The following is a 55,077-nucleotide window of genomic DNA, read 5'->3' on the forward strand; positions in this document are numbered from 1 at the left end:
GCGGCCCGAGCAGCGGGAAGAACGGCGTGACCGGGATGTACGGGACGCCCAGCAACCGCGCCAGCGAGGCGATGTTGCCGACCAGCGGATAGATCTCCTCGGCGCCCACGATCGAGCAAGGAACAATCGGTACGCCGGTCCGCATCGCCGCGCTGACGAACCCGCCGCGCCCGAAGCGCTGCAGCTTGTACCGCTCGGCGAACGGCTTCCCGAGCCCCTTGAAACCTTCCGGCCAGACACCGACCAGGTTCCCCTGCCGGAGCAGCCGCTCGGCGTCGTCGTTGTTCGCCAGCGTCGCACCGCCCTTGCGGGACAGCTCACCCACGAACGGCGTCTGGAACACCAGGTCCGCGGCCAGCGTGCGCAGCGGCCGGCCGGTGTGATCCGCCACGACCACCTGCGTGACCAGCCCGTCGAGTGGCATCGTGCCGGAGTGGTTCGCGACGATCAAAGCGCTGCCGTCGGACGGGATGTTCTCGATCCCGCGGACCTCGACGCGGAACCACTTCTCCACCATCGGGCGCAGCATCGGCAGCAGCACCTGGTCGGTCAGGTCGGAGTCGTACCCGAACTCGTCGAGCTCGTACTCCCCGGTCAACCGCCGACGCAGGAACGCCAGCCACTCGGCGACCCGCCGCTCCCCGTCCTCCCCGAACAGTCCCCGCACCGCCTGCTCGAGCCCGGCGAAGTCAGAACCAGCAGGCGCCTCGGGCCCATCGACATCCGGTACGGCGTCAGCTGGCGTCTCGCCAGCGCCGGCCGCCTCGACCGAACGACGGCCCGCCGAGGGGCCGTTCTTCGCGGCACGGGTCGCGGCGGTGACATCGGCGTCGGCCCGCTCGTCGACGCGACCCTTCTTCTTCGCGCGGCCGCCCGCGAGCGCACGAGCCGCAGCCGAAGGCGTCGTACGACGTCCGCTCCCCCGGCCCGGTCGGCCGCCGGAACCGATCGGGATCACGTCCGCATCAGCCACGCAGCGCCCCCAGACCTGCGGTGAGCAAACCGGCCACCCGGGTCATCGCGCCGGTCCCGAGCGATCGGCGGAAGTCGTCGAACGCCTCCGCGGTCGAGTACTTCGGCTCGAACCCGAACTCGGTCCGCATCCGCGTCGTGTCCACTCCCCGCCCGTAGGTCAGGAAGGTGATCTGGTCCGGCGAGAAGTCCGCCAGCCGAGCTCGCCGTACGGCGGCCGCAGTGCTGGACGCGGTGAACGAAGGGAGCCGCAGCGTCGGCCGGCCGAGGCGGCGGATCGCCTGGGACAGCGAGAGAACGCCGTCACCGGCCAGATTGAACGTCCCCGGAAGATCGTTGACGGTCGCGTGGTGGATCGCCTCGACACCGTCGTCCTCGTGCAGGAACTGCAGGCGGGCGTCGTACCCGAACACGGTCGGTACGACGGGCATCGCGAAGTAGCGCGTGATCGGGGAATCGGTCTTCGGGCCGATCCAGTTCGCCATCCGGAGCGTGCTGACGCAGACGTCGGGGCGGCGCCGGGCGAAGCCCCGCACGTAGCCCTCGACCTCGACCGCGTCCTTGCTCAATCCGTGGTGATGGATCGCCCGCGGCGCCATCTCCTCGGTGAACATCGCCGGATCCCGCGGACCCGCGCCGTACACCGTCGTCGACGACTTCACCACCAGCTTGGCCACACCCGGCGCCTTCTGGCAGGCAGCGAGCAGCTGCATGGTGCCGATGACGTTGATCTCCTTCATCGACGACCGGCCACCGGCGCTGCCGGGCGTGGCCACAACGCCGGTGTGGACGACCGTGTCCACGTCCTCGGCGGCGATCACCTTGGCGATCACCGGATTACGAATATCCGCCCGGACGAACCGGACCCGCCCCAGCTCCGCGCGCGGCGGAACCACGTCGACACCGAGAACGGTGCCGATCGACGGGTCGTCAGCCAGTCTGCGGGCACAGCGAGCACCGGCGTCCCTCGAGACGCCGGTCACCATCACTACCTGTGCCACGAGCAACCCCCAGCCGGACCGGGCGCGGCAGACCAGTACTTGCCCCGGCTACTTGCCGAGCTTGCGGCGCTGCACCCGCGTCTTCTTCAGCAGCTTGCGGTGCTTCTTCTTCGCCATACGCTTGCGGCGCTTCTTGATTACGGAACCCACGTCTGACCATCCAAACTCAAAGAGAACGTCGGCAAAGCTTACCCGTAGGTCACTGTCCCGACCTAAAGCAGGCTGCACCAGTAGACTGGGACCTTACCTGGGGAGGCTGGATGCGGGCTCGGTACGACGGTCTTGCGGAGTGGTACGACGAACGCTTCGGGAAGGACGCCGAGCCTCATCAGCCTGGTCTGCTGGACCTCCTCGGGCCTGGATCCGGGCCGTGCCTGGACATCGGCTGCGGCACCGGGCGGAACTTCGAGAGCATCCGCGCCAGCGGGCGCACTGTCGTGGGGCTGGACTACTCCATCGACCAGCTCCGCCGCGCCAGGATGCGTACCGACGGCCCGCTGATGCACGGCGACGCTGCGGCCCTGCCCTTCGCGGACGAGTCGTTCGACACCGCGATCACGCTGTGGACCTCCACCGATGTGGACGACTTCGGTGCGGTCCTCCTGGAGGCGGCGCGAGTACTGCGACCGGGCGGGGTGCTGGTCGTGTACGGCGTGCACCCGTGCTTCAACGGTCCGCACGTCGTGTACGCCGAGGACGGTCGCCGGATCGTCCACCCGACGTACCGGCAATCCGGCTGGCACACCGAGTCGCCCTGGTGGAGCGAGGACGGTATCCGCCGCCGCATCGGCATGAACCATGTCCCCCTGGCGGACTACCTGAACGCCGTGATCAGCAGCGGCTTGGCCGTGGACCGCTTCGAGGAACCCGGCGGCTACGACGTCCCGCACGCGTTCGCCTTCCGGGCCCACCGCCCGGCCTGAGATTGTCGCCGGCGGCTGATGTACTGCCGGCATGGTGACACTGGCTTCTTGGACTGAGCAGGACTTCCGGCTGCTCGAGCGGTGCAATACGCCGGAGATGACGGCGTACCTCGGTGGTCCGGAGACGCCCGGGAAGCTGCGGGACCGGCATCGGAAGTACGTCGAGAACGCTTTCACCGGACAGATGTTCGTGATCGTCACCGAGGACGGCGAGCGCGCCGGGTTGATCGGCTACTGGGAGCACAGCGAGAGCGACGAGACTGTCTGGGAGACGGGGTGGGCGATTCTGCCGGAGTTCCAGGGGCGTGGACTGGCCACGGCCGCCGTGCGTCAGGTGGCGAAGGTTTCACGCTTCTCGGTGAACGCGACTTCGAATACCCGAAAGGGCACTGGATGCGCTGCAACGACTGGTCTCTCGACCTGATCGGCACTACCGCGCGAGATGTTCCCAGGTGAACAGGGTCAGCTCGCGACCTTTGTCCACGACCTGTTCTGGCGGTAGGTCGGTCTGCCGGTAGCCGGCTGCCCGCGCCACCGCGGCGCTTGCTGCATTGTCCGGCTCGATCTCGAGAATCACCCGCGGCAGGCCGGCCGTTTCGTGTGCGTAGGCGGTCAGCACCTTCAGCGCCCGCACCCCGAGACGCTGCCCGCGATGCGCCGGTCCGATCGCGTACCCGAGCGAACCCGTGGCGAGGTTGAGCATGACCTCGCCGAGTGGCTGCACACCGTCCGTAGTGATCGCCAACTGGAGCTTGTCCGTCGCCCTGCGCGCGTTCTCGACGTACTCCGTCGCGACGGCGAGGTCGAAGGGGGACTTCAGCGGTGTCCAGTACGCCACCTCTGGGTCGTCGAACAGCTCGACCATCGCCGGCGCGTCCGCCGGCTCCCAGGCGCGGAGCACCAGTCCGTCGGCGACCACTCGTGCTGTCATGCAGTCAGCATCTCAGGCAGCTTTGCGGACCGCGACCGGCACGACCGGCTTGGGGAGGACGGCGAGGTGGGGAGTGGCGGTCTTCGTGGTGGTGCTCGCATAGGCGGCGGGGGTGAAGGCGACGGCGGCCAGCCCCAGGGTCGCGATGGTGCCTACGGCAACGGTCTTGACGATTCGGATCGGCATCGGAAGCCTCCTTCAGGTTGGTGATTCCATCCTGATCGCACGGTCTGCGACGGCCCTGGAAGATTCCTGGGAGGAGGCTGTGAGTCAGAGCGACGCGACCTCAGGCGCCGCATCGGCAATGATCCCGACGGTTTCCGATGTCCACGGCCCGGAGCGGATCACGATCGCGTGGTCGATCCCCCAAGCTGCTTGCTCTCGGCAACGGTCGATCAGAGCGCCGACGGTGTCGCCGGGATTCAGCCGGGTCGACAACGTCTTTGCGATGTCGTCGTACGGGCGGCCTGCGTCGTCACAGTGCTTGCGCAGTACGTCGAGCTTGTGGCGGACCGTCGTACCGCCGTCCGGCAGGTCGAACAGATTGCACGCGTCCGCCCGCCGCGCGACCATCCGCAGTGTCTTCTGCTCGCCCGTGCCGCCGATCAGCACCGGTACGTGCCCGGCCGGCCGCGGGCTGCAGATCGGGCCGTCCAGCTGGAAGTGTTTCCCGGCGTACGGCGAACTGTCGCCGGCGAACATGCGATCCGCGATGTCCAGCAGCTCCTCCAACTGCTCGAACCGCTCCTTGGCCGGTCCGAGCGGAATCCCCATCGCCCGCGCTTCGTCCCCCTCCCAACCGATCCCGACACCGAACCACGCCCGCCCACGCGTGAACGCGTCCAGCGTCGCGATCGCCTTCACCTGGACCGCGGGCGGCCGGAACGGTACCGGGGAAACGAGCATCCCGAGCCGCACGCGACTGGTGATCGCAGCCAGGTACCCCAGCAGGCTGAACCCCTCGAACAGCTCGGCCTGCGGATGACTGGTCGGATCAGCCTGGAACAGATGGTCCGGCACCCAGATCGTGTCGATCCCACCCTGGTCGGCGAGCTCCACGACCCGTCGCAGCCCGTCCACGCCGTCGCTCCAAGCGTGGTCCGTCACCGTGATACTGAGTTTCATTCGGCCGCTCCCGCAGAGTCTTGCGTCTTGTTCCCGACCGGCCGGTGACCAAACGCCAGGTACCTTGGCCGGATGGAGTACCTGGTGTTTCTCGCTGGCCTGGCCGTGGTGCTCGCGGGGCTGACCTGGTTCGCCTCGTGGGCGAAGCGCCACGGGCGGGGGTCCGGGGTGGCGGGCGCGCTCGCGGCGCACGACGAGGCGTACCGGACCACGGCGCACCAGTCGCACCACGAGCTGCGGATGCAGGCCGATCGGAAGTCCGAGAGCGGTTCTCCGGACGACCTCTAAGGCAGGTAGTCGGCAATCGGGCCGAGGGTGAGCAGGCCGCTTCCGGCTGCGTGTTCGTCGGCCGCCGGTGCCAGCGCGGCTTGTGCCTTCGCCAACAGCTCGGGGTCTTGGGTGCTGTGGGCGGTCAGGGCCCAGTAGGCCTCCAACAGCAAGCCGGGCGGCGGATCCGGCGCTCCGTACACCCACGGAGCGTGCGGGCCGTAGTCGGCAGTCGGGATCGGTTCGCCATGGCGTACGGCGTGTGCGGCCAACGCCAGCGGGAGGAGACCGGCGCTCAGGCCGGGCATGCCCGCGTCGTCGAGCAGGGCGGCTGCGGCGCGGTACGACTCGGGGGTGTCGTCGCGGAGGGCGGCGTACCAGCGGGTGAAAACGGCGACGAGCGGGAGTTCGTGCCGGGCGGCCAACGCGTCGGCGGCCGCGGCGTGTTCGTCGGCTGTGGTGTGGTCGGCTCTTGCGCAGGCGGATTGCAGCCTGATCAGGTGGCCGAGAACCTCGTACGTAAAGAGGTTGTGGCGCTGCGAGAGGGTGATGAGTTCGGCGCCGATCGCGTCTCGTTGTGGGGCGAGGCCGGCGCGGTGGCAGGTCTGCATGAAGACGCCGTTCAACGTGAACGCCAGCAGCGCGGGGTCGTCGAGGCCACGGGCGAGTTGCTCGGCCTCGAGCGCCGCCTCCCGTGCTCGCGGCGAACGAGAGCCTCGGGACTCGAGCGCGATCGTGGCCAGCAGTCGTGCGCGGATGCTGGCGTGATCCTGGGTCGGCAGTGCGCGTTCGGCCGCGGCCACGATGGCCGCTGCCTGCGCTTCGTCGTCGGAGCGGGTCCAGATCGCTGGTACGTCGTACGCGCCGATCACGCGGGCGGTGAGGTCGGGGTCGCCGAGCTCCTCGGCCGCGGCGATCGCTGCGAGCCGGTGTCCACGGGCTGCCTCCAGTCCGCCGCCACCGGTGACCGCGAGGTTGCGGAGCAGCCCGACGGTCGATTCGATCCGAGCACGCGTCCCGCCGACGGCGCGGTCATACGCAGCGGCCGCCTCCGCCCACACGCTCCCGACCTGCGTCAGGTACGCGCCCGAGCTAACCTCCCCAGACAGACTGACCCGCCCAGCCTGGGTGCGCTGCCCAGGCTGGGTGAGATGGGCGGCCTCGGTGTGCTCGGCGGCCTCGGTGAGATGGGCGGCCTGGGTGAGATGGGCTGGCGGAGTGCGCTGGGCTGGCGGAGTTAGGTGTGCGGCGTGGTTGAGGATGTCGGTCTCTAGGCGGGTGAGCGTGGGGCCGGGGTCGATGCCGAGTTGGCCGACCAGGGTTTCCCGGGCACGACGCAGTACGGCGAGGGCGTCGCCTTGCCGTTCGCTCCGGTACAGGGCGAGGGCCAGCAAGCGCCAGGCGTCCTCGCGCCACGGGTGCTCGATGACGTGTGCGTCGAGGTCCGGCACGGCCTCCGCTGCGAGGCCCAACTCCAGGCGCGCTTCCGCGATCTGCTCCACCGCGTGCAGCCGCAACTCGGTCAGTCGCGCCCGCTCGGCCAGCGCCCACGGTTCGTCCACGAACTCGGCGTACGCCGGCCCGCGCCACAACCCCAACCCGGCCAGAAGCTCGTGCAACCGCTCCTCCGGCGACACGAACCCCGCTGGCCCGTCGCTCGGGGTGGAGGGGCGTAGGGCGTTCTCGAACTGCCAGGCGTCGACGTTTGTTGTTTTCAGGGCGTAGCCGGGGCCTGAGGTGACCAGGAGCCGGGGTGGTTCGCGCGGGGCGCGCTCCGGCTCGATCGCTCGGCGCAGCGCGGCCACGAACGTCCGCACCGCACTCAACGCGCCCGCCGGCGGATCGACCCACAAGTCGTCCACCAGCACCTGCGCAGGCACGACCCGCCCCCTCGCCACGATCAGCCGCGCCAGCACAGCCCGATGCCGCGGCCCCCGCAAATCAACCGGCGCCCCCTTCAGGTCGATCGGCTCCACCACCTGATGCTGCGCCCGATTCAGGTCGGCTGGCTCGCCTTCTCGATGCCGCGCCGACCTCAGGTCGGCTGACTCGCTCTCCCAGGCGACCACCGGTCCCAGTACGCCGAACTCCACTCGGTCACGGTAGCGCTCATCCGTTGCTCATCCGGATCGGTGAGGCTGGGCGACATGGAGATTGAAGGCTTTGACTACCGGCGGGTGCCGGGTACGGATGGTGTGGTGCTGAATGTTGCTGTCGGCGGCTCGGGCACTCCGGTGGTGTTGTTGCACGGGTTTCCGCAGACGCATCTGATGTGGCGGCGGGTTGCGGCTGAGTTGGCGGTGGATCACACCGTGATCTGTCCGGATCTTCGGGGCTACGGCGCGAGCGACAAGCCGGCCGAGGGGTATTCGAAACGGAGCATGGCTGCGGACGTTGTCGCGGTGGCGGCTGCGTTGGGGCATTCGCAGTTCGCTTTGGTCGGGCACGATCGGGGTGCGTTGGTCGCGTTCCGTGCTGGTCTCGATCACCCGGACGTGGTCACGCACCTGATGTGCCTGGACGTCTTGCCGACGCTCGACATGTGGGACGTGATGCACGGGACCACCGCAGCCGTCGGATTCCACTTGTACCTCATGGCGCAGCCCGCCGGCTTGCCTGAGCGGATGATCGCCGCCAGCTCGGACGAGTTCTTCGGGTACTTCCTCGACCTGTGGACGAACGATCCCGCGGCGATCCCCTCCGACGTCCGCGCGGCGTACCTGGAGGCCTGCCGGCTCGCGGTGCCGTCGATCGTCGCGGACTACCGCGCCTCGGCGACCGTCGACGTCACCCACGACGAGGAGGATCTTGCCCAGGGCAACAAGCTGCGGATGCCGGTGACGGTGATCCAGCAGGACTGGGGCGCCGCGCTCGGCTTCGACGCCGCGGCCCGCTGGAAGACCTGGGCCCCCGATCTCCATCATCAAACCACCACCTCCGGACACTTCATGGCAGAGCAGAACCCACCCGAAATCACCACAGCCATCCGCAAGCTCCTCAGCCGTTAGACAGCTGCGGGCAGGCGGTCAGCTCTCAGCCGCTAGAAAGATGCCGGCAACTCTTCGGCCGCTAGGCGGCTCCGGTGAGGTAGGCGGTCGACTCGGCGAGGTCGGCGAGGGCCGCCGGGAGCAACGGGCTCACGAGTCGACCGTCGCGTTTGACCACCGCGCCTCCGACCAGGACCGTGTCCACGTTCCCCGGATGTGCGGCGGTCACCACGGTGGCGACGGGGTCGTGCAGACCGCCGACCAGGTTGACGTCCGTACTGCGGAGCAGCACGACGTCGGCCTTGTTGCCGACGGCGAGCGACCCCACGTCGGGCAACCCGAGCGCTCGAGCTCCGCCGTACGTCGCCAGCTGCAGCACCTCCGCGGCCGTGAATGCCTGGTAGCCAAGGGAAAGCACCTCGTGCATCGCCCGGAACATGTCGCCGCCGGCCGTGGTCACGACATCGATCCCGAGGCTGAAGGGAATCCCGGCCTCGCGGAGCCGACCGGACAACGGAGAGCCCATCTCCATCCGCGACTCGACCGTCGGCGTGACCGAAACGGCCGCGCCGGTTTCGGCGATCACCTTCAGCTCGGAGTCGGGCAGGTTGTTGCCGTGCACGTACAACGTGTTCGGCCGCGCGAGCCCGGCATCCCGCAACCGCGTGATCGGGTCGGGGGCCTGCGCCGTGCTGCTGACGTGGACGACCACCGGCACCCCGAGCGAGTCGGCCAGCTCCCAGTCCTCGCGGACCGTCTCGAACGGCGCGTACGCCGGCCCGATCGCCGCGACCGCCAACTCGAGCCGCTCGGACCGGCGCGCCATGATCCGGCGCATCTCCCCGGCATCGACCGCGCCACCACCGAGCGGTGAGGGACCGTACCCGAAGACGGCCCGGATCCCGCTGTGTTCCAACGCGTCCAGCGCCGCGTCGGCCTGCTCCGGGGAACGTTGGACGTGGGAGTAGTCCTGGACCGTGGTGATGCCCGCGTCCAAGCACTCCAGCGCGCCGACAAGGTTGCCGGCCGCGACATCTGCCGCGCGAAACCTCGACCCGTAGCCGCCCAGCACCCGCTCGAAGTACACCCCGAGACCCGCGTCGAGGGTGATCCCGCGTAACGCGGTCTGCCACAGGTGCCGATGCGTGTCGACGAACCCGGGCAGCACGATCCGCTCCCCCGCGTCGATCACCTCGGCGTCCGCGGTCAGCCCGGCCCCGACGGCCGCGATCCGCCCGTCCTCGATCAGTACGTCGGTGTCGCGCCGTACGACGACCTCCGGGAAGGTGTCGATCACCGTCCCGCCCTTGAGCAACAGCCTCACGTCGATCTCCCTCAGTAGAAAGCTTTGAAGAAAGCTATCATCAAAGGCAGATAGGCTGTCAACCGTGACCGACGACCCTGTGGACCGGCTGATCTCGTCCTGGGAGCAGGAGCTGCCCGAGGTGCTGTATCCGACCAGCGAGCTGACGAAGCGGATCATGCTGCTGGCCGGCGAGCTGAACGCTGCGACGCGGCGGGTGCTGCGCGACCTGGAGCTGACCATGGCCGAGTTCGACGTACTCGTCTCGCTGCGCCGGTCCGGTGCGCCGTACCGCCAGAAGCCGTCGGACCTGGTCCGGAGCCTGCTGCTGTCGTCGGGCGGGACCAGCAACGTGACGAATCAGCTGGTCCGCCGCGGCCTGGCCGTCCGCGAATCGGATCCGGACGACGGGCGTGGGACGCAGATCCGCCTGACTCCGGAGGGCATCAGCCTGGCGGAGCAGGCCGTGAAGGCGAGCTCGGCCGCCCACCACGAGCTGTGGGCCGGCGTGCCGGACGAGACCGTCGCACAAGCAGCGAAGGCGCTCCGGGCGCTGAACAGGCCTGGGACATGACGAAGGGGCCGGTCCTGATCGGATCCGGCCCCTCCGGCTTCTCGTGGTTATCCGGCCTGGAAGAAGGCGCCCTTGAGGTAGTCGTGCACGGCGTCCTCCGACACCCGGAACGAACGACCCACCCGCACCGCGGGCAGCTCACCGGAGTGCACCAAGCGGTACACCGTCATCTTGGACACGCGCATGGCCGTGGCGACTTCCGCCACGGTCAGGAACTTCACCTCGGCGAGCGGCTGCTCACCACCGGACTTCTTTGATGCCATTGCGCACCGCACTTCCAGCACGGATCGTGCGCCGGCTTCCCCTCCGGCACCTCCGTCCGTGCATGGCACGAGCGTAGTGGCTGTTGGTACGAATGGGAAAGAGGGGGACTCGTGGGACTCAGTAGGTCGGGTCAAGGCCTAACAAAGGAAAGCTGGCGTCGCGGGTGGCCTTGATGGCGCGGTCGAGCCAGGTGTCGGGGTTGTAGCCGCTCGACCAGTCGACGTACGACGCGTCGCGGCCGTCCGTCATGCGCACCGGCGCGACCCGGCCGAACCGCAGTTGGACCTCCTCACGCCAGGCCTCCGGCACCAGCGCGGCGGGGTCGATCGGGTGGCCGGCCACGATCGCCAGTAGATGCGTCCAGGCCCGCGGTACGACGTCGATGATCGCGTACCCGCCGCCGCCGGTGGCGACCCATTTCCCGTCGGCCACCTCGTGCGCGAGTTGATGCAAGGCCAGGTACGCCGCTCGCTGCCCGTCGATCGTCTTCGTCAAGTGCGCCAGCGGATCCTCGACGTGCGAGTCGCACCCGTGCTGCGTGACCAGGACGCTCGGACGGAACGCCTTCACGACATCGGGGACGACCGCATGGAAAGCCCGCAGCCAGCCCGCATCCCCGGTCCCGGGCGGGAGAGCGACGTTGACCGACGTACCCTCGGCGCCCGGTCCGCCCGTCTCGCCGGCGCTCCCGGTGCCCGGGAACAGCGTGGTCGGCGACTCGTGGAGGCTGACGGTGAGGACGCGCGGGTCGTTGTAGAAGACGGTCTGTACGCCGTCCCCGTGGTGAACGTCGACGTCGACGTACGCGACCCGCTCGGCGCCGTGGTCGAGAAGCCACTGGATCGCGATCGCCGGGTCGTTGTAGACACAGAAGCCGCTGGCTTGGTTGGGCATTGCGTGGTGCAGGCCACCGGCGACGTTCGCGGCGTGCAGTACGTCGCCCTCCCAGACCGATCGGGCCGCCTCGACCGAGGCGCCGGCGATCCGCGCGGAGACCTCGTGCATGTTCGGGAAGCAGTACGTGTCCGACGTACCGAGTCCGTGCGCGGGATCGGCGTCGTCGGGGTTCTCGCCCGCGTGCTTGACCGCTGCGACGTACTCCGCGGTGTGCACGGTCTCGAGCAGCGCATCGTCGGCGGTCGGGGCAGGCACGACCTTGAGCTGGTCGAGGACGCCGAACTCCCGGGCGAGCTTGATGGTCAGCTCCACCCGGATCGGACTCATCGGGTGCCCACGGCCGAAGTCGTACGCCGTCAACCCGTCGTCGAAGACCAGCAACGCCTCACCACTCATGCCCTTGACCTTAACCTTCAGGACTCCGGTAGGGGTTTCCCGAAGCGGGTGCTCATCCGGTAAGCGCCTCGCCGGGCATGGAAGACGGTCATCCCGACGACTCCCAGGGAGCCCGCGATCAGGGCCGCGCGGGGGTGATCGCCGACCTGCGCCAGGGCAAGGAGGGCACCGGCGATCGCGAACGCCGCCAGGCCGCCGACCGCGTTGTTGATGGCCGAGTTGCCGGTCAGGTTCGGGTACTCGCGGGCGGTGATGCCGCTGACGAAGTGCGGGATGCCGTTGGTGCCCATCAGGCCGGCCAGGAAGGCCAGCACGATCGTCCGGATCATCGGTACTCCTCATTCGGTCTACATGTGTTGACTGAAAGGTAGACCGGCATCCGGCGTTGGGTCAACATGCGTAGACTGAGGGCCGTGGTGACCAGGGTGGAACAGCGGCGGCGGACGGAGACCCGGATCCTGACCGCGGCCCGGCAACTGTTCGGTGAGCAGGGCTTCGACCGGACCACGATCCGCGCGATCGCGACCCGCGCCGGCAGCGATCCCGGGCTGGTGATGCGGTACTTCGGCTCGAAGGAGAAGCTGTTCGCGCAGGCGGCCGCGATCCCCGCGGACGGTCCGATCGAAGGCTCACCGGAGCAGATCGCGGAACAACTCATCGCCGCTCTGACCGAGAAACTCGCCGACGAGCCGACGGCGGCACTCGCCGCACTGCGCGCGATGTTCACCCATCCGGAAGCGGCTGAAGAGGTTCGGGCCGCGATGGCGGCGCAGCAGCAGCAGGTTGCGGCGCAGTTGTCCGGGGACGACGCGTTGGTGCGATCCGGCGTGATCGGCGCGTTGACGCTCGGGCTGGTGATCTCGCGGCACCTGGTGCGGCTGGACGGCCTGGACGCGTCGCCGGCGGAGCTGATGGCAGTCGCCGGGCCGCTGATCGAGGAGCTGACGACCGGCTCGACGGAACCTGGGCACAACTAAACGGGCGGCGCGACACCCCTCCCCGGTCGCGCCGGCCCGTCAGTGGACCAACAGTCGATTCATCGGCGGCGGACTGCAAAGCGTTACAGAATTTGCAGCGACTGACGGAAAATCCGCAATTTCTGGCCCGATTGTGCCGCCGGCCGACTGCGGACAGTGAGATTCGGACTTGCGAGTACGGGCGCCGGCGGCCACAGTTCTCCGGTGAGGCAAATGAAACCCAACCGGCGGCAGATCTTCACGGCAGGAGCCGCCGCTGCGGCTGCCGCCACGGTCGCCGCCTCAACCGAAACCGCATCCGCCACCCCGGCGTCCACCGCCTCGGCCGATTCCACGGAGTTCGCGGTGACGACGTCGTCGTCCACCGGACCGTACGGCTCCGGCGTGCTCGGCTCCTGGGCCGGCGCCCAACGCGCGATCTCCACGCCGGCGCAGATCCAGCACACCAAGGACGTCAACGGCGTCTTCATGTTCGGCGACAGCATCTCCGTGCAGGACGGCAAAGCGCTGGCAATCAGGCTCCAGGGCCGGGACGGCAGTCCGCTGGCCGTGCACAACTGGTCCAGCCGGCCCACGTCCGGCGCGGTCGACGCGCTGCAGCAGTGGGCGTCGACGTACGGCCTGCCGCGGCGGATCCTGATGGCGAGCGGGTCCAACGACATCTTCGACCCGCCGAAATTCGCGGCCCAGGTCGCACGGGCGATCAGCATCGTCGGCCCGAACCGGACGCTGTACTGGGTCAACATCCAGGTCGTCCGCAAGAGCGTGACCTCGACCGTGCAGCTCGCCGACCAGCGCAACAGCTCGTGGCTCAACATGCAGCTGTACGACCAGCAGGAGAAGTACCCGAACCTGCGGATCATCCGCTGGGCCGAATGGCTCTGGGTCAAGCCGTACCGGCTGCTCAACTACCTGCGCGACGGCGTACACCCGACGGTGCCGCTGGGCCAGGACGCCCGCAACGAGCTGATCGTCCAGTCGCTGACGCAGCGATGAGCTATCCTCGGAGCGTGAACACGAACTTGCAGCTGTGGTGGGCCGCCTAGGGCGGTCCACCCGGCGTGTTCGCACGCATCCACGAGGCCGTCTCGCCGAGGCGGCCTCGTTTTTGGTTAAACGCCGCTTATGTCCTCGGTGGGGCTCCACACACCGAAAGGGCACGATCATGACCTCGCTTTCCGGCATCACCCCGTCCGGCCGTCTGACGCTGGGAAACCACCTCGGCGCGCTGCGCCGGTTCACCGACCCGGACGGGTTCTACTTCGTCGCGAACCTGCACGCGATGACGACCCGGCACGATCCCCGAAGACTCGCCACGCTGACCCGCGAGTTCGCGACGCTGATGCTCGCGGCCGGTGTCCCCGAGGGCACGGTCTTCATCCAGTCCGACGTACCCACGCACGCCCAGCTCGCGTACCTGCTGGAGTGCACGTCGTACGTCGGTGAGCTGTCACGGATGATCCAGTACAAGGAGAAGGGCAACGGCCGCCCGATGACGCGGGCCTCGCTGTTCACGTACCCGTGCCTGATGGCCGCGGACATCCTGCTGTACGGCGCGGAACGGGTCCCGGTCGGCGGCGACCAGGACCAGCACGTCGAGCTGGCCCGGGACATCGCGATCCGGTTCAACCGCGAGTACGGCGACACGTTCGTCGTACCGCAGCTCAACAAGGCGGCGCTGGCGACGCGGGTGAAGGACCTGCAGAACCCGACCGCGAAGATGAGCAAGTCGGACGCCGACGACGCGATCGGGACGATCCGGCTGCTCGACCCGCCGGACGTGATCCGCCGCCAGATCATGCGCGCCGTGACGGATTCGGACAACGAGGTCCGGCACGACGAGGCGAACAAGCCGGGCATCACCAACCTGCTGGAGATCCTCGCGGCGTGCACCGAGGGCGACCCGGTCGAGCTCGCGAAGGCCTATGCGTCGTACGGCGCGCTGAAGCAGGACGTCGCGGACGCGGTCCTGGCCGTCATCGAGCCGCTGCAGAAGGAGTACGCGCGACTCACGACCGACCCGGGAGCGATCGAGAACCTGCTCGCCCAAGGGCGCGACCGGGCGCTCGAGGCGAGCACTCCCCGGCTCCAGGCGGCGACCCGGGCGATGGGTTTGGCAGGATCTACTCCATGAAGATCCGCGCCGCCACGTTCAACATCCGCAACTCCTCCGCACCCGACGGCGAGAACGCCTGGCCGGTACGGCGGAAGGCGGCGGTGGCGGCGATCGAACAGCTGGACGCGGACGTGGTCGGGCTGCAGGAAGCGCTGCCCGACCAGCTCGAGTACCTGCGCTGGCGGTTCCCGAAGTACGAGATCGTCGGCGCCGGCCGGGACGACGGCATGAACGCGGGTGAGCACGCGACCGTCCTGGTCCGGCCCGGCGACTGGCGGGTCGAGCGGCAGGAAACGCGCTGGCTGTCCGACGACCCGGGGACGCCGGGATCGATCGGGTGGGACGCCGACCTGACCCGGGTCGCGACCCTGGTCTGGCTGCGGCATCGCAACGGTACGACGGTCGGCGTTGTCAACGCGCACTACGACCACGCGGGCGAGGTCGCGCAACTGCAGTCGTCGCGGCTGATCGCGCGCTGGATCAGCGGATCGATCCCGTGGATCGTGATGGGCGACCTGAACTCGACCCCGGACTCTCCCCCGGTGAAGACGCTGGTGGATTCCGGTCTGCGGATCGCCGTACCGATCGAGGCCGGCGGCAGTTGGCACGACTTCACCGGCGCCGTCGACGACGACCGCATCGACCACATCCTCGTCACCTCGACGTGGACCGTGACCGACGCGGCCGTCTCGCACTACCGCCCGGACGGGCGGCTGCCCAGCGACCACTGGCCGGTGGTCGCGACCCTAGATCTTGGCTAGAACCTCTTCGCGCAACCGTTCCAAGGCCTCGAAGCGCCGGTTGCCGTCGCCGAGGAACGCGTCCGGCACCAGCAGCTCGTCGATCCCGGCTGCCGGGTACTGCGCGACCACGTCGAGCACCTCCTGCGCCGACCCCATGATCACGTGCGCACCCCGGCTCTCCAGGCGCTCCTTGCGTTCGATCGCCTCGGTGTCGCCCGTTACGACGACCTCCAGGAACGTCTGCGCGGAACGCCGTACCGTCAACGGATCGCGCCCCACGCGCTCGCAGTGCTTCGCGAAGACCTCGCCCTTCTGCGCGGCCAGCTCCGGACGTCCCCAGTGGTTCCACTCGTCGGCGTACTTCGCGACGATGCCGAGGGCAACCTTTTCGCCCGCGGCGCCGATCAGGATCGGCAGATTGGCCGGCTTCGGTTCACAGGGCGCGTCGGTGAGCTGGTAGTACTTGCCGTCGAACGTCGTCCGCTCCCGGGTGAGCAGGCCCTTGATCACCTGGCAGGCCTCCTCGAAACGCTTCAGGCGCGGGCCGATCGGCGGCAGTTCGATGCCGTACGCCTCGTGCTCGTTGACCTGCCAGCCGGCGCCGATTCCCAGCACGAACCGGCCGTTCGCCATCTGGTCGATCGTCGCGGCAGCGTTCGCGACCACGGCCGGATGCCGGTACGTGTTCCCGAGCACCATCGAGCCGACCCGAACCCGCTGAGTGCGCGCGACGACTCCCGCGATCAGCGCCAGTACCTCGTTGACCGGGACGCTCAGATCGTCCCCGTTCTGCATGAAATGGTCAGCGATCCACACGCCGTGCCATCCGGTCCGCTCGGCGTACTCAGCACCTTCGAGCACACCCTGCCAGGTCCGTGACGCCGCCGGCCACAAAGAAAAGTCCATGACCCGACCCTACGTTCGTCGTCCGGAGGACGAGGTGGGGGTTACGGGGATTCTTGGGCGGCGAGGACTGCCTCGCCGTTCTGCTCTGCCCACTCTGTGAGCATGCGGATGGGGCCCATCAGGGTGCGGCCGAGGTCGGTCAGGGCGTATTCGACGCGGGGTGGGACACCGCCGTGGTCGGTCCGTGTGACCAGGCCGTTCGCCTGCAACCGGCGGAGTGTCTGGGTGAGGACCTTCTTCGAGATCCCGCCGATCAGCTCGATCAGCTCCGAGTGCCGGCGGGCGTGGTCGTTGAGACCCCACAGGACGACGACGGCCCATTTGTCCGCGATCACCTCGACCGCGAGACGGGCCGGGCAGTCGGCCAGAAAGACGTCGCCAGGTTCAACACCATGCACAGCGCTCAGGGTACTCAGAGGTTCCCACGGCGCTGTCTAGCGTCTGCTCCATGAACCTTCCCGAGAGCACTCATCGGCTCTTCGACGAGCCCAAGGACATCACGATTATCACGATCGACCCGGACGGGTCGCCGCAGGCATCGCTCGTGTGGGCCGAGCGCGACGGCGACGACCTCCTGATCGGCCTCCAGGCGCCGCACCGCAAGACCCGCAACCTGTTCCGTGATCCGCGAGTGACGCTGCTGGTCCAGGACGACCAGGTGAGCTCGCGCGGCGTCACGCAGTACCTGACGATCCGCGGTACGGCGAAACTCGAAGGGCCGGGGATTCCGCGCGAGTACAAGGCGTTGATGGACCGCGAGACGCAGCGTTACCTCGGGCTGCCGGAATTCCCCTTCGGCGAAGGGATCTGGGACACCGGCGTGATCGCCCGGGTGACCGTCGACCGGATCGCGGGCGAAGGGCCGTGGGTCAGATGACTCAGATGACTATGTGCCAGCGGAGCAGGAAGGCGCCGATGGACAGGACGACGTAGAGCAGGACGAGGAGGGTGCCGATGCCGGGGCGTGGGCGGTGGCGCTGGACCTTGACCTCGAAGGACTGCTCGCGCAGCACCTCCATCACGGCGGCGACCTCGGCGGTGCGGTCCGTGGGGATGCCGTTGATCTCGTGTTCGTCCGGGCCGCGGGTGAGTACGACGTTGTCGTCGCCGACCTCGATCTTGCCGACGTCCTGCCAGGCGAGGCTGCGGATCAGCATGCTGGTGCGGGCCTTCAGGCCGCTGGGGAACAGCTCGACGCGGTACAGCACGACGCCGCCGGCGACGCGGACGACCGACGCTCCGATGATCGTCAGCAGACCGACCGCGAGCATGTCGCGGGCACCCATCCACAGCCACGAGTTCAGGGCCGGTACGACGACGAACGGCAGCACGAACAAGGCCCAGGCCCACCACGGCGCCGGGTCCAGCGGCACGCGCCACGGCAGCGGCGGCACCGCGCGTTCCTGAAGCTGCGCAGGCCGATCCTCATGCTGCGCATGCGTCGTCGCCGGCTCGACCGAACCATTACCCATGGGCGGACTCATATCCCTCGAACATGGCAGGAAACCTCGGCGCCCAACCATAACGCCACCCACGCGACAGGTGTTATTCGGCCGCCAGGTCGCCGCGATCGGTTGCGGCGAGTGTTATTCGGCAGCCAGGTCCCGTGAACGGTTGCGGGCGGCCTCGATCGCGGACAGGAACGCGGCGCGGACCTTGTGGTCCTCGAGTTCGCGGACCGCGGCGGCCGTCGTACCGCCCGGGGACGTCACACGCTCCCGCAGTACCGTCGGGTGTTCGCCGGTCTCGCGCAGCAGCTTCGCGGATCCGACCACGGTCTGTACGACGAGTTCGGTCGCCGTACCGCGCGGCAGGCCCATGTGGACGCCGGCCTCGATCATCGCCTCGACGACGAAGAACAGGTACGCCGGACCGGAGCCGGAGATCGCGGTCACCGCGTCCTGCTGCTTCTCCGGGACCCGGATCACGCGACCGGTCGCGGCGAGGAGGCTCTCGGCCAGCTCGAGGTGGCTCTCGTCGCAGTGCGCACCGCGAGAGATCGCCGCCATGCCCTCGTCGACCAGGGCGGGCGTGTTCGGCATGACGCGTACGACGGCAACCCCTTCAGGCAGCCGCGACTCGACGAAGCTCGTGGTGATACCGGCCGCGAGCGAGACAACGGTCTGCGACGGCTGCACCGCCGGGGCGATCTCGGCGAGCAGATCGCCCATGTCCTGCGGCTTCACGACCAGGACGAGCGTGTCCGCCTGCTTCGCCGCCTCCACATTGGACACGACGTCGACGCCATACCGCTCACGGAGCTCGGCGGCACGTTCCTCCCGGCGCTCGGTGATCAGGAGGTCCTCCGGTCGCCGTCCGGCCCTGATCAGCCCGGACAGCAACGTCTCCCCCATCACTCCGGCCCCGAGAACGGCCACCTTGTTACTCATGACCACAGGTTAGCCGGGTCGGCCCTTTCTACTTCTTGCTGATCAAGGAGCGGGCGAAGAACTGCAGGTTGGCGGGGCGCTCGGCGAGGCGTCGTACCAGGTAGCCGTACCAGTCCTCGCCGTACGGGATGTAGATGCGGACCGTGTGGCCCAGGCCGGCCAGGCGGAGCTGCTCCTCGGGGCGGATGCCGAACAGCATCTGGTACTCGTAGCTGCCCGGTTTGCGGTTCGCGCGGTCGGCCAGCGCACCCGCGATCGAGATCAGCCGCGGGTCGTGCGACGCGATCATCGGGTAGCCGTCGCCGTTCATCAGGACCTTCATGGCGCGGACGTAGCCCTTGTCGACCTGGCGCTTCTCCTGGAACGCGACCGACTCGGGCTCCTTGTAGGCGCCCTTGCACAGGCGGACGCGGGAGCCGGCGTACGCGAGGTCGCGGCAGTCGGACTCGGTACGACGGAGGTAGGCCTGCAGGACCGCACCCGTCTCCGGGAAGTCCTGGCGCAGCTCGCGCAGGATCCCCAGGGTGGAGTCGGTCGTGGTGTGGTCCTCCATGTCGAGTGTCACCGTCGTACCCGCGTTGCGGGCGGCGAGGCAGATGGTCCGCGCGTTCTCCAGTGCGATCTTCTCGCCGTCGCCCGGGAGCGCCTGGCCGACGGCGGACAGCTTCACCGAGACCTCGGCGTGCTTCGTCAGGCCGGCGGCGGAGAGCTTCCGCAGCAGGTCGAGGTACGCGTTGGCGGTCGCGGACGCCGCGGCGCGGTCGGTGACGTTCTCACCAAGGTGGTCGAGGGTGACGTTCAGCCCGTTGCTGACCAGCTTCTCGGTGGCCAGGACCGCCTCCGGAGCGGTCTCACCGGCGACGAACCGCGCGACGATGCCACTGGACACCGGCAGTGACGACACAGCCTTCTTGATCTGGGAGCTGCGGGACACGCCCAGCAGGATTCGCCGAAGCACTCCGTGTTCCTCCTCAAGCCACCCATTGCCGACGGTGTCCATCGTCGCACCCCTGGTTGGGAGAGGATGCGGCCATGCCCATCTTCAAGCGTCGCCGCCGGAACGCCGTGGAGGCCGATCCGATCGGCGCGTTCTGGTCCTGGTGGTCGAGCGCCGGCGCGACGAGCGTCGCGGACGCGATCGCCCGCCGGGAGCCGACCGACGCGAACGCGGAACTGAACGAGCGGGTCGCCCGCATCCACCCGGACCTGGAGTGGGAGCTCGGCCCCGGCCTGCACGCCCAGCACGCGCTCATCGTCACCGCCGCCGGCAACCCGGCGCAGCGCGCGGTCGCTCGCCGCTGGCTGCGGGCCGCGCCGCCGTCGGATCACGTCTGGGAGTACGCCGACCTGCGCCGCCCCGGGCCCGCGGTGACGATCCAGTTCGAGGGGCTCCCGCCGGTCGCGGTCGACGAGTCGGTGGTGTCGATCGAGCCGGATTCGGCTTCGGTGCATGTCGGCGTACACCATCCTGTCTTCTCGTCGTTGTCGGTGGACGTGCAGCGACGGGTGACGTTCCTGATCCTCGATCTGGTGCTCGGCGAGGAGATGGTGGAGACGTGGGTCGGTGCGATCGACACGCTGCCCGCCGCGCCTGCCGACGCCGTACCGGTGATGGAGCTGCTGCCTGCGGTGGCCGGGTTTGCTGCCGAGCACACGCTCGAGGACGGCAGTCCGGCGTGGAAGATGCTGGAGGGTACGCGCGACGGTCAGCGGGTGATCGCGACGGCTGAGTACCCGTTGCGGTCGATCCGGCGGCCGCATCTCGATACGCATGTCGCTGTCGCGATCCACTATCCCGTGGTGCGTGAGGACGGGCTTCCCGAGTCCGAGATGCTCGACGAGCTCCGGGCGTTCGAGGACCACCTCACCGACCGCCTGGGCGGCTCCGGCAACCTGCTGGCCCACGAGACCTCCGCCGGCACCCGCATCCTGCACTACTACGTCGACGGCACCACCCCTGCCGACGCCCAACTACAAGCCGCCACCACCGGCTGGCCCCACGGCAAGGTAACCCTCACCACCACCCCCGACCCCGCGTGGCAAAACGTCGCCCACCTCTCCGGCTGACGGGTGCAACCTGAGGTGGCGGGCTTTTCGTCTTGAGGGGGAGATGGAGAGTGGAGGCTCGGATGGTGGAGCGGGACCGGGAGTTCGTCGAGTTCGTCGAAGGGGCGGGGGCGGCCCTGCGGCGGACGGCGTTCCTGGTGTCGGGGGATCGGCACCGGGCGGACGACGTCGTCCAGGACGCGCTGTACAAGCTGTACCTGGCCTGGCCGAAAGTACGGCGGGTGAGCAACCCGTTCGCCTACGCGCGCCGGATGGTGGTGAACGCGGCGTACGACGGGAAACGCCGGCCGTGGCGGCGGGAGGTGACGATCGCCGACGTACCGGACCAGGTCGGGTACGACGACTTCGCGGCGGGGCATGCCGAGCGGGACGAGGTGCTGGCGGCACTTCGGTCGCTCGGGCCGCGGCAGCGGGCGTGCGTCGTACTGCGCTACTACGAGGACCTGTCCGTCGAGCAGACCGCGGAGATCCTCGGCTGTTCCACAGGCACCGTGAAGAGCCAGGCGGCACGTGGTCTCGACACTCTCCGACGAGCCATTGACCAGCGGCGGGTGAGCCGGGCGCTGTGAAGGAGAACGAGATGGAAGACGTACAAGAGGTCAGCGCCGAACTCCACCGGCTCGCCGAGTCGGAGGCGATGGACCCGCTGGACACGACCCGGATGCTGGAGCGCGGCCGCCGCGGAAGGCGGCGTCGCAAACTGATCGGCGCGGGCGGGGCGGTCGCCGGTGTCGCGGTGATCGCGGTCGGCGCGAGCCTGCTGCCCAGCCTGAGCTCGGCCGACAACCAGCCGGGGGTCGCGAAGAACCCACCTGAGCAGTTCAGTTCGGTACCAGGTGTGCCGCGCGGCGAGGCCGGCGCCGACCAGCGGATCACCATGGACGAGGCACAGCGCCGCTGCGATCTGCGGAACCCGACCGAGAAACGGAAGCTCCGGGGCACCAAGGGCGCCCGGTCCGGCCACGTGGCGATGTACGACATCAAGATCGGCGAGAAGCGCAACCTGTGCATCGTTCCCGGCGGGGACAGGCCGTCGGCCGACCTGATCGCGGCGGCGGACAAGGATCCGATGCCGAAGAGCACCGCCGGCAAGCTCCGCAACTGTTCCGTACTGGCGTGGGTGGACGTGACCGGCTGGCAGGTCGTGGCGTCCGACGAGTCGAAGACGCTCGGTCAGGCCGAGGTGGTCGCGATCTCCCCCACCGGGCACAAGGTCATGGAGTGCGCGTTGCGCACGGACGTCCCGTTCAGGACCGGCCTCGAGGGCAATACGACGTTCGCGACGCTGACCAACCTCACCAGTAGCGACCCGGTGCTGAACCCGGCCGACAAGTCCGCTCGCACCGACATGTACGCCGCCGGGGGTGGCGGCGGCCCCTGCAAGGCCGGGGCCTGCAGCGGCTGGGGGATGACCGGCTGGGGCCGGGTCGCCTCGAAGGACGCCGCCGCGGTCCGCCTGCGGATCGGGAACGGTCCGATCTACCAGGTCCCGGTCGGCGAGGGCGGCTGGTTCGCGTTCACCTGGAAGACCGCGGCCAAGTACAAGCAGGGCACGTTCCCGAAGGTTGCGGCGTACACCAAGGCCGGGAAGGTCGTCAAAGTCTTCGAGTAGGCACGAATCGTTATCAACCAAAGGGCGACGTCGTTGGTCTCACCCCCGAAGAACCGAGAAGGGGGAGACATGGGGAAACTGCGTACGACCTTGACCTTGCTCGCGGCGGCCGGACTGGCCGCCGCGGGCGCGACCACCGCGGGCGCCGCGCCCGCCAGTTCCACCGCTTCCTGCGGGCTGAGCCTCGGCTCGGTGACGGCCGGCGGTGACCAGACACTGCAACGACTGACAGCATCGACTCCGCCGGCCGCCGGCGCGCGGAGCGTCGTACCGAACGTGTACGCCGACGGCGCCGTCCGGATGATCGGGTCGCTCGTCAACGAGGCGACACCGACCGGCAGTTCCCGGCACGGGCGGGTCGTGCTCGGGGACACGATGTACCAGCACTGGCTCGAGCTCGACAAGGCCGGCAAGGTGACGTCGTCGGAGCTGGCCCGGATCGGCGGCGGGTGGAGCAAGTTCGTCGACCACGAGACGTCGGTGTTCAACGACAGCCCGACACATCCGCGGACCTACGAGTACGCGCTGCGTTCGGACGGTGTGCTGTTCCGATGGGTCGTCGGGGACGTCGGCAGCTGGAAGGCGTACGGCTCGGCGCCCGGGTTCGCGTCGGTCAAGTCGATGACGCTGATCAGCAAGACCGCGGCGTACGACACGTTCCTCGCGAACACCCGCGGCGGCGCGCTCTACACGATCCGGATCCCGGTCAACAGCCAGATGCGGCCGATCGTCACCAAGGTGCGGTCCGCGACCTGGCAGGGGTTCGAGTCGCTGGTCGCCGGCCAGTGCGGTAACTACGGAACCGTTGTCGTCGGCATCGACAAGGACACCAAGTCGGCGTACCTGTACACCTTCGGGCACGCGGACGGCACGAAGACGTCGATCACCGGTCACGGCAAGGTGCCCGGAACCTTCGCCGATCCCAGCTACTTCCGCTGGGCCCCACCGGTGAAGTCCGACTGGCTCTTCGGCGAGTAAAAGACCCGGCGCGCGCCCGTCGTGGCGCGCGCCGGATTCCTCAGGCGGTACGGCGTCTGAGGGTGGCTGCGCCCAGGCCGAGGGCGGCGAGGATGAAGCCCAGGACGACCAGGGTGTCGCCGCCTGTGCCGGTGGTGAAGCCGTTGCCCTTGGCAACTCCTAGTACGGCGTCCACCGCGTAGGACAAGGGCAGTACGTCGCTCACCGCGTGCAGGACCGTGGGTAGTTGATCGCGTGGGACCAGGAGCCCGCACAGCAGGATCTGCGGGATCATCACGGCCGGCATCATCTGTACGGCCTGGAACTCGGTCGCCGCGAACGCGCTCGCGAACAGTCCCAGCGCCGTACCGAGAACCCCGTCGAGGACGGCGACCACGCCGAGTTGCCAGGCGGCGCCCTGGATGTCCAGATCCAAGAGGTACAAGGCGATCGAGACCACGGCGAGCGCCTGGACGACGGCGATCAGTGCGAACGCGAGCGCGTACCCGAGCAGGAAGTCCAGCTTGCCCATCGGCATCGTGAACAGCCGCGACAACGTTCCGCTCGACCGCTCGCGCAGCGTCGCGACCGACGTGACGACGAACATGATGATCGACGGGAACACCGCCAGCAGCGGGCCGCCGACCCGGTCGAAGACCATCGGGGAATCGGTGAACATCCACCACATCAGGCTGACCAGCAACGCCGGCAGCACGATCAGCATCGCCACCGTCCGGTGGTCCCGCCGCAGCTGGGCCAGGACTCGAGCGGCTACGGCAAACGTCACACGCGGTGTCATCGCGCACCAGCCTTTCGCTCGATCAGGGTGAGGAACGCCTGCTCGATGTCGTTGGTCCCCGCCGACAGGAGCAGGTCCTGAGGCGTGTCGTCGGCCAGCAGTTCACCGTCGCGCATCAGCAGAAGACGATCGCAGCGCGAGGCCTCGTCCATGACGTGACTCGACACGAGCAGTGTCGAGCCGGCGTCGGCGAGTTCGTGGAAGAGGTTCCAGAGATCGCGGCGCAGAACGGGATCCAGCCCGACCGTTGGCTCGTCCAACACCAGGAGCTCCGGACTGCCGAGCAGCGCGGCCGCCAGGGAAGCGCGTGATCGCTGGCCGCCCGACAGCTGGTCGACCCGGGCGTCCGCGTGCGACGTGAGATCGACCGCCTCGACGACCCGTTCCACATCGGACGACGGGACCCCGAGGACCGCCGCGAAGAAGCGCAGGTTCTCGGTGACGGTCAGATCGCCGTACACACTGGGCTCCTGCGTCACGTAGCCGATCCGTCCACGCAGCTTCGGCGCACCGGCCGGCAGCCCGAGGACCGAGATGTCGCCGGTCACCCGCGCCTGCAGGCCGACGATCGCGCGGATCAGCGTCGTCTTGCCGCAGCCGGACGGTCCGAGCAGCCCGGTCACCGATCCGCCCCGGATGTCGAACCCGACCCCGCGCAGGACCTCCCGGTCACCCCGGACCACGACGAGGTCACGGCAGCTCACCGCGTTTTTCATCATATGATGAATTTAGCGCGTACGTCGTTCCCTGGCAACAGGTCGTTAGACGACGGCGTAGCCCGTGGCCTCACTCAGCGCGGTCAGCGACGGGTCGCCGTACCTTTCGCGCAGGGCGGCGAAGCGCTCCACCTTGTCCGTGCCGAACCGGCTGATCTCGGCGGCGAACGTGGCGCCGGTGAGGAACACCGGCGGGCGCCGCTTGCTGTGGAACTTGTCGGCGTACAGGACCAGTTCCTCCTCCGGCGTCCGCGGGAGGTAGTCGTCGACCGGGATCGGCAACGCCTGACGCACCACGTCGTCGCGCGTGATCCCGACGCCGGTGTGACACGACGCGAACCGGCAGAGCTCGACCGGGAGGCCGAGAGACGCGAGCAGTTCGTGCCCCAGTACGCCGTGCCGCACGTACGCCGTCGACTCCAGGCGATAAACCCCGATGTCGTGCAGGAGCGCGCCCGCACGTACCAGGTCGGTGTCGATGTCGACGCCGGCGAAGAACTGTTCGGCAATCGAGCACACCAGACGACAGTGCTCATGGACGAGCTCGAACGCTTCGCGACTCGGCGCGTACTCACGGTGGAGCGCGCGGATCTCGTCGTCGGTCGGGATGTCCATCAACCGGTCAGGTGCAGTTGGAGGACCGGCGCCAATCGGTCGATCAATGTCTCGACGTCGATGGACGCGATCGGCTCGAGCCCGACCAGGTACCGGACGATCGCGGTGCCGACCAGTTGGGTGGCGACCAGGCCGACCCGCAGTTGCGCATCCGGTACGTCGAGCACCTGGGAGACGGGCTGGATGATCATCTGGGTGATGCCTTCGCGCATCATCCGCGCCACCTCGTCGCTGGTGACCACGCTGCGGAACAGGGCCTTCATCCGCTGCTGCCCGTCCGGCGACTCCCAGACACCGAGGAACTCGGTCGCGATCCGGCGCCCGATCTCGTCCAGCGGTCCGTCGATGATCTGCGCGGCGATCCGGCGCGGGTCGACCGGGATCGCCATCGCCTCGATGAACAGCTCGTCCTTGCTGTCGAAGTAGTGGTGCACGAGGGCCGCGTCGACACCGGCCCGGCGTGCGACGGCGCGGATCGAGGTGGCCGCGAATCCCTTGTCCGCAAAGGATTCCCGGGCGGCCTTGACGATCTCTCCCCGGGTATCCGGTCCCCCTGGGCGGCGTCCCGGCGTACGACCGGTAGCTGTCACGGAGTCAGCTCCGAGATCTCACCTTCCGGGGTGACCGCGAACGACGTACGCCGGGACCGGGAGGCTCCAGGCCGGACGAAGTGCTTGCGAGTGAACTCCAGCGACTCGACCAGGTCGACCTCGCGCTCGGAGCGGCTGGTCGCGCGGCGGGTGTTGATCTCGATGATGATGTGGCCGCGGAAGTCCTGCTGCGCGAGGACGCCCAGCAGGTCCGCGGCGCGTTGCGTGCCGCGGCCCGGGACCAGGTGCTCGTCCTTGGCGGAGCCGGTGCCGTCGGTCAGATGCACGTGGGTCAGGCTCTTGCCCATCGTCGCCGCCAGCTCGACGCAGTCCTGCTCGGCGGTGGACGCGTGCGACAGGTCGAGGGTGGTGTGCGCGTACTCCTGCTCGGTCGGGTCCCAGCTCGGCGCGTACGCCTGCAGGTCGCGGCCGGGCGCGCGCCACGGGTACATGTTCTCCACCGCGAGCGTCACGCCCGTCTCGGCCTCCAGCCGGGCGATCCCCTCGACGAACCCGCGCGCGTAGTCCCGCTGCCAGCGGAACGGCGGGTGTACGACGACCACGTCGGCACCGAGCTCCTTCGCGGCCTCGGCGCTGCGCTCGAGCTTGCTCCACGGATCGGTCCCCCAGACGCGCTGCATGATCAGCAGGGTCGGGGCGTGGATCGCAAGCACCGGCAGCTGGTGGTAGTCGATCAGCCGCTGGATCGCGTCGATCTGGGTGCTCAGCGGATCGATCCCGATCATCACCTCGACACCGTCGTACCCGAGCCGGGCGGCCAGCTCGAAGCCGCTCGCGGTGGACTCCGGATACACCGAGGCGGTGGACAGGCCGATCTTGGCGGTCGTACGGGGGTTCATTCGTTCACCGAGGTTGCAGCTGGTCGAGCCGGGACAGGATGACGCCTTCACGCAGGGCCCACGGGCAGACCTCGAGCGCGGGCAGGTCGAAGAGGTCCATCACGGCGTCGGCGACCAGCGCGCCGGCGGTCAGCTGGGACGCGCGGCCGGCCGACACCCCGGGCAGGGCGGCCCGCTCGGCGGCCGACATCTTGGTCAGCTTGGGGATCCACTCGTTCAGGTCGTCCCGGTTCAGCGTGCGCGGCACGTACGGTCCGTCGGCGGACGGGGCCGCGCCGGTGATCCGGGCCAGCGAACGGAAAGTCTTGCTGGTGGCAACCGAACGCTGCGGCTTACCGGCCCGCAGTACCGGACCGGCGACCGCGGCCAGCTCCATCCGGATCCGGCGACGCAGCGCCCGGACCTCGTCCTTGGCCGGCGGGTCCGTGGTCAGCCCCTCGCGGGTCAGCCGCCCGGCGCCGAGCTGGACCGACTCCGCCACGGTCGGCTGCTCGTCCGACCCGGCCGCGATCTCCAGCGAGCCGCCGCCGATGTCGAACACCGCCAGGCGCCCGGAGGACCAGCCGAACCACCGCCGTACCGCCAGGAAGGTCAGCCGGGCCTCGTCGTCGCCGCTCAGCACCTCGAGGTCCACGCCGGTCTCGTTGCGGACCCGGGCCAGCACCTTCTCGCCGTTCGGAGCCTCGCGGAGCGCCGAGGTGGCGAACGCGAGCACCGACTCGCAGCCCTTGTCCTCGGCCAGCTCGACCGCCTGCTTGGTGAACGAGACCAGCCCGTCGGCACCGGACTGGTCGATCTTGCCGTCCTTGTCCAGGTGCTCGGCCAGCCGGAGCTCGATCTTGTGCGAGTACGCCGGCAGCGGCGCGGCACCGCGATGCGCGTCCACCACGAGCAGATGGACGGTGTTGGATCCCACGTCGAGTACGCCGAGCCGCATACCCTCACGCTACTGGACAACCCGAGTATTCAGCGTTCCGGAGTCGGCGTTCACGGATGTGGAGGTAGTGAGCGTAGGCTTTCCAGGTGCCTGAGGTTTCTCTCGATTTCCCCCGTGCCTGGGTCGAGTTCACCGACCCCGCCGACCCCGACCAGGTCTTCCGCTGCGACCTGACCTGGCTGACCTCCAACTGGTCCTGCATCTTCGGCGGTGGCTGCCAGGGGATCTACAAGGGCCGTCCGAACGACGGCTGCTGCACCCTCGGCGCGCACTTCTCCGACGCCGACGACGAGAAGCGGGTCAAGAAGTACGTCAAGGAGCTCGGCAAGGACGACTGGCAGTTCCGCAAGGAAGGCCGGAGCAACGGCTGGGTCGAGACCGACGACGAGGGCGAGCGCAAGACCCGGGTCTGGGAAGGTGCCTGCATCTTCCTGAACCGGCCGGGCTTCGAGGGCGGCGCCGGCTGCGCGCTGCACGGGCTGGCACTGAAGCGCGGCGTACATTTCGTCGAGACCAAGCCGGACGTGTGCTGGCAGCTGCCGATCCGGCGGACCTTCCGCGAGGTGGAGCGGCCGGACGGGACGACGTACACCGAGGTCGGCATCGGCGAGTACGACCGGCGCGGCTGGGGACCGGGCGGGCACGACCTCGACTGGTACTGCACGGGCAACACCGAGGCGCACATCGCGGTCGAGCCGGTGTTCGAGTCCAGCAAGGTCGAACTGCAGACACTGATGGGTCCCAAGGCGTACGACGTACTCGCCGATCTGTGCCGTCAGCGCCTGGAGGCCGCGCGGCCGCTGCTGCCGCATCCCGCCTCTAAGTAGCGATCTTGCCGTTGTCGACGAGCCAGCTGATGCCGGAAAGGGCTGCCTCGAACGCGGAGTAGCGCGGACGGAAGTCGAGCAGTCTGGCGGCCTTGTCCATCGAGCAGTGGGGGCTGTGCTCGACGTGGTCCCAGGTAGCGGCCGCGTCCTGCTTGGACATCCGTTGCCGCAGTTGGCCGATCGGAAGGAAGCCGAGCTGGGCCGGCCGGCCGAACCAGTCGGCGACCGCGTGGGCGTAGCCGCGCAGGGTGATCGCGTCACTCGCCACCGCGTGGAAGCTCTCGCCGATCGCGGTCGAGCGACTCGCGATCGCGGCCAGGAACACGCCCGCGACATCGTCGGCGTGGACCGGGTTGAGCGTCTCCAGGCCGAGGTTCGGCAGCAGGACGTCGTGCCCCTGGGCGAGCTTCTCGTAGACGGCGAGGTCGAAGTTGCCGGCCGGGTTGACCGGCGTCCAGCCGGGGCCGCAGATGTGACCGGGGTGGACGATCGTGACCGGGAAGCCGTCGCGGCGGGCCTTCGTGAGCAGGTAGGCCTCGATCGCGGCCTTCTGCGTGCCGTAGTCGCCGAACGGCTTGCGCGGTGCGTCCTCGCGGGTCGGGACGCTCACGCTCGGTCCGTGGACCCAGATCGTGCCGCAGTGCAGCAGGTGCTGGATCTTCCCTTCGACCGCCTCGGCGAGCTGCCGGGCGCTGTCCTCGGTGAAACAGATCAGGTCGATGACGACGTCCGGGCTCAGGTCCGCGACCCGTCGGCCGAACGTCCCCGCGGCATCTTCCGCAGCCCGGTCGATCTGGACGAACTCCACGTCCTTCCAGGTGCCGTCCGAGTGGTACGGCGTACGCTCGCCGCGACTCAGCACCGTGACGTCGTGTCCGAGCCGGATCAGCCGCGGGACGAGATAGGTTCCGATGTGACCGGTACCGCCGATGACTACTGTGCGCATGGCACCTCACAGTAGTCCGACACACCCCGGGGGCCGCGAGTGTCGGTGAAGGGCGCAAGAATGACAGGCATGCGTCTGGATCATCTGTCGTACGCGTGCGGGCCTGATGGGTGCCGGGCGACCGTCGAGCGGCTGTCGGCGGCGCTCGGGGCGGAGTTCGTCGACGGCGGGGTGCATCCACGGTTCGGCACGGTGAACCAGATCCTCCCGCTGGAGAACGATCGGTACATCGAGGTCGTCGACGTGCTCGACCACCCGGCATCGGACAAGGCGCCGTTCGGTCAGGCGGTCCGGGCCCGCAAGGAGCTCGGCGGCGGCTGGCTGGGCTGGGTGGTGGCGGTCCGCGACATGGAGCGGATGGAGAAGCGCCTCGGACGGGAAGCGGTCCCGGGCAACCGGCATCGGCCTGACGGGGTCAACGTGACCTGGCGGCAGATCGGCGTGAAGGGCCTGATCGCCGACCCGCAACTGCCGTTCTTCGTGCACTGGGACGACCTCGGTCAGCACCCGTCGATCGGCGGCAAGGGCATCAAACTCACCGCCCTCGAGATCGCCGGCGACCCCGCCCGCGTCACCGACTGGATCGGCCACCCCGCCGACCACCTCCTCGACGACCTCGACGTCGACTGGCGCCCCAACGGCCAGCCCGGCCTGGTCTCCGCCGTCTTCGAAACCCCGAACGGCACCGTCCGGCTCTAGGCGATGGATCACCAGACAGGGCCTTGGTGGATCTTCTCGAGTTCCGTCAGGGACGTCTCGAGGTGGGCGAGCATGCGTTGCAGGTGCGGGACGGTGCGGCGGCAGCCGATCAGGCCGAAGTGGAGTTCGTGGGCGTAGCTGGTGACGCTGATGTTCAGCGCCTGGCCGTTGAGGACGATGCTCGCGGGGTACATGCCGAGTAGGCGCGAGCGGTTCCAGTAGAGCGGGCTGTCGGTGGGGCCGGGCACGTTCGAGATGACGACGTTGTACGGCGGTGTCGTATGACCGGCGACGCCCGGTAGGACCGCGGCGGGGCCCGCGACGCCGAAGCCGAGTGCGCCGACGATCAGGTTCTGCAGCGGGCTGAGGTCGGACAGAACACGTTTTCCGTGCGCGGTCGACGCCATGATCCGGCGGATCCGGCGCTCGGGATCGGCCTGGTCGGTGGCCAGGTCGGCGATGAGCGTGGCGAGCGAGTTCCCGCCACCGGGCGCGTCGTCCGACGTACGCAGAGAGACCGGCACCATCGCGGTCAGCGCCTTGTCCGGCAACGCGTCCAGCTCGAGCAGATAGTTGCGCAGGGCCCCTGAACACATCGCCAGCAGTACGTCGTTCAGTGTCGCGCCGGTGATCGTCCGGACCTTCTCCAGCCGTTCGATCGGCCACGACTGCGCCGCGAACCGCCGCGCGCCGGTGACCGGCTGGTTGAAGATCGTCCGCGGCGCCTGGAACGGCATCGTCGAGTGCAGCAGGCTCTTCACACCGGCCAGCGGGAGACCGGCCAGCCCGGCGGCTGTCTTCACCGCGTCACCCTGCACCTTGGCGATTGCCTGCAGCAACCCGGTCTCCGGCCGCGGCGCGGTTACCTTCGGCGGCAGCGCGTACGTGGCCGGCATGCCGGTGCGGGTCGGGTCGGTGGTGAGGGTGTCCTGCATCCAGCGCAGCGCGGTGACGCCGTCGATCATCGAGTGGTGGATCTTGCTGTAGATCGCGAACCGGCGGCCCTCGACGCCCTCGATCAGGTGCATCTCCCACAGCGGGCGGTGCCGGTCGAGCAGCGTCCCGTGCAGGCGGCTGGTGAGCTCGAACAGCTCGCGGTACCGCCCGGGACGGGGCAGCGCGGACAACCGGACGTGGTACTCCAGGTCGATCTGGTCGTCGTGTTCCCAGGACCAGTAGCCGAGGTCCACCGGCCGGTTCCGCACCCGGCGCGCGAACACCGGGTTCACCTCCGGCGCGGCCACCATCTCGTGGTACAGCCGCGACACGAAGTCCCGCGACGACTCCGGGAACACATGATCCCGCCCGGCCCCTTCCGGGAGCTCGAACAGCATCAGCCCACCGACATGCATCGGCTGCTCCCGCGACTCCCCACCCAGGAACATCGCATCCAGCGGCCCCACCACGCTCATGACCTCATCCTTGGCCAGGCGCGGGCGAGCCGTCCACCCCCGTCAGTCGAGGGGGCGGTAGTTGAGGCCTAGGGCCTCGATGCGGGCCAGGTGGGGGCGGAGGCGGGCGAGGAACTCGTCGTACGAGACCTTCGGGGAGCCCCAGGCGCGTTCGGCGAAGGCGGACAGGCGCGGCAGGAGCATGTAGCCGACCTGCTCCGGGCCTTCCATGTACTCGGTCCAGATCTGGCACTGGGTCCCGACGATCAGCGCCTTCTCCTGGTCGGACAGCGCCGCCGGGATCACCTCGAAGTCGTACACCTTCTCCAGCGGGATGTTCCCGCCGATGGCGAGCGGCTCGGTCGCGGGGTCGCCCTGGTAGTAGTCGAAGTACACCGACTCACACGGCGCCATCACGACTTCGTGCCCCGCCTTCGCCGCGACCTCGCCGCGCTGGGCGCTCCGCCACGCCATGATGACCGCGTCCTTCGGGCAGTCGGTCTCGACCATCTCGTCCCAGCCGACCAGCCGGCGCCCTTCCTCGGCCAACACCTCCGCGACCTGCGCGGTGAACCAGCCCTGCAACTGCCCCGGCTCGTCCAGCCCGAGCTCGGCCTGCCGCTTCTGCGCCGCCTCCGACTCGGCCCACTGCACCGACGGGCACTCGTCGCCACCCAGGTGGATGTACGGCGACGGGAAGATCTCCAGCACCTCACGCAGCACGGTCTTCACGAACTCGACGGTCGCGTCGTTCACGTTCAGCACGTCGTCGCTGATGCCCCAGTACTGGCGGACCGTCAACTGCCGGTCCGGGTGGTTCCCGAGCTCCGGGTACGCCGCGATCGCGGCCTGCATGTGACCCGGCAGGTCGATCTCCGGTACGACGGTGATCCCGCGGTCCGCTGCGTACGCGACGATCTCGCGCAGGTCGTCCTTGGTGTAGAACCCGCCGTGCGGCGTGCCGTCGTACTCGAACTCCTGCTGGCCGTGCGACATCTTGCCGACCATGGTCTCGGCCCGCCACGCGCCGACCTCGGTGAGCCGCGGGTACGCCTCGATCTCGACCCGCCAGCCCTGGTCGTCGGTGAGGTGGAAGTGCAGCACGTTCAGCCGGTGCAGTGCGAGCACGTCGATGATCCTGAGGACGAACTCCTTCGGCATGAAGTGCCGCGCGACGTCGAGCATCATCCCGCGCCAGCCGAACCGCGGCGCGTCCTCGACGTGCGCCAGCGGTACGGCGACCTTCCCGTCCGCGGCCGGCTCCGCCGACTCCACCAGCTGGGCGTACGTCGTCTCCGCGTACCGCAGCGCGTCCTCGGAGCCGGCCGTGAGCCGAGCGCCGTCCGCGCTGATGTCGATGCGGTACTCGTTCGGGTCGAGGTTCTCGACCACGTCCCGGACGGCGTCGGCGACCGGGTCGGCAGTGATCCACCGGCCTTCGTCGACGGTGAGTTGTCGCGGGGCAGGGACGATCGCGATGTCGGACATCCGGAGTCTCCAGAGGCGCGGTGAGATATGTCGGAACGATCCTATAAGTGCGTGGAAGTCGGTGGCGGAGAGCAGTCGTGAGCATCCGTAACGGAGCTGCCTTCTGCGTCAGGTTCATGAGAAGGTTTGCCCGTGACAAGCGAGCGGCAGCGGACGACCCTGCGGGTCCTGGTGGCGAGCAACGCGCTCGGTGGGGTCGCAACGGCGAGCGGATTCGCCGTCGCGGCTCTGCTCGCGGAGAACGTCTCCGGCTCCACGTCCATGGCCGGTCTGGTCGCCACGTCGACCACACTGGGCGCAGCCGTTCTCGCCGTACCGCTGGCCGGTCTGGCTCGCTCACACGGTCGACGGGTCTCGTTGAGCGTCGGCTATCTGATCGCCTTCGTGGGCGCTGCGCTGACGATTCTCGCCGCGCAGATCGGCTCGCTGGCGCTGCTGCTGGCTGCGGGCTGTTTCTTCGGCAGCGGCTCGGCCTCGAACCTCCAGTCGCGGTACGCCGCCACGGACGCCGCAGAGCCCAGCCGCATCGCCCGTTCGCTCGGGCTGGTCGTCTGGGCCACCACGATCGGTGTGATCGTCGGACCGAACTTGACCGGTGTCGGCGGCTCGGTGGGCGCGTCACTCGGCATCCTGGCCCTGGCGGGTCCGTACGTGTTCTCCGTCGTCGCCTTCGGCCTCAGCGCGGCCACGGTGTGGGTCGGCATGCGCAGTCAAGTACGGCCGGGCAAGGTGGAGCGGCAGCCGCTCGCCGAGACGTTCCGCCAGGTCATCCGCATCCCGCACGCGCGTCTCGGCCTGCTGGCGATCGCGACGGCACACGCGGTGATGGTCGGGGTGATGTCGATGACTTCGGTCCACCTGCGCCACCACGGCGCCTCGCTGACGATCGTCGGCTTCGTCATCAGCGGGCATGTGGCCGGCATGTACGCCCTGTCCCCGCTGACCGGGTGGCTGGCCGATCGGCTCGGCCGGATCCCCACGATCGGCATCGGGCTCGGCATTCTCGCGGTCGCGATGACACTGGCCGCTGTTGCGCCGGACGACGCGCACGCGCTGACCGGGCTGGCGCTGTTCACCCTGGGCCTCGGTTGGTCCGCCTGTCTGGTGGCCGGCTCCACGCTGCTGTCGCGGTCCGTGCCGGACGGCATCCGTACGTCGGCGCAGGGCCTGTCGGACCTGACGATGGGCGTCCTGGCTTCCCTTTCGGGCACAGCGGCCGGCCCGGTCCTCGCGTACCTCGGTTTCCACTGGCTGGCCGTCTTCTGCGGCATCCTCCTCATTCCGGCCGCCCTGCTCGCTGCAACGACCAAACAGGCAGTAGCTAGGGTCTAGCGGTGTGAGCATCGCGGAGGGCGGTATCCCGAGTCCGAACATCTGGCACCACCCGAAGGTGTACGAGATCGAGAACCGGGCGGTCGACCCGAACGGCGTGATCGAGCCGGCGATGCGGGCGATCCGCGACTGGGCCGGCGCGACGGTCCTCGACATCGGCTGCGGCACCGGGTTCCATCTGCCGACGTTCGCCGCGACGGCCGCACAGGTGATCGGCGTCGAGCCGCACGGAGCCCTGGCGGACGCGGCCCGTCGACGTACGCAGGCCTTGCCGAACGTCGACGTACGACAGGGCACGGCGCAACGCCTGCCGGTACCGGACGCCTCGATCGACGTGATGCACGCGCGCTGGGCGTACTTCTTCGGGCCGGGGTGCGAGCCCGGGCTGGCCGAGCTCGACCGGGTGATGCGCCGCGGCGGGACCGCGTTCGTGATCGACAACGACGGGAGCCGGTCGACGTTCGGTGAGTGGTTCAGTACGTCGTACCCGAAGATCAAGGCGCCTGTGGTGGAACGGTTCTGGACCGATCGCGGCTGGCACCGGACGCCGCTGGCCATGGGCTGGCGGTTCGAGAGCCGCGCCGATCTCGAGGCGGTCGTGAAGATCGAGTTCACGCCTCAGGACGCCAAGCGGATCCTGGCCTCGCATCAAGGAGTAGAGGTCGACTACGCGATCAACCTGTGGAGTCGAACCTTCTAGACGACACTCTGTGGTCTGCGGACGGACCTCCGGTCCTCATAGGGTTGACGCACCACTTGACGGGGCATTCCTGGGGAGGCGCCAGCCACGGATGGACGGACTGCTGCTCGATCACGTGCCGGGGCTGCCGGGGCGGCTCCGGATTGACGTAGGTGAGCAGCGTGCGGTGGTGGTGCCTCAGGCTGCCGACCGCCGCAGGCTGGCCGACATCGTGACCGGACTGGACGATCCACCGCCTGGTGCGCTGGTGCTGGCCGGCGGAACGGTCCGGCTGGTGCCTGCGGAAGGCGGCCTGCTCCCCCACCTCACTGTGCTCGGCAACGTGATGCACGGGCACCGCACGTCGCAGGCGATCACCAGACAGGCCGCGCGGGAAGCGAGTGTGGTCAAGGCGATCGGCTGTGGGCTGGAAGACGTGCTGGACCGCTACCCGTACGAGATCACCGCAGGCCGTCGCCGCCTGGCCGGAGTGGCTCGGGCACTCGGCGCGTACCCGCGAGCGATCGTGCTGGAGGACGCCAACGGCCTGCCTACGTGGGGATCGCTCCTGTCGCTCCGCCCCAATCCCGACCTGGCCTCAGCCGCGCTGCTGCTCATCACGACCAGCGCGTCACGGACTACGGGGTTTGCCGATGCTGAGTAGCCGCAGAGCGTTCCTGGGAACCGCAGCAACGCTTCTGCTCGCCGGGTGCTCGAGTGACGTACTGGGACTGCGACGTGCGGTCCGCGTGGCCGTCAGCTGGAGCGGCGAGGAACTGCGCGCGTTCCACAAGGTCCTGGACGGCCTGAGCCTGAGCTACCCGGTCGAGGTCGTGCCGCTCGGCGACGACATCTCCACCGCCTTCGGCGCGCGCTCCACCCGCAGACCGGACATCGTCATGCTGCCGCAACCGGGTCTGGTCCCCCGCCATCTCTCTGACCTGGAGCCGATCCCCGACGACATCGCACCACTCGGTCGGGCCCGCCTCTGGAAAGAGCTCCTGGTCCATGAAGGAACGACGTACGGCGTGCCGTTCAAGACAGCGCACAAGTCGGCGGTCTGGTACCGCCCCTCGGTGTTCCGGCAGGTCGGCGTACAGCCGCCACGGCTGTGGAGCGAGTGGCTGACGCTGAACCGGACGCTGACAGAGGCGGGCGTCACGCCGTTCGCACTGGCCGCAGGTGACGGCTGGGTCCTGACGGACTTCCTGGAGAACGTCCTGCTGGGCATCGCGCCGTCCGTGTACTTGGGGCTGGCTACGGCGACAGACCCGCGGCCGTCGCAGCAGCCGCAGTTCGGGGCCGCACTGCGGTTGCTGGGCACCATGTGGTCGGCACCTGGCCTGCTGGCCGGCGGAGTGGAGGAGTCGCTCGTCCAGCAGTTCCCGGACGCGGTGGTGGAGGTGTTCGGCCACCGCAAGGCCGCTATGGTGCTCGCGTCCGACTTCGCCGAACCAGTGGTGCGCTCGTTTGCCGCAGACCCCAGCGACATAGGGCTCTTCACGTTCCCTCCCATGACTGCCGGCGCTGCTGCACCCGTAGTCGTCGGAGGCGACGTGATGGTGCTGCCGAAGCCGACGACCGAAGACGCACGCGACCTTGTACGCCGGTTGTCCGCGCCGGCCGCTGCGAACCCGTGGATCGCCGAAGGCGGGTTCCTGGTCGACGGACGGACCAGCGGGTACTCCCCCGAGCTCACCCGGCTCGCCGAGCAGCTGACCAGGCCGGGAGAGCAACTGCAGTTCGACCTCTCGGACCGGCTCGGTCGCATCGGAGACATCAATGGGCTGTGGCGAGTGCTGACCGACTTCCTGGTCGCGGTCGGCCGTCGTGACACCGCCGTACAGGATGCGGTCGACGACGCGATGGCCGAACTGCGGAAGGTGGAGGAGGGCTGATGGGCCTGCAGACCAACGGCCTGTCGCTCGAGATCGTCGGCCGGGAGATCACCGGCCGTCCGGTGCAGGGCAAGCCGCGCCGACCCGCCGGACCGTACCTGCTGGGGCTGCCGGCGTTGCTGTTGAGCTGTGTGCTGCTGGTACCGATCGGTGTGACCGTGGTGGCGGCGTTCCGGACGCGTGGCGGGTTCGGGTTCGGCAACTTCGCGGTGATGAGCGACCCGTCCGCGCTGCATGCCGTGGGCAACAGTCTGTTATGGGTCATGGTCGCATTCGGGACCGTGGTGGTCGGGTTCTTCCTTGCTCTGTTGAGTTATCGGCTCCCGGCTGTCACGACGTTCCTGCAGCCCGCACTGGTCATTCCGTTCGCTGTGTCGGTGCTGGCGTCCGGTGCGACGTTCCGGCTGATCTTCGACCCGACACCGGAGCGCGGGACGATCACTGCCGTCTGGACGCGGCTGTTCGGCACCAGCCCGGTGTGGCTGGGTCCTGGCCTGTTCTGGCTGGTGCTGGTGTCCGCGTTCGGCTGGACCTGGCTCGGGTACGTCGTGTCGCTCTTCCGCGCCGGTCTGGACGCGATACCGGACGACGTGTCGCGGACGATCACAGCTGAAGGCGTGACGGGCTGGAGACGGCTGCGGGCGTTGGAGATCCCGCTGCTGCGTCCGGTGACCGGTGTGGTCACGCTGACGCTGGTGATTGCAGCAGTGCGGGTGTTCGACCTGGTGCTGATCGTCGTACCAGGGTCGATGCAGCGGTCCGCCGACGTACTGGGGCTGAACTGGTGGCGGGCCACGACGACAGGTGACGACTCCGGACGTACGGCGGCGCTCGGTGTCGTGCTGTTCGCGATCGTCGCGGCAGTCGGACTGATCGGCGTCCGCGGACTGCGCCGGCGGCGGTGGGCGATGCCGGTGACCGTCGTACGGCCGGATCCGTCACTAGGGCGACCGAAGCCGGGCAGGGTGGTACGGCGGTTCGGTTGGCTCATCGGGCTTGCTGTGGCACTGGTGTGGATCTTCCCGGCCGTCGTACTCGTCGCTACGGCGTTGCACGCACCGCGGGAAGCCGGTCTCCGCGGGTGGTGGTCGCTGTCCGGCCTGGGGTTCTCGTCGTTCGCTGCCGCGGCCAACGTCGGGTTGTTCCGGGCTCTGCTGTCCACGCTGGTGATCGCGGCCGCTGCAACTGCTGTCTTGCTCGTGATCGCCGTACCAACGGCCTACCTGGTCGCCTGGGGCGGTCTGCCGACGCGACTCGGGCGAATCGCGATGGGCGTGTTCGTCGTACTGGCCGTGACACCAGTGCAGATGTACGCCGCTCCGCTGCGGGATGCGATCGACACAGCCGGCTTGGCCGGGTCGCGGGTCGCACTGGCATTGGTACACGCGGCGGCCGGTCTACCGTTCGCCGTACTGCTGCTGCGATCCGCCTTCGCCTCTGCCCCACCAGCGCTCGTGTCCGAGGCTCTGCAGGGTCCAGCGCGACAGAGCGCCGTATTGGCGACTGTGCAGCGGACATACCGCCCTGCACTGGTTGCTGTTGCCGTGCTGGAGTTCGCGCTGGTGTGGAACGACTTCATCGTCGGGTTTCTGATCAGTGGTCCTGGTACGACGCCGTTGTCGCTGGTGCTGTGGGGTGAGGCGCGGCAGTTCTCCACGTCGAGCGGACCGGTCGCTGCTGCGGCTGTTGTCGCGTCGGTAGTACCTGTGGTTCTCATGCTGTCGTTCTGGCGGACCGTGGTGCGCGGACTGACGACAGGGAGCCGGCCATGAGTGAGGAGCAGCCGAAGCCGACGCAAGAGCCACCAGAGGAGCAGTCGCGGATCCAGGAGTTCTCCCTGGTCGTCGGCGGTGTCGCATCCGCGTTGCTCACCGACCTCACCTCCCAGCTGCTGAACCAGAGCCTCGGCCAACGCGGCATTGTGCAGTGGGTCGGGTACTCCGTGGCCGCTCTGCTCGTGGTCATCTCTTACCTTCGGCTGCGTGCACGGCGCCGGCGTGCACGCAGCCGCCGCCTGCAAGGCGCGAGTGAACTGCACGCTGCGGCCGAGGAAGCCGAGCAGTGGATGATCGCGCTCGGCTCGGACGCCGGCGGGATGGCCGCCGCCGAGTGGTTCACGGTCAACGAGGACTGGCTCCGCGACCTGGTTGCGACCGAGAAGCCGCAGAACGCGGCCGTCGACGACTACGCCCGGATCTGCGACGCCCTCGAGGCGTGGTACGTACGCCGTCCCGACCCCGAAGCCCTCCTCGAACTGAGCGAGCTCCTGAGCGCCACGGCCGAGGCCAACGGACGCCGGGGTCTCGCCGAGCTCGCAGCGGCGCGCGCGGCAACGGCGTACCGGATGCTGGGTGACCTGGACACCGCCAGCACCCGGCTGGGCGTCTCCGACAACATCGCGACCCACGGCCGTACGGCGGCTGCGCTGAAGATGAGGCGCCAAGTCGAACGCGCCCTGCTGCACCTGGCCCGGGCCGAACGCGCACCAGCCGGCAACGACCGCGACGAGGCCGTCCTGAACGCCCGCGACCGTCTCGACGACGCACGACTCGCTCGCCCCGGTCCTGACCTCGCGGCCGATGTGGCGATCTCCATCAACCTCGCCGTCGTGCACCTGTATCAGCACGACGACGAAGGCGCCCTGGAGCAGCTGCGACCCGCACTCGCCCGTGCTACAGCGGCCGGCGACGTGAGTGGACAGGCCCATGCGCTGGAGCTCATGGGCGTGGCCGCGTGGATGCGGCGCAACCAGCACGAGGCCGGCAGCCGGTGGGAGCATGCCGCCCATCTGTACGCCGAGATCGACGAACGCGAAGGCCACGCCCGCTGCCTGCAGCACCTCGGCTCCGCGGCCGTCCACTCCGGCGACCTGGACACCGCGCGCGAACTGCTCGAACGGAGCGCGACGCTGCGGACGTCGGAGAGCGAGATCCTCACCAAGTACCTCGACGCGGCCCGCCGTACCTCGGAACTTCCCGTCGTCGCCGACGACCCACCACGCCGTACGGCGGTCACCTGGCTGAAACGCCTCCTGCGGACGGTCAGACGTTTTGTCGGCGGGCTCACCTAGGTTGGTCCCATGGCGAAGGCGGGGACTCAGGCAAAGAGCAAGGCTGCGTACGCGTGCTCCGAGTGTGGATGGACCTCGGCGCGGTGGATCGGGCGGTGCGGCGAGTGTCAGGCCTGGGGCACGGTCACCGAGGTCGGTGCACCGAAGGCCGCGCGGATCACCGCCGGCCCGGTGACGTCGCCGGCGATGCCGATCGCGAAGGTGTCCGCGATCGAGGCCGAGTCCCGCCCGACCGGCATCGGCGAACTCGACCGCGTGCTCGGCGGCGGTGTCGTGCCGGGCGCGGTGATCCTGCTCGCGGGCGAGCCGGGCGTCGGCAAGTCCACGCTGCTGCTGGAGGTCGCGGCGCAGTCGGCCCGCGGCGGTCAGCGGACGCTCTACGTGTCCGGTGAGGAGTCGGCCGCGCAGGTGCGGCTCCGCGCCGGGCGGACCGACGCGCTCGTCGACGAGCTCTTCCTGGCGGCCGAGACCGATCTGGGCGCGGTGGTCGGTCAGGTCGACGCGGTCGAGCCGTCGTTCCTGGTGATCGACTCGGTGCAGACGATGGCGCACCCGGAGGTCGACGGGGCGCCGGGTGGCGTGACGCAGGTCCGCGAGGTGACCGGTGCCCTGGTCCGGCTCGCGAAGGAGCGGCACATCGCGGTCGTGCTGGTCGGCCACGTGACGAAGGACGGCGCGATCGCCGGTCCACGGATGCTCGAGCACCTGGTCGACGTCGTGCTCGCGTTCGACGGCGACCGGCACTCCGGGTTCCGGATGGTGCGCGCGACCAAGAACCGGTTCGGCCCGTCCGACGAGGTCGGCTGTTTCGACATGGTAGACACCGGGATCGTCGAGGTCACCGACCCGACCGGACTGTTCGTCTCCGAGCACGCCGAGCCGGTGGCCGGCACGTGCGTGACCGTGATGATGGAGGGCCGCCGCCCGCTGCTGGCCGAGGTGCAGGCACTGGTCGGTCCCTCCGCCGCACCACAACCGCGCCGCACCACGTCCGGGCTGGAGTCGTCCCGGGTCGCGATGGTCCTCGCCGTACTGGGCAACCGGGCCGGCCTGAAGCTCGCCGACCAGGAGGTGTACGTCGCCACCGTCGGCGGCGTGAAGATCACCGAGCCGGTCGCGGACCTGGCGGTCGCGATCGCGGTCGCGTCCTCGGTGATGGACAAGCCGATCCACCCCGGGCTGGTCGCGATCGGCGAGGTCGGCCTGGCCGGTGAGGTACGCCGCGTCGGCGGCCTGGAGAAACGTCTCGCGGAAGCCGCCCGGCTCGGTTTCACCAAGGCGATCGTCCCCGCCGACATCCCGAACCGCAGCAAGGACGTGAAGCCGATGGACATCCAGAAGAAGTACGGCCTCCGCACCTTCGCCGCCCCCGACCTCCGCTCCGCCCTGCTGGCCGCGGGCCTCGCGTAGAACCCCTGTGTTCCCCGCCACAGGTGAGACGGGGGATCTACAGGCCGTGGGGCGGGAACGTACCCTGGGGGACGCCCCGCCGGGTTCATCGTCGAGCCCGGGTGTACGACGACCCGCAGGAGCACGCAGATGACCGGATCAAGAGTTGTCGCGCTCGGCCACTACCAGCCGGAACGGGTGCTCACCAACGACGAGCTCGCCACGATGGTCGAGACCAACGACGAGTGGATCCAGAGCCGGGTCGGCATCCGGGAGCGCCGGATCGCGGCGCCCGACGAGCAGGTCGACGAGATGGCCTGGCGGGCCGCCGACAAGGCCCTCGCGAACGCGGGGATCGACACCTCCGAGATCGACTACGTCGTGGTCGCCACCTGCACCGCGATCGACCGGTCGCCGAACATGGCCGCCCGGGTCGCCGCTCGCCTCGGCCTCGGCAACCCGGCCGCGATCGACCTGAACACCGCCTGCTCGGGCTTCGCCTACGCACTGGCGACGGCCGACCAGGCCATCCGGGCCGGCGCCGCGACGAAGGCCCTGGTCATCGGCGTGGAGAAGCTCAGCGACTGGACGGACTGGACCGACCGCACCACCTGCGTGCTGATCGGTGACGGCGCGGGCGCGGCCGTGCTGGTCGCGAGTGACGAACCCGAGGTCGGTCCGGTGGTGTGGGGCTCGGTGCCGGAGATGTCGGACGCGGTCCGGATCGAGGGCCGCGACGGCCCGTTCGCCCAGGAAGGCCTGAGCGTCTTCCGCTGGGCCACCACGCAACTGCCGGAGATCGCCAGGCAGGTCTGCGAGAAGGCCGGCCTGAAGCCCGAGGACCTCGGCGGCGTCGTCCTGCACCAGGCCAACCTGCGCATCATCGAGCCGCTCGCGAAGCGGCTCGGCGCGGTCAACGCGGTGGTCGCCAAGGACGTCGTGGAGTCCGGCAACACGTCGGCCGCGAGCATCCCGATCGCGTTGTCGAAGCTGGTCGAGAAGCGCGAGATTCCATCCGGCGCGCCGGTGCTGCTGTTCGGATTCGGCGGCGGTCTTTCGTACGCCGGTCAGGTCATCCGCTGCCCCTGACACGGAAGCCGTCGTACCTCCAGGGACCTCGTTCACGCGGGAAATCAGAAGTGCACAGTCCGATGCACGGGCGAGTGCACGCGCATGCGCCGTCGCGGGCCGATCCGCGAGCGCCGTAGCGAGCGCTGCGCCAGATATCCGGACAACGGCAGGCGGCTGACCGCATAGACTCAGGTTCCGTGGCGGCGAACACGGACAAGAACAGCACCGGCGCCCGGCTCCGCGCGACGCTCGCGGCGGTGGCACCGGGTACCGAACTACGCGAAGGCCTGGAACGGATCCTGCGCGGACGGACCGGCGCTCTGATCGTGCTCGGGCACGACAAGGCGGTGGACGCGATCTCCACCGGCGGCTTCGAGATCGACGTCGAGTTCACCGCGACCGGACTGCGTGAGCTGAGCAAGATGGACGGCGCGATCATCCTCGACCGAGACGCCACCCGGCTGATCCGCGCGGCCGTCCACCTGATGCCGGACCCGTCGATCGTCACCCAGGAGACCGGCACCCGGCACCGCACCGCCGACCGCGTCGCGCGGCAGACCGGGTTCCCGGTGATCTCGGTGTCGCAGTCGATGCACATCATCGCGCTGTACGTCGACGACCAGCGCTACGTGCTCGAGGACTCGGGCGCGATCCTGTCCCGCGCCAACCAGGCGCTGGCCACCCTCGAGCGCTACAAGCTGCGGCTGGACGAGGTGTCCGGCACGCTGTCCGCCCTCGAGATCGAGGACCTGGTCACCGTCCGGGACGTGGCCGCCGTCGCGCAGCGACTCGAGATGGTCCGCCGGATCGCGACCGAGATCGACGGGTACGTCGTCGAGCTGGGCACCGACGGCCGGCTGCTCACCCTGCAGCTCAACGAACTCGTCGCGGGCGTGGCCGGCGAACGTGAACTGGTGGTCCGCGACTATCTCCCGCCGGCGACGGGTCGCCGGGCCAAGACCGCGGACGACGTATTGCTCGAGCTGGACGCCGTCAGTCCGACGGACCTGCTGGACATCGGCCAGGTCGCCCGGGCGCTGCAGCTCGGCGGCGCCGAGCAGCTGGACGCGGCGGTCACCCCGCGCGGGTACCGGCTGCTGGCCAAGGTGCCGCGGCTACCGGGTGCCGTGATCGACCGGCTGATCGACCACTTCGGGCACCTGCAGAAGTTGCTCGCGGCAAGCATCGACGACCTGCAGACGGTCGAGGGCGTCGGCGAGAACCGGGCCCGCACGGTCCGCGAGGGCCTGTCCCGGCTGGCCGAGTCCAGCATCCTCGAACGCTACGTCTGACCACCCGCGGTCAGCAGACGCCCCCGGTTCGTAACAGAACCCGGGGGCGTCTTGCATTTCGGTGCGGATCGTCTAATACTCCATGTGGAACATTTCGTGCGGAGCAATCCAGGTGGAGGATCATGGCGGCCGAACTGACCCCGTTGGCGATCTCGGTCCTCGCGTTGCTCAAAGAGGAACCGATGCACGCCTACGAGATGTACCAACTGCTGGTCAAACGACACACGCACTGGCTGGTCAAGGTCCGCCCCGGCTCGCTCTACCACACGGTCGAGCGGCTGGCGCGGCTGAACTACGTCCGCGCCACCGGCACCGAACGGGCCGGGAACCGCCCGGAACGGACGACGTACGAGCTCACGCCGGAAGGCGACGACGCCCTGACCCGGCGGGTCGAGACGGGGATCGAGGAGTACGTCCACGAGTACCCGCTCTTCCCCGTCGTGCTGAGCGAGGCGCACAACCTCGACGCCGAGGACGCCGTACTCCGGTTCCGCAGCCGGATCGTCGATCTGGAGCGCTGGGTGACCGAGATCGACGGCGCACTGGCCGGCGCTCAGGAGCGGCAGGTGCCGGAGGTGTACTGGATGGGCGGCGACTACCTCCGGACCCAGCTGATCTCCGAGCGCGACTGGCTCGCCACCACCATCGAACGTATCGAGAGCAAGGATCTGCCATGGCAACCCCGCAACAATCCGTGAGGCCCTCCGAGGTGCGGCCGTGGCCCGCGCTGTGGGCGCTGGTGCTCGGCTTCTTCATGATCCTGGTCGACTCGACCATCGTCTCGGTCGCCACCCCGGCGATCCTCGAGGACCTCGGGGCGGACGTCGGCACGGTCGTCTGGGTGACCAGCGCGTACCTGCTCGCGTACGCCGTACCGCTGCTGATCACCGGCCGCCTCGGCGACCGGATCGGCCCCAAGAAGCTGTACCTGACCGGGCTGGCGCTGTTCACGCTGGCGTCGGTCTGGTGCGGCCTGACCAACTCGATCGAGATGCTGATCGTGGCCCGGGTGTTCCAGGGTCTCGGCGCCTCGATGATGACGCCGCAGACGATGGCGGTCATCACCCGGATCTTCCCGCCGAACGAGCGCGGCCGGGCAATGAGCCTGTGGGGCGCGACCGCCGGCGTGGCCACGCTGGTCGGCCCGATCCTCGGCGGTGTGCTGGTCGACGGGCTCGGCTGGCAGTGGATCTTCTTCATCAACGCGCCGGTCGGCGTGGTCGGCTTCGTGCTGGCGATGCGGCTGGTGCCGGACCTGCCGACGCACGAGCACAAGTTCGATCTGATCGGGGTCGTGCTGAGCGCGGTCGGGTTGTTCCTGCTGGTGTTCGGGATCCAGGAGGGGCAGAAGTACGACTGGGGTCAGATCAAGGGCCCGATCTCGGTCTGGTCGCTGATCATCGCCGGCCTCGTCGTACTGGCGATCTTCGTCGTCTGGCAGTCCCGCAACCGCGGCGAGCCGCTGCTGCCGCTGGGCCTGTTCAAGGACCGCAACTTCTCGCTGGCGAACGTCGCGATCACCACGGTCGGGTTCGCGATCACCGCGATGGCGTTCCCGCTGATGCTGTGGGCGCAGGCGGTCCGCGGGCTGACGCCCACGCGATCGGCGCTGCTACTGGTGCCGATGGCGGTCATCGCGGGTGCGTTGTCGCCCTTCGTCGGGCGACTGGTCGACCGGACGCCGCCGCGCTTCATCGCCGGGTTCGGGCTGCTGTGCTGCGCGGTCTCGCTGTTCTGGATGAGTCAGGTGATCGAACCCGACGTACCGATCTGGCAGCTGCTGCTGCCGATCGCCTTGCTGGGTGTCGCCAACGGGTTCATGTGGGCGCCGATCGGTACGACGGCGACGCGGAACCTGCCGATGCACCAGGCCGGCGCCGGGGCCGGCGTCTACAACACGACGCGACAGGTCGGCGCGGTGCTCGGCAGTGCGAGCATCGCCGTACTGATGGAGTCGCGGCTGGCGCACAACCTGCCCGCGATGGCCGGCGGCACGCCTGCGGGCGAGGGGTTCTCCAGCGGCCGGCTGCCCGAGATGGTCCGGCAAGGGTTCAGCGACTCGATGGCGCAGTCGATGGTGCTGCCGGCCCTGGTGTTGCTGGTCGGGCTGGTCGCCGCGCTGCTCTTCGTCGCGCCCAGTCACCTGCAGAAGCAGACAGACGAGGCGACTCAGCCGGTCGAAGCCGGCTGATCACACCACCAGGAAGGCCTGGGCGCCCGACAGGCGGCCGTCGTACTCGGCCTTGACGACATAGGTTCCAGGCTTTGCGACCGGTTGACCCGGAAGGCAGCCAGGCCTGGACCGGTGTCCGTTCCAGGGCACCGTGACCGTCGATTGTTTGCCCTTGGCAATGACAAGGGCCGTGGTCTGGATCGCCTTGTCGCATTGGGTCGTGCTCCAGATCTGGTCCGTTCCCGACGTGACCGTGACGGTCAGCTTGTCGGCGTTGACGGTCGCCTTGCACCCGTCGTCGAGCGGCGTGAACTGGATGACGAAGTTCAGCATCGAGCCGGAGACGATCTTCCGGTTCGCGGGCAACGCGTCGATGCTGAGGTCCGAGCCCTTGCAGGTGAGGTCCGCGGGCGGCGTGGTCTTCGTCGGCTTCGGAGTCTTCGTCGGCGTCGTACTCGGTTCGGTGCTCCGTTCGGTGCTCGGCGTCCCGGAAGGTGTGGCCGGCGCGGCGCCGGTGGGGTTCGGCTGCGGGTCCGACGCGGCGGCGTTCTTCGTGTCGTCGCCACCGCCCGCGAACAGCCGCGAGATCAGGATGACCAGCACCACTACGACCGCGAGCACGAGTCCACGCCGGAACCAGTACACGCTGGCGGGCAGGTGCCCGACCGGACGGAGCAGACTGCTCATGAAGCGCACTCTAATATCGGCTCCGTGCAGGACCACTCAGGCTCGCCGCTAGCTCTCCATGACCCAGTACTGCGCTGGTACGACGTAAATGCGCGGGAGTTGCCGTGGCGGGAGCCGGGGGCCGGGGCGTGGGCTGTGATGGTCAGTGAGTTCATGCTGCAGCAGACACCGGTGAATCGGGTGCTGCCGGCGTACCGGAGCTGGCTGGAGAGGTGGCCGAAGCCGGTGGACCTGGCCGCAGAGGCTCCTGGTGAGGCTGTGCGGGCCTGGGACCGGCTCGGGTACCCCAGGCGCGCCCTCCGGCTGCACGCGGCCGCTCAGGCGATTGTGGAGCGTCACGGCGGCGAGGTCCCGGACGACCATGCCGCTCTGCTCGCACTGCCCGGAGTCGGGACGTACACGGCCGCCGCGATCGCATCCTTCGCCTTCGGCCAGCGGCACGCCGTGGTCGACACGAACGTACGCCGGGTCCTTGCGCGCTCCCTCACCGGCGTCGCGCAGCCGAGCATCTCCCCCACCGCGGCCGATCAGCGCCTCGCCGTCAGTGCACTGCCCGCCGACGAGCGCACCGCCGCCCGCTGGGCCGTGGCCTCCATGGAGCTCGGCGCCCTCGTCTGCACCGCCCGTACGCCGCGCTGCGCCGACTGCCCCATCCAGTCCCAGTGCGCATGGGTCCTGGCCGGAAGCCCGCCGTACGACGGACCTCCGCGCCGCGGCCAGACCTACGAAGGCACCGACCGGCAAGCTCGCGGCCGTCTTCTTGCCGTACTGCGAGCCGCATCGGCGCCCGTAGCGAAGAGCGAGCTGGACACCTGCTGGCCGGACCCCGTCCAACGCGAACGGGCCCTGGACGGTCTGGTGGCCGACGGCCTCGTCGAACCTCTCAGCCGTCACCGCTACCGGCTTCCTGCGTGACAGACCAAGACGCCGGCTCGATGGGCTCGAGCCGGCGTCTTATGTCGTGGTACTTCAGTTCTTCTTGCTGCCGGAGGTGGCGTCTTCCTCGTCGTCGGCCAGCAGGTCGAGCGGCATCGCGGGGCTGCCGGACAGCGTCGCCAGCATCTGGCGGACGTTGGTCAGCTGCGCGTTGATGCTGTCCCGGCGCTGCGTCGCGGCCGCGAGCTCGCGCTCGGACTCGGCACGGATCCGCTCGGACTTGTCCTTCGCGGCGGCGACGATCTCCTGGGCCTGCCGGTTCGCGTCGGCGAGCTGCTGCTGGGCGAGCCGCTCGGCCTCGGACCGCGCACGGTCGGCCTCACGCTGCACCTGAGCAGCGCGGTCGGTGACGGCGGCCAGCTGCTGCTCGGCGAGCGCGGTACGGGCGGCGAACTCCTGCTCGACCTTGCCCCGGCGCTCGGCCAGGGTGGTCTCGAAGGCGGCCGCGGCCTGAGCGGACTTGGCCCGCTCCTGCTCGTACAGCGCCTGGGCCTCGCTGCGGCGCGCGGTGGCGTCGCGCTCGGCCTCGTCGCGCATGTCGTCGGCCTGGGTCCGGGCCTCTTCGAGGATCCGGGCGGCCTCGGCGTCGACCTCGCTCTTCCAGTCCAGGGAGTACTGCTCGGCCTCCTTGCGGACCTTCTTCGCGTGCGCCTCGGCGTCGGCGACGATCGCCTCCGCGTCGGTGCGGGCGCGGGTCACCAGGTCACGGGCCTCGTCGTCGGCCAGCGACAGGATCTTCGCGACGCGCTCACCGAACTCGGTGAAGGTGGGCGTGCGGTCCTTGGAGTCCTCCTGGGCGGAGATGACGGCCGCTTCCGCCGCGTCCGTGCGGGACTGCAGCTCCTGGACGTGCCGCTGCAGCTGCTCGGACTGCTGCTGCAGGGCGGTCAGAGAGGTGGTCAGCTCACGGATGTGCTGATCCACCTGGGCAGGCTCGTAGCCACGCAGAACGGTGCGGAACGGGGTTGGGCTTTCACTGCTCATGTTTTCCGATGCTCACTTCGATGGGTGGGTGGATCACACATTGTCACTGACAAGGATCTGACTGTCACGTCCTCATCCTGATTCCCCCGTGGAACCCTCACTGGAGGACATTCCACCACCTGGGCGGAACCCCGGTACAGCGAGTGCCTCGATCACACCCGAAAGCTGGGTGAGCTCCTTGGTGATCTCATCACGGCGCTGGTTCAGCGCAGCGACCCTCGCCTCGGCTTCGGCGAGAAGTTTTCGGGCCTGGGCCCGCAAGGTGTCGGCGTGCTCGCGGGCCTGGGCCTCGAGCTGCTGCGCCTCCGCGCGGGATTTGCGGATCAGCTCGTGCGCCTGACGCTGCGCCGCGGACAGGTCGTTGGCCGCGCGCTCCCGCAGGACCTGGGTGCTCTGCTCGGCCTCGGCCTCGCGGCGATTGGCGCGCTCGATGATCTCCCGCGCGTCCTCGGCGGCGGACGCCTTCAGCCGGTCGGCCCGGGTCTGTGCCTGGGCGGTGAGCCGCTCGGCCTCCTGCTTGGCGGCGGCCAGGGTCGCCTCGGCCTGCTCGCCGGCCGAGTACAGCGTGGTCTCGGCGAGCTGGGTCAGCTCGGCGTTCTCCTTGGCGATCGCGTCCTGGGTCTGCTTGAGCCGGCTGGTCGACCGGCCGACCACGCGGCGCAGGTGCGCACGCTTCTGCTTGAGCAGCTCGGCCGCGTCGGCGGCGGCCTGGTCGCGGATCGACTGCGCCTCGGACTCCGCGGCGCCGATCAGTTCGTCGACGGTCTTCTTGCTCCACAGCGTCTGCTTCTCGGCCTCGGCCATCGCCGCCTCGGCCGCCTTGTTCGCGTCCTCGACGATCCGCTGCGCCTCGGCCGCCGCCGTCCGGCGGTCCGCCTCGATCGAGTCCACGACCAGCTTGGCCTGGGCCCGGGCATCCGCCATCAGCCGCTCGTTACCGGCCTCGGCCTCGGCTTTCTGCTCGGCGATCTCCGCGACCGCCTCGGCCCGCAGCTTGTCGATCTCCAGCGAGATCGCGGCCAGCTTGGCGCGCTCGGTCTCCTCGAGCTCCGCCGTACGGCGTTCCAGCTCGGTCCGGTTCTCGCCGCGCAGCCGCTCGATCTCGGCGTGCGCGTCGGCGATCTCGACGCGGGACCGCTCCCGGGCCGCCTCGACCTCGCGCTCGACCGCGGCCCGTAGCTCGGCCGCCTCCGACTCGGCACGGGCGATCAGGTCGGCCTCGTTGCGTACGGCGGCCTGCGACACCAGCGCGGCCTGCTCGCCGGCGTCGGCGACCAGCTGCTGCGCCTCGCGGCGGGCCCGCTCCACCATCGCCTGGGCGGACTCGCGAGCCATCCGGGCCTCGTCGAGGAGATCGTCGGCCTCGTCCTTCACCCGGCGCGCTTCAGCCTCGGCCTCCGCAACCCGCCGATCCGCCGCCGCCTGCGACTCGACCCGCAACTTCTCGGCCGCCGCCTCACTCTCCACCCGAAGCTGTTCGGCAGCGGCCTCTGAGTCCGCCCGACGCTTGGCCACCTCTTCGGCGACCGCAGCGCGGAGCTGGTCGGCGGCGGACTCCGACTCGAGTTTGAGCCGCTCGGCGAGAGCGGTTGCCTCGGCACGAACTCGCTCGGCCTCGGCCTTCGACTCGGAGGTCAGTTGCTCGGCCGCGGCGGCAGCATCCCGGCGTACCCGCTCGGCCTCGGCGGTCGACTCGGCGCGGAGTTGCTCGGCGGACCGCTCGGCGTCGTCCAGCACGCGCTGGGCGGCCGTCATCGCGTCCGACCGGAGCTTCTTCGCGGCGGCCTCGGCGTCGGCCTGCAGACGCTCGCTCGCGGCCCGGATCCGCGCGGCCTCGTCGCGGGCGAGATCGTTCTCGTGCTCGGCCTGCTCGCGGAGCGTGTCAGCGATCCGCTGGGCCCGCTCGAGAACTCCACCCGCCTGCCGCACGCCAAAGGAACCGGTGTCGGCGACCGGTTCCTGGGTCAATGGCAGACGCGGCGCGTCCATGCGACGAGATGATTCCATCCTCGGCCCCCTTTCCGACAGTCCGGGTCCGAACAGCGTGGTCACAGGGTTACAACGCGGCAGACAGGCGGTAAGTAACTGCTTGCTCAGCAGTCGCGCGATCTTCCCATCGATCCTTCTGCGACGGAAGCCGTCTCCGTATCGAAGCGATCACGCTCCGCAGGACGATACGACCAATCAGTAGCCTTCGCACAAATCGGGCGTGTTTTCGGTACGCCGAGCAGCGTCGGAGTACTCGCACACCGGCCTGGACCAGTCCCGTAGTGAACATGCGACGACCCGCCAACCCCCGGGAGGGTCGGCGGGTCGAGGCGAGGTGACCTCACTTGATGGCGGCGGGTGGCGCCTCCGGGGTGTCGTTGGTCCAGCCGGAGAGCAGGATCGTGCTGTCCCCGTTCTTCCCGCCCGTGTGGCTGCTGCTCAGCAGCTTGCCGGTCTTCGGGTCGACGATCAGCCGGAGGTTCAGCTGGTACGCCGGGAAGGAGAACCCGACCGCCGTACCCGTCCGGCCTCCCAGGTCCGTGACGTTCTGCTGGACCGTGGCGCCCGGCAGCCCGGCCAGTAGCCGGAATGCGGCTCCGCGGACCTTCGGCAGTGCTGGAGTGTCACTGAGCAGACCGGCCGAGAGCTGCGCGAGAGCCGCGACGTCAGTGGCATCAGGAGCGGTCGACGCCTTCACGTCGAGCAGCCGGGCGCGCAACTGCTCCGGGCTTGCCGGCAGCGCCAACACGTCCTGCAGCGTGCCGTTCGCACCGAGCGCGGTGTAGCGATCCGCGGCGTCCTTCGCCTCGAAGAACGTGGCCTTTCCTAGCTTGGACGAAATGACCTGGTCGTGCTTGACCGCGGTGTCGGCCGGACCGGCGTTCCAGTTCGCCGGCGCTCCCGCCTTTCGCCAAGCCGCCTCGTCGGCCGCCGTTGCCGGGTGTGCACCCAGCGAGCGGGTTCCGATCCAGGCGGTGCCGCCCTTCAGGCCGGTCCAGGTCTCGGTCACCGTCAGCTCACGCAGTTTGTAGCCGCCCGGACCGGCCGGGCCCGACCCGCAGCAAACGATCTTGCCGCCTGCCATGACGGTCCACTCCCTGCTCTGGACCTTCCGCACCCGGAAGTACTTACCCGTCGTCGGTTCGGCCTTCTCCTCCTGGGCCGCCGCGACCAGGAGCAGTTGGCCGGCCGACATGGCCGTCGTGGTGCCGGCCGCGGGAGGCGCCGAGAGTGCGGAGTCCGAGTCGCCGGAGTGCGGGCCAGGTGCGAACGCCAGCGGCACCGCGAGGGCGCCGACGACGACGGCTGCGGCGACCGCGGTGAGGCCGGCGCCGGCGAACCGGCGGCGACGGGCGGCACGCCGGCCGCGGCTGAGGTCGGCTGCGACGTCTTCGTCGGTGACGACCGGGTCGGTACCGGCTGCGTGCTCGAGAAGGCTCTTCAGATCAGTCATCGCACTTGCTCCAGTGTGTTCAGGGGTTCGACGATGAGGTCGCGCAGCTTGTCCAGTCCACGAGCGGTCTGGCTTTTGACGGTGCCCTGACTGCTGCCCATCAGCTCGGCGGCAGCGGCCACGTCCAGATCGCAGAAGTACCGCAGGACGACAGCGGCCCGTTGGCGCCTGGGCAGCTGTTCGAGCGCGGCCAGCACGGTCAGCCGATCCTCCGGTCCGGAGCCGGCCTGCGGTCCGGGCTCGGCGACCTCGCCGGTCAACGTCTCGCGATGACGCCAGAACCGGCGCTTCTCGTCCAGGAACACGTTGATCAGGATCTTGTCGGCGTACCGCGCCGCTCCGGTCTCGGCCCGGACCGCGCCCCACTTCACGTAGAGCTTGGTCAGTGCGGTCTGCACCAGATCCTCGGCCCAGTGCGCGTCCCCACTGGTCAGCAGACGCGCGATCCGCATCATCCGCCCGCGGTGGGCACTCACGTACTCGGTGAAGTCCTGATCTCGGTTGCTCGCCACGCGTCCTCCGGTCTTGGTTGGGCGCTTCCTCACCGTTAAGTACCGGGTGGGGCGAGCGCCCGGTTGCATTCCCCGGAACTGGCAGGCGTACGACGAGGGCCCCGCGGACATGGTGTCCGCGGGGCCCTCGCTACCGGCTACTGGCTCAGCTGTCCTGGAGACCTGTGGTGCCGGTCGTGCCACCGGTGGTGAGGTCGGTGAGCTCCAGGTCGGAGGCCGACGACTTCTGGTTACCGGTGAAGGTGAAGTACTCCGGCAGTCCGTCGCCGTCGACCGTGCCTTCCGGTGCCGCGTCGACCAGGACGATCTGACCGGGGCGCAGTTCCCCGAACAGGATCTTCTCGGCCAGCACGTCCTCGATGTCGCGCTGCAGTGCGCGGCGCAGCGGACGGGCACCCAGGACCGGGTCGAAACCACGCTTCGCGGCGAGTTCCTTCGCCGCCGGCGTGAGCTCGATGCCCATGTCCTTGTCCTTCAGCCGCAGCTCGATCTGGGCCACCATCAGGTCCACGATCCGGACGATGTCCTCCATCGTGTGCTGGTGGAAGACCACGATCTCGTCGACGCGGTTCAGGAACTCCGGCCGGAAGTGCTGCTTCAGCTCCTCGGTGACCTTCGACTTCATCTTCTCGTACGACGACGTGGTGTCGCTGGCCTGCGAGAAGCCCAGGGAGACCGCCTTGGCGATGTCCTTGGTACCGAGGTTCGTGGTCATGATGATCACAGTGTTCTTGAAGTCGACCACGCGGCCCTGGGCGTCGGTCAGCCGACCCTCGTCCAGGATCTGCAGCAGCGAGTTGAAGATGTCCGGGTGGGCCTTCTCCACCTCGTCGAACAGCACCACGCTGAACGGCTTGCGGCGCACCTTCTCGGTCAGCTGGCCACCCTCTTCGTAGCCGACGTACCCAGGAGGCGAACCGAACAGCCGGGAAGCGGTGTGCTTCTCCGAGTACTCCGACATGTCGAGGCTGATCAGCGCGTGCTCGTCGCCGAACAGGAACTCGGTCAGCGCCTTCGACAGCTCGGTCTTACCGACACCGGACGGGCCGGCGAAGATGAACGAGCCGCTCGGGCGGCGCGGGTCCTTCAGGCCGGCGCGGGTACGCCGGATCGAGCGGGACAGCGCCTTGACCGCGTCGGTCTGGCCGACGTACCGCTTGGCCAGCTCCTTCTCCATGTCGAGCAGCCGCGAGGACTCCTCCTCGGTCAGCTTGAAGACCGGGATGCCGGTCGCGGTGCTGAGCACCTCGGCGATCAGCTCCTCGTCGACCTCGGCGACGACGTCCATGTCGCCGGCCTTCCACTGCTTCTCGCGCTCGGCCTTCGCGTTGATCAGCTTCTTCTCGTCGTCCCGCAGCCGGGCGGCGCGCTCGAAGTCCTGCGCGTCGATCGCCGATTCCTTCTCCCGGCGCACGGTGGCGATCTTCTCGTCGAACTCGCGCAGGTCCGGCGGCGCGGTCATCCGGCGGATCCGGAGCCGGGCACCGGCCTCGTCGATCAGGTCGATCGCCTTGTCCGGCAGGAACCGGTCCGAGATGTACCGGTCGGCCATCTGCGCGGCGTTCACCAGCGCGGCGTCGGTGATGGTCACCCGGTGGTGCGCCTCGTACCGGTCGCGGAGGCCCTTGAGGATCTCGATCGTGTGGGCGATCGAGGGCTCGGCCACCTGGATCGGCTGGAAGCGGCGCTCCAGCGCGGCGTCCTTCTCGACGTACTTGCGGTACTCGTCGAGGGTGGTGGCGCCGATCGTCTGCAGCTCACCGCGGGCCAGCATCGGCTTCAGGATGCTCGCCGCGTCGATCGCGCCCTCGGCCGCACCGGCCCCGACGAGGGTGTGGATCTCGTCGATGAACAGCACGATGTCGCCGCGGGTGCGGATCTCCTTGAGCACCTTCTTCAGGCGTTCCTCGAAATCACCGCGGTAGCGCGAACCGGCTACCAGGGCGCCCAGGTCGAGCGAGTAGATCTGCTTGTCCTTCAGCGTCTCCGGGACGTCACCACGGACGATCTGCTGGGCCAGACCTTCCACGATGGCGGTCTTGCCGACGCCCGGCTCACCGATCAGGACAGGGTTGTTCTTGGTCCGCCGGGACAGCACCTGCATGACCCGCTCGATCTCGGTCTCGCGCCCGATCACCGGGTCGAGCTTCGCCTCACGAGCGGACTGGGTGTAGTTCCGGCCGAACTGGTCGAGCACCAGGGAGCTGCTGGGTGCACCCTCCGGAGCCGTGCCCTGCGGCGACGACTCCTTGCCCTGGTAACCGCTCAGCAGCTGGATGACCTGCTGCCGGACCTTGTTCAGGTCCGCACCGAGCTTGACCAGGACCTGCGCTGCG

Annotated in this window: 59 protein-coding genes (2 of these 59 running past the window's edge); 28 read left to right on the forward strand and 31 right to left on the reverse strand. The window is 69.2% G+C overall.

All coding sequences use genetic code 11. The features are described 5' to 3' along the window. From EV137_RS30995 to EV137_RS31005, 3 genes are all read right to left on the reverse strand, one after another. Positions 1 to 973 carry the 5' portion of a lysophospholipid acyltransferase family protein gene (locus tag EV137_RS30995; protein WP_134131727.1) on the reverse strand. It extends 185 nt beyond the left edge of the window, so only the first 973 of its 1,158 coding nucleotides appear in the window; it begins with the start codon at positions 971 to 973; its stop codon lies off the left edge, out of view. Next, positions 966 to 1,958 carry an NAD-dependent epimerase/dehydratase family protein gene (locus EV137_RS31000; protein WP_134131995.1) on the reverse strand — a complete coding sequence of 331 codons (993 nt, stop codon included), beginning with the start codon at positions 1,956 to 1,958 and terminating at the stop codon, positions 966 to 968. The genes EV137_RS30995 and EV137_RS31000 overlap by 8 nt, the downstream gene beginning before the upstream one ends. Positions 1,959 to 2,021: 63 nt before the next feature. Beyond that, positions 2,022 to 2,123, reverse strand: coding sequence for a 30S ribosomal protein bS22 (locus EV137_RS31005; RefSeq protein ID WP_008356322.1), 102 nt, complete (start codon positions 2,121 to 2,123; stop codon positions 2,022 to 2,024). A gap of 110 nt (positions 2,124 to 2,233) precedes the next feature. Here EV137_RS31005 and EV137_RS31010 point away from each other — a divergent pair, with 110 nt between their 5' ends. Both EV137_RS31010 and EV137_RS31015 read left to right on the forward strand, forming a co-directional pair. Beyond that, positions 2,234 to 2,896 (forward strand): class I SAM-dependent methyltransferase, encoded by a 663-nt coding sequence (locus tag EV137_RS31010; RefSeq protein WP_134131728.1) that lies wholly within the window; start codon positions 2,234 to 2,236, stop codon positions 2,894 to 2,896. A 31-nt stretch (positions 2,897 to 2,927) separates the two neighbouring features. Beyond that, entirely contained in the window at positions 2,928 to 3,320 is a 393-nt protein-coding gene (locus EV137_RS31015; RefSeq protein WP_202871205.1) for a GNAT family N-acetyltransferase, read from the forward strand. 6 nt (positions 3,321 to 3,326) lie between these two features. On the opposite strand, the gene EV137_RS31020 is transcribed toward EV137_RS31015, so the two are convergent. The 3 genes from EV137_RS31020 to EV137_RS31030 form a co-directional block, all read right to left on the reverse strand. After that, on the reverse strand, positions 3,327 to 3,827 hold the full coding sequence (locus EV137_RS31020) for a GNAT family N-acetyltransferase (RefSeq protein WP_134007903.1): 501 nt from the start codon (positions 3,825 to 3,827) through the stop codon (positions 3,327 to 3,329). Between the two features lie 12 nt (positions 3,828 to 3,839). Continuing rightward, complete coding sequence (locus EV137_RS40820; RefSeq protein WP_166680057.1) at positions 3,840 to 4,013, reverse strand: hypothetical protein; 174 nt, start codon at positions 4,011 to 4,013, stop codon at positions 3,840 to 3,842. Between the two features lie 84 nt (positions 4,014 to 4,097). Continuing rightward, positions 4,098 to 4,952, reverse strand: a complete 855-nt coding sequence (locus EV137_RS31030) for an LLM class flavin-dependent oxidoreductase (RefSeq protein ID WP_134131729.1) — start codon at positions 4,950 to 4,952, stop codon at positions 4,098 to 4,100. A 72-nt stretch (positions 4,953 to 5,024) separates the two neighbouring features. On the opposite strand from EV137_RS31030, the gene EV137_RS31035 reads away from it, so the two are divergent. Then, positions 5,025 to 5,240: a hypothetical protein gene (locus tag EV137_RS31035; protein ID WP_134131730.1), complete on the forward strand. Its 216-nt coding sequence runs from the start codon at positions 5,025 to 5,027 to the stop codon at positions 5,238 to 5,240. Here the strand turns inward: EV137_RS31035 and EV137_RS31040 are convergent. Further along, positions 5,237 to 7,312, reverse strand: coding sequence for an AfsR/SARP family transcriptional regulator (locus EV137_RS31040; RefSeq protein WP_238175657.1), 2,076 nt, complete (start codon positions 7,310 to 7,312; stop codon positions 5,237 to 5,239). The genes EV137_RS31035 and EV137_RS31040 overlap by 4 nt on opposite strands. Positions 7,313 to 7,366: 54 nt before the next feature. Here EV137_RS31040 and EV137_RS31045 point away from each other — a divergent pair, with 54 nt between their 5' ends. Further along, positions 7,367 to 8,227, forward strand: a complete 861-nt coding sequence (locus EV137_RS31045) for an alpha/beta fold hydrolase (protein WP_134131731.1) — start codon at positions 7,367 to 7,369, stop codon at positions 8,225 to 8,227. A 61-nt stretch (positions 8,228 to 8,288) separates the two neighbouring features. On the opposite strand, the gene EV137_RS31050 is transcribed toward EV137_RS31045, so the two are convergent. Next, positions 8,289 to 9,530 (reverse strand): amidohydrolase family protein, encoded by a 1,242-nt coding sequence (locus EV137_RS31050; RefSeq protein WP_238175658.1) that lies wholly within the window; start codon positions 9,528 to 9,530, stop codon positions 8,289 to 8,291. Between the two features lie 64 nt (positions 9,531 to 9,594). On the opposite strand from EV137_RS31050, the gene EV137_RS31055 reads away from it, so the two are divergent. Then, positions 9,595 to 10,083 (forward strand): MarR family winged helix-turn-helix transcriptional regulator, encoded by a 489-nt coding sequence (locus EV137_RS31055; RefSeq protein ID WP_134007895.1) that lies wholly within the window; start codon positions 9,595 to 9,597, stop codon positions 10,081 to 10,083. A 47-nt stretch (positions 10,084 to 10,130) separates the two neighbouring features. On the opposite strand, the gene EV137_RS31060 is transcribed toward EV137_RS31055, so the two are convergent. The 3 genes from EV137_RS31060 to EV137_RS31070 form a co-directional block, all read right to left on the reverse strand. Beyond that, positions 10,131 to 10,346 carry a helix-turn-helix domain-containing protein gene (locus EV137_RS31060; RefSeq protein ID WP_012923942.1) on the reverse strand — a complete coding sequence of 72 codons (216 nt, stop codon included), beginning with the start codon at positions 10,344 to 10,346 and terminating at the stop codon, positions 10,131 to 10,133. Between the two features lie 118 nt (positions 10,347 to 10,464). Further along, on the reverse strand, positions 10,465 to 11,640 hold the full coding sequence (locus tag EV137_RS31065) for an acetoin utilization protein AcuC (protein ID WP_134131732.1): 1,176 nt from the start codon (positions 11,638 to 11,640) through the stop codon (positions 10,465 to 10,467). Positions 11,641 to 11,657: 17 nt separating this feature from the next. Then, a complete protein-coding gene (locus EV137_RS31070) occupies positions 11,658 to 11,969 on the reverse strand; it encodes a hypothetical protein (RefSeq protein WP_134007891.1) in 312 nt (103 codons plus the stop codon). A gap of 84 nt (positions 11,970 to 12,053) precedes the next feature. Here EV137_RS31070 and EV137_RS31075 point away from each other — a divergent pair, with 84 nt between their 5' ends. The 4 genes from EV137_RS31075 to EV137_RS31090 all read left to right on the forward strand — a co-directional run bounded on the left by EV137_RS31075 (position 12,054) and on the right by EV137_RS31090 (position 15,494). Then, positions 12,054 to 12,617 carry a TetR/AcrR family transcriptional regulator gene (locus EV137_RS31075; protein WP_238175659.1) on the forward strand — a complete coding sequence of 188 codons (564 nt, stop codon included), beginning with the start codon at positions 12,054 to 12,056 and terminating at the stop codon, positions 12,615 to 12,617. 213 nt (positions 12,618 to 12,830) lie between these two features. Next, positions 12,831 to 13,613, forward strand: coding sequence for an SGNH/GDSL hydrolase family protein (locus EV137_RS31080; RefSeq protein WP_134131734.1), 783 nt, complete (start codon positions 12,831 to 12,833; stop codon positions 13,611 to 13,613). Between the two features lie 169 nt (positions 13,614 to 13,782). Next, positions 13,783 to 14,751 carry a tryptophan--tRNA ligase gene (gene trpS, locus EV137_RS31085; protein ID WP_134007885.1) on the forward strand — a complete coding sequence of 323 codons (969 nt, stop codon included), beginning with the start codon at positions 13,783 to 13,785 and terminating at the stop codon, positions 14,749 to 14,751. Next, on the forward strand, positions 14,748 to 15,494 hold the full coding sequence (locus tag EV137_RS31090) for an endonuclease/exonuclease/phosphatase family protein (protein WP_134131735.1): 747 nt from the start codon (positions 14,748 to 14,750) through the stop codon (positions 15,492 to 15,494). The genes trpS and EV137_RS31090 overlap by 4 nt, the downstream gene beginning before the upstream one ends. Here EV137_RS31090 and EV137_RS31095 read toward each other — a convergent pair. Beyond that, complete coding sequence (locus EV137_RS31095; protein WP_134131736.1) at positions 15,480 to 16,382, reverse strand: LLM class flavin-dependent oxidoreductase; 903 nt, start codon at positions 16,380 to 16,382, stop codon at positions 15,480 to 15,482. The genes EV137_RS31090 and EV137_RS31095 overlap by 15 nt on opposite strands. Positions 16,383 to 16,423: 41 nt before the next feature. Then, positions 16,424 to 16,780, reverse strand: coding sequence for a winged helix-turn-helix transcriptional regulator (locus EV137_RS31100; protein ID WP_133789668.1), 357 nt, complete (start codon positions 16,778 to 16,780; stop codon positions 16,424 to 16,426). Between the two features lie 50 nt (positions 16,781 to 16,830). Here EV137_RS31100 and EV137_RS31105 point away from each other — a divergent pair, with 50 nt between their 5' ends. Continuing rightward, positions 16,831 to 17,259, forward strand: a complete 429-nt coding sequence (locus tag EV137_RS31105; RefSeq protein ID WP_134131737.1) for a TIGR03618 family F420-dependent PPOX class oxidoreductase — start codon at positions 16,831 to 16,833, stop codon at positions 17,257 to 17,259. A 1-nt stretch (position 17,260) separates the two neighbouring features. Here EV137_RS31105 and EV137_RS31110 read toward each other — a convergent pair whose 3' ends face one another. From EV137_RS31110 to EV137_RS31120, 3 genes are all read right to left on the reverse strand, one after another. Beyond that, entirely contained in the window at positions 17,261 to 17,854 is a 594-nt protein-coding gene (locus EV137_RS31110; RefSeq protein ID WP_238175660.1) for a hypothetical protein, read from the reverse strand. A gap of 114 nt (positions 17,855 to 17,968) precedes the next feature. Continuing rightward, complete coding sequence (gene proC / locus EV137_RS31115) at positions 17,969 to 18,772, reverse strand: pyrroline-5-carboxylate reductase (protein WP_134007875.1); 804 nt, start codon at positions 18,770 to 18,772, stop codon at positions 17,969 to 17,971. Between the two features lie 28 nt (positions 18,773 to 18,800). Next, a complete protein-coding gene (locus tag EV137_RS31120; protein ID WP_134131739.1) occupies positions 18,801 to 19,730 on the reverse strand; it encodes a proline dehydrogenase family protein in 930 nt (309 codons plus the stop codon). A gap of 74 nt (positions 19,731 to 19,804) precedes the next feature. Between EV137_RS31120 and EV137_RS31125 the strand changes: the two genes are divergently transcribed. From EV137_RS31125 to EV137_RS31140, 4 genes are all read left to right on the forward strand, one after another. Beyond that, on the forward strand, positions 19,805 to 20,839 hold the full coding sequence (locus tag EV137_RS31125) for a DUF695 domain-containing protein (protein WP_134007871.1): 1,035 nt from the start codon (positions 19,805 to 19,807) through the stop codon (positions 20,837 to 20,839). A gap of 62 nt (positions 20,840 to 20,901) precedes the next feature. Then, positions 20,902 to 21,408: a SigE family RNA polymerase sigma factor gene (locus EV137_RS31130; RefSeq protein WP_134131740.1), complete on the forward strand. Its 507-nt coding sequence runs from the start codon at positions 20,902 to 20,904 to the stop codon at positions 21,406 to 21,408. An 11-nt stretch (positions 21,409 to 21,419) separates the two neighbouring features. Next, positions 21,420 to 22,451 (forward strand): hypothetical protein, encoded by a 1,032-nt coding sequence (locus EV137_RS40825; RefSeq protein ID WP_166680058.1) that lies wholly within the window; start codon positions 21,420 to 21,422, stop codon positions 22,449 to 22,451. A 69-nt stretch (positions 22,452 to 22,520) separates the two neighbouring features. After that, a complete protein-coding gene (locus tag EV137_RS31140; protein ID WP_238175661.1) occupies positions 22,521 to 23,429 on the forward strand; it encodes a hypothetical protein in 909 nt (302 codons plus the stop codon). Positions 23,430 to 23,469: 40 nt separating this feature from the next. On the opposite strand, the gene EV137_RS31145 is transcribed toward EV137_RS31140, so the two are convergent. Genes EV137_RS31145 through EV137_RS31170 form a run of 6 tightly spaced genes read right to left on the reverse strand, consistent with a single transcriptional unit; the run spans position 23,470 to position 27,925 of the window. Next, complete coding sequence (locus EV137_RS31145; protein WP_134007865.1) at positions 23,470 to 24,207, reverse strand: ABC transporter permease; 738 nt, start codon at positions 24,205 to 24,207, stop codon at positions 23,470 to 23,472. Then, positions 24,204 to 24,926, reverse strand: coding sequence for an ABC transporter ATP-binding protein (locus EV137_RS31150; protein ID WP_134131741.1), 723 nt, complete (start codon positions 24,924 to 24,926; stop codon positions 24,204 to 24,206). The genes EV137_RS31145 and EV137_RS31150 overlap by 4 nt, the downstream gene beginning before the upstream one ends. 42 nt (positions 24,927 to 24,968) lie before the next feature. Next, complete coding sequence (locus EV137_RS31155; protein WP_134007861.1) at positions 24,969 to 25,538, reverse strand: HDIG domain-containing metalloprotein; 570 nt, start codon at positions 25,536 to 25,538, stop codon at positions 24,969 to 24,971. Next, positions 25,538 to 26,128: a TetR/AcrR family transcriptional regulator gene (locus EV137_RS31160; protein WP_134007859.1), complete on the reverse strand. Its 591-nt coding sequence runs from the start codon at positions 26,126 to 26,128 to the stop codon at positions 25,538 to 25,540. The genes EV137_RS31155 and EV137_RS31160 overlap by 1 nt, the downstream gene beginning before the upstream one ends. Further along, positions 26,125 to 26,988, reverse strand: coding sequence for a sugar phosphate isomerase/epimerase family protein (locus EV137_RS31165; protein WP_134131742.1), 864 nt, complete (start codon positions 26,986 to 26,988; stop codon positions 26,125 to 26,127). Before EV137_RS31165 ends, EV137_RS31160 begins: the two co-directional genes overlap by 4 nt. Positions 26,989 to 26,992: 4 nt before the next feature. After that, positions 26,993 to 27,925, reverse strand: a complete 933-nt coding sequence (locus EV137_RS31170; RefSeq protein WP_134007855.1) for a Ppx/GppA family phosphatase — start codon at positions 27,923 to 27,925, stop codon at positions 26,993 to 26,995. 86 nt (positions 27,926 to 28,011) lie between these two features. On the opposite strand from EV137_RS31170, the gene EV137_RS31175 reads away from it, so the two are divergent. Further along, positions 28,012 to 28,752: a DUF3109 family protein gene (locus EV137_RS31175; RefSeq protein ID WP_134007853.1), complete on the forward strand. Its 741-nt coding sequence runs from the start codon at positions 28,012 to 28,014 to the stop codon at positions 28,750 to 28,752. Here EV137_RS31175 and EV137_RS31180 read toward each other — a convergent pair. Continuing rightward, positions 28,745 to 29,698, reverse strand: a complete 954-nt coding sequence (locus EV137_RS31180; RefSeq protein WP_134131743.1) for an NAD-dependent epimerase/dehydratase family protein — start codon at positions 29,696 to 29,698, stop codon at positions 28,745 to 28,747. The two genes, EV137_RS31175 and EV137_RS31180, sit on opposite strands and share 8 nt — an antisense overlap. Before the next feature lie 69 nt (positions 29,699 to 29,767). Here EV137_RS31180 and EV137_RS31185 point away from each other — a divergent pair, with 69 nt between their 5' ends. Beyond that, entirely contained in the window at positions 29,768 to 30,397 is a 630-nt protein-coding gene (locus tag EV137_RS31185; protein WP_134007849.1) for a VOC family protein, read from the forward strand. An 8-nt stretch (positions 30,398 to 30,405) separates the two neighbouring features. Here the strand turns inward: EV137_RS31185 and EV137_RS31190 are convergent, their stop codons facing one another. Then, positions 30,406 to 31,809 carry a WS/DGAT/MGAT family O-acyltransferase gene (locus EV137_RS31190; RefSeq protein ID WP_134131744.1) on the reverse strand — a complete coding sequence of 468 codons (1,404 nt, stop codon included), beginning with the start codon at positions 31,807 to 31,809 and terminating at the stop codon, positions 30,406 to 30,408. 42 nt (positions 31,810 to 31,851) lie between these two features. Then, a complete protein-coding gene (locus EV137_RS31195; RefSeq protein WP_134131745.1) occupies positions 31,852 to 33,276 on the reverse strand; it encodes a beta-N-acetylhexosaminidase in 1,425 nt (474 codons plus the stop codon). 132 nt (positions 33,277 to 33,408) lie between these two features. Here EV137_RS31195 and EV137_RS31200 point away from each other — a divergent pair, with 132 nt between their 5' ends. From EV137_RS31200 to EV137_RS31250, 11 genes are all read left to right on the forward strand, one after another. Then, positions 33,409 to 34,608 carry an MFS transporter gene (locus EV137_RS31200; protein WP_238175662.1) on the forward strand — a complete coding sequence of 400 codons (1,200 nt, stop codon included), beginning with the start codon at positions 33,409 to 33,411 and terminating at the stop codon, positions 34,606 to 34,608. 4 nt (positions 34,609 to 34,612) lie between these two features. After that, the gene (locus EV137_RS31205; RefSeq protein ID WP_134131747.1) at positions 34,613 to 35,308 is read left to right on the forward strand and encodes a class I SAM-dependent methyltransferase; all 696 of its coding nucleotides are present in this window, start codon (positions 34,613 to 34,615) and stop codon (positions 35,306 to 35,308) included. A 91-nt stretch (positions 35,309 to 35,399) separates the two neighbouring features. Continuing rightward, positions 35,400 to 35,951, forward strand: a complete 552-nt coding sequence (locus EV137_RS31210) for an ATP-binding cassette domain-containing protein (RefSeq protein ID WP_134131748.1) — start codon at positions 35,400 to 35,402, stop codon at positions 35,949 to 35,951. Next, positions 35,941 to 37,185 (forward strand): ABC transporter substrate-binding protein, encoded by a 1,245-nt coding sequence (locus tag EV137_RS31215; protein ID WP_134131749.1) that lies wholly within the window; start codon positions 35,941 to 35,943, stop codon positions 37,183 to 37,185. Before EV137_RS31210 ends, EV137_RS31215 begins: the two co-directional genes overlap by 11 nt. Next, positions 37,185 to 38,957, forward strand: a complete 1,773-nt coding sequence (locus EV137_RS31220; RefSeq protein ID WP_134131750.1) for an ABC transporter permease subunit — start codon at positions 37,185 to 37,187, stop codon at positions 38,955 to 38,957. Before EV137_RS31215 ends, EV137_RS31220 begins: the two co-directional genes overlap by 1 nt. Further along, positions 38,954 to 40,255 carry a tetratricopeptide repeat protein gene (locus tag EV137_RS31225; RefSeq protein WP_134131751.1) on the forward strand — a complete coding sequence of 434 codons (1,302 nt, stop codon included), beginning with the start codon at positions 38,954 to 38,956 and terminating at the stop codon, positions 40,253 to 40,255. The genes EV137_RS31220 and EV137_RS31225 overlap by 4 nt, the downstream gene beginning before the upstream one ends. 9 nt (positions 40,256 to 40,264) lie before the next feature. Beyond that, positions 40,265 to 41,665, forward strand: a complete 1,401-nt coding sequence (radA, locus tag EV137_RS31230; RefSeq protein ID WP_131335478.1) for a DNA repair protein RadA — start codon at positions 40,265 to 40,267, stop codon at positions 41,663 to 41,665. 129 nt (positions 41,666 to 41,794) lie between these two features. Continuing rightward, positions 41,795 to 42,733 (forward strand): beta-ketoacyl-ACP synthase III, encoded by a 939-nt coding sequence (locus EV137_RS31235; RefSeq protein ID WP_134007830.1) that lies wholly within the window; start codon positions 41,795 to 41,797, stop codon positions 42,731 to 42,733. Between the two features lie 179 nt (positions 42,734 to 42,912). Next, the gene (disA, locus tag EV137_RS31240) at positions 42,913 to 44,007 is read left to right on the forward strand and encodes a DNA integrity scanning diadenylate cyclase DisA (RefSeq protein ID WP_133785747.1); all 1,095 of its coding nucleotides are present in this window, start codon (positions 42,913 to 42,915) and stop codon (positions 44,005 to 44,007) included. Positions 44,008 to 44,129: 122 nt separating this feature from the next. Beyond that, positions 44,130 to 44,705: a PadR family transcriptional regulator gene (locus EV137_RS31245; protein ID WP_134131752.1), complete on the forward strand. Its 576-nt coding sequence runs from the start codon at positions 44,130 to 44,132 to the stop codon at positions 44,703 to 44,705. Then, positions 44,681 to 46,198: a DHA2 family efflux MFS transporter permease subunit gene (locus EV137_RS31250; RefSeq protein ID WP_134131753.1), complete on the forward strand. Its 1,518-nt coding sequence runs from the start codon at positions 44,681 to 44,683 to the stop codon at positions 46,196 to 46,198. The genes EV137_RS31245 and EV137_RS31250 overlap by 25 nt, the downstream gene beginning before the upstream one ends. Here the strand turns inward: EV137_RS31250 and EV137_RS31255 are convergent, their stop codons facing one another. Continuing rightward, on the reverse strand, positions 46,199 to 46,867 hold the full coding sequence (locus tag EV137_RS31255) for a hypothetical protein (RefSeq protein WP_134131754.1): 669 nt from the start codon (positions 46,865 to 46,867) through the stop codon (positions 46,199 to 46,201). Positions 46,868 to 46,891: 24 nt separating this feature from the next. Between EV137_RS31255 and EV137_RS31260 the strand changes: the two genes are divergently transcribed. Continuing rightward, complete coding sequence (locus EV137_RS31260) at positions 46,892 to 47,782, forward strand: iron-sulfur binding domain-containing protein (protein ID WP_202871206.1); 891 nt, start codon at positions 46,892 to 46,894, stop codon at positions 47,780 to 47,782. 54 nt (positions 47,783 to 47,836) lie between these two features. On the opposite strand, the gene EV137_RS31265 is transcribed toward EV137_RS31260, so the two are convergent. From EV137_RS31265 to EV137_RS31285, 5 genes are all read right to left on the reverse strand, one after another. Continuing rightward, positions 47,837 to 48,787 carry a DivIVA domain-containing protein gene (locus EV137_RS31265; protein ID WP_133785751.1) on the reverse strand — a complete coding sequence of 317 codons (951 nt, stop codon included), beginning with the start codon at positions 48,785 to 48,787 and terminating at the stop codon, positions 47,837 to 47,839. Between the two features lie 72 nt (positions 48,788 to 48,859). Then, entirely contained in the window at positions 48,860 to 50,776 is a 1,917-nt protein-coding gene (locus tag EV137_RS31270) for a kinetoplast-associated-like protein (protein WP_238175663.1), read from the reverse strand. A 340-nt stretch (positions 50,777 to 51,116) separates the two neighbouring features. Further along, the gene (locus tag EV137_RS31275; RefSeq protein WP_134131757.1) at positions 51,117 to 52,229 is read right to left on the reverse strand and encodes a CU044_5270 family protein; all 1,113 of its coding nucleotides are present in this window, start codon (positions 52,227 to 52,229) and stop codon (positions 51,117 to 51,119) included. Continuing rightward, positions 52,226 to 52,741 carry a SigE family RNA polymerase sigma factor gene (locus EV137_RS31280; RefSeq protein WP_202871207.1) on the reverse strand — a complete coding sequence of 172 codons (516 nt, stop codon included), beginning with the start codon at positions 52,739 to 52,741 and terminating at the stop codon, positions 52,226 to 52,228. Before EV137_RS31280 ends, EV137_RS31275 begins: the two co-directional genes overlap by 4 nt. Positions 52,742 to 52,886: 145 nt before the next feature. Next, positions 52,887 to 55,077: the 3' portion of an ATP-dependent Clp protease ATP-binding subunit gene (locus EV137_RS31285; RefSeq protein WP_133785754.1), read on the reverse strand. Its footprint extends 356 nt past the window's final position; the window shows 2,191 of its 2,547 coding nt (coding positions 357-2,547); its start codon lies off the right edge, out of view; it ends in the stop codon at positions 52,887 to 52,889.

It is taken from the genome of Kribbella pratensis, from assembly GCF_004366075.1.
GTDB lineage: Bacteria > Actinomycetota > Actinomycetes > Propionibacteriales > Kribbellaceae > Kribbella > Kribbella pratensis.

Coding starts and splice junctions, on each gene's coding strand:
- EV137_RS31020 (WP_134007903.1), bottom strand. CDS start 3,827: ATGACAGCACGAGTGGTCGCCGACGGACTGGTGCTCCGCGCCTGGGAG.
- EV137_RS31185 (WP_134007849.1), top strand. CDS start 29,768: ATGCGTCTGGATCATCTGTCGTACGCGTGCGGGCCTGATGGGTGCCGG.
- EV137_RS31190 (WP_134131744.1), bottom strand. CDS start 31,809: ATGAGCGTGGTGGGGCCGCTGGATGCGATGTTCCTGGGTGGGGAGTCG.
- EV137_RS31140 (WP_238175661.1), top strand. CDS start 22,521: ATGGGGAAACTGCGTACGACCTTGACCTTGCTCGCGGCGGCCGGACTG.
- EV137_RS31130 (WP_134131740.1), top strand. CDS start 20,902: ATGGTGGAGCGGGACCGGGAGTTCGTCGAGTTCGTCGAAGGGGCGGGG.
- EV137_RS31145 (WP_134007865.1), bottom strand. CDS start 24,207: ATGACACCGCGTGTGACGTTTGCCGTAGCCGCTCGAGTCCTGGCCCAG.
- EV137_RS31105 (WP_134131737.1), top strand. CDS start 16,831: ATGAACCTTCCCGAGAGCACTCATCGGCTCTTCGACGAGCCCAAGGAC.
- EV137_RS31275 (WP_134131757.1), bottom strand. CDS start 52,229: ATGACTGATCTGAAGAGCCTTCTCGAGCACGCAGCCGGTACCGACCCG.
- EV137_RS31060 (WP_012923942.1), bottom strand. CDS start 10,346: ATGGCATCAAAGAAGTCCGGTGGTGAGCAGCCGCTCGCCGAGGTGAAG.
- EV137_RS40825 (WP_166680058.1), top strand. CDS start 21,420: ATGGAAGACGTACAAGAGGTCAGCGCCGAACTCCACCGGCTCGCCGAG.
- EV137_RS31065 (WP_134131732.1), bottom strand. CDS start 11,640: ATGAGTGGTGAGGCGTTGCTGGTCTTCGACGACGGGTTGACGGCGTAC.
- EV137_RS31045 (WP_134131731.1), top strand. CDS start 7,367: ATGGAGATTGAAGGCTTTGACTACCGGCGGGTGCCGGGTACGGATGGT.
- EV137_RS31010 (WP_134131728.1), top strand. CDS start 2,234: ATGCGGGCTCGGTACGACGGTCTTGCGGAGTGGTACGACGAACGCTTC.
- EV137_RS31125 (WP_134007871.1), top strand. CDS start 19,805: ATGCCCATCTTCAAGCGTCGCCGCCGGAACGCCGTGGAGGCCGATCCG.
- EV137_RS31090 (WP_134131735.1), top strand. CDS start 14,748: ATGAAGATCCGCGCCGCCACGTTCAACATCCGCAACTCCTCCGCACCC.
- EV137_RS31035 (WP_134131730.1), top strand. CDS start 5,025: ATGGAGTACCTGGTGTTTCTCGCTGGCCTGGCCGTGGTGCTCGCGGGG.
- EV137_RS31080 (WP_134131734.1), top strand. CDS start 12,831: ATGAAACCCAACCGGCGGCAGATCTTCACGGCAGGAGCCGCCGCTGCG.
- EV137_RS31220 (WP_134131750.1), top strand. CDS start 37,185: ATGGGCCTGCAGACCAACGGCCTGTCGCTCGAGATCGTCGGCCGGGAG.
- EV137_RS31215 (WP_134131749.1), top strand. CDS start 35,941: ATGCTGAGTAGCCGCAGAGCGTTCCTGGGAACCGCAGCAACGCTTCTG.
- EV137_RS31070 (WP_134007891.1), bottom strand. CDS start 11,969: ATGATCCGGACGATCGTGCTGGCCTTCCTGGCCGGCCTGATGGGCACC.
- EV137_RS31155 (WP_134007861.1), bottom strand. CDS start 25,538: ATGGACATCCCGACCGACGACGAGATCCGCGCGCTCCACCGTGAGTAC.
- EV137_RS31110 (WP_238175660.1), bottom strand. CDS start 17,854: ATGGGTAATGGTTCGGTCGAGCCGGCGACGACGCATGCGCAGCATGAG.
- proC (WP_134007875.1), bottom strand. CDS start 18,772: ATGAGTAACAAGGTGGCCGTTCTCGGGGCCGGAGTGATGGGGGAGACG.
- EV137_RS31225 (WP_134131751.1), top strand. CDS start 38,954: ATGAGTGAGGAGCAGCCGAAGCCGACGCAAGAGCCACCAGAGGAGCAG.
- EV137_RS31165 (WP_134131742.1), bottom strand. CDS start 26,988: ATGAACCCCCGTACGACCGCCAAGATCGGCCTGTCCACCGCCTCGGTG.
- EV137_RS31235 (WP_134007830.1), top strand. CDS start 41,795: ATGACCGGATCAAGAGTTGTCGCGCTCGGCCACTACCAGCCGGAACGG.
- EV137_RS31170 (WP_134007855.1), bottom strand. CDS start 27,925: ATGCGGCTCGGCGTACTCGACGTGGGATCCAACACCGTCCATCTGCTC.
- EV137_RS31180 (WP_134131743.1), bottom strand. CDS start 29,698: ATGCGCACAGTAGTCATCGGCGGTACCGGTCACATCGGAACCTATCTC.
- EV137_RS31245 (WP_134131752.1), top strand. CDS start 44,130: ATGGCGGCCGAACTGACCCCGTTGGCGATCTCGGTCCTCGCGTTGCTC.
- EV137_RS31210 (WP_134131748.1), top strand. CDS start 35,400: ATGGACGGACTGCTGCTCGATCACGTGCCGGGGCTGCCGGGGCGGCTC.
- EV137_RS31030 (WP_134131729.1), bottom strand. CDS start 4,952: ATGAAACTCAGTATCACGGTGACGGACCACGCTTGGAGCGACGGCGTG.
- EV137_RS31000 (WP_134131995.1), bottom strand. CDS start 1,958: ATGGTGACCGGCGTCTCGAGGGACGCCGGTGCTCGCTGTGCCCGCAGA.
- EV137_RS31255 (WP_134131754.1), bottom strand. CDS start 46,867: ATGAGCAGTCTGCTCCGTCCGGTCGGGCACCTGCCCGCCAGCGTGTAC.
- EV137_RS31270 (WP_238175663.1), bottom strand. CDS start 50,776: ATGGACGCGCCGCGTCTGCCATTGACCCAGGAACCGGTCGCCGACACC.
- trpS (WP_134007885.1), top strand. CDS start 13,783: ATGACCTCGCTTTCCGGCATCACCCCGTCCGGCCGTCTGACGCTGGGA.
- EV137_RS31195 (WP_134131745.1), bottom strand. CDS start 33,276: ATGTCCGACATCGCGATCGTCCCTGCCCCGCGACAACTCACCGTCGAC.
- EV137_RS31265 (WP_133785751.1), bottom strand. CDS start 48,787: ATGAGCAGTGAAAGCCCAACCCCGTTCCGCACCGTTCTGCGTGGCTAC.
- EV137_RS31095 (WP_134131736.1), bottom strand. CDS start 16,382: ATGGACTTTTCTTTGTGGCCGGCGGCGTCACGGACCTGGCAGGGTGTG.
- EV137_RS40820 (WP_166680057.1), bottom strand. CDS start 4,013: ATGCCGATCCGAATCGTCAAGACCGTTGCCGTAGGCACCATCGCGACC.
- EV137_RS31250 (WP_134131753.1), top strand. CDS start 44,681: ATGGCAACCCCGCAACAATCCGTGAGGCCCTCCGAGGTGCGGCCGTGG.
- radA (WP_131335478.1), top strand. CDS start 40,265: ATGGCGAAGGCGGGGACTCAGGCAAAGAGCAAGGCTGCGTACGCGTGC.
- EV137_RS31150 (WP_134131741.1), bottom strand. CDS start 24,926: ATGATGAAAAACGCGGTGAGCTGCCGTGACCTCGTCGTGGTCCGGGGT.
- EV137_RS31015 (WP_202871205.1), top strand. CDS start 2,928: ATGGTGACACTGGCTTCTTGGACTGAGCAGGACTTCCGGCTGCTCGAG.